At 63.2% G+C, this 57,671-nt stretch carries 49 protein-coding genes (1 of these 49 cut by a window edge); 29 read left to right on the forward strand and 20 right to left on the reverse strand.

The features are described from left to right. Positions 1–1,827 (forward strand): FAD-dependent oxidoreductase (locus AC0L3X_RS30160; protein ID WP_473317076.1); only part of this gene is annotated, 1,827 nt, incomplete at its 5' end. A 450-nt stretch (positions 1,828–2,277) separates the two neighbouring features. Here AC0L3X_RS30160 and AC0L3X_RS30165 read toward each other — a convergent pair. From AC0L3X_RS30165 to gstA, 3 genes are all read right to left on the reverse strand, one after another. Beyond that, positions 2,278–2,586, reverse strand: a complete 309-nt coding sequence (locus AC0L3X_RS30165) for a hypothetical protein (RefSeq protein WP_063980751.1) — start codon at positions 2,584–2,586, stop codon at positions 2,278–2,280. Positions 2,587–2,785: 199 nt separating this feature from the next. Beyond that, positions 2,786–3,130 carry a hypothetical protein gene (locus AC0L3X_RS30170; protein WP_207794619.1) on the reverse strand — a complete coding sequence of 115 codons (345 nt, stop codon included), beginning with the start codon at positions 3,128–3,130 and terminating at the stop codon, positions 2,786–2,788. Between the two features lie 120 nt (positions 3,131–3,250). Continuing rightward, positions 3,251–3,865 carry a glutathione transferase GstA gene (gstA, locus tag AC0L3X_RS30175; RefSeq protein WP_063980749.1) on the reverse strand — a complete coding sequence of 205 codons (615 nt, stop codon included), beginning with the start codon at positions 3,863–3,865 and terminating at the stop codon, positions 3,251–3,253. Positions 3,866–3,992: 127 nt separating this feature from the next. Between gstA and AC0L3X_RS30180 the strand changes: the two genes are divergently transcribed. From AC0L3X_RS30180 to AC0L3X_RS30190, 3 genes are all read left to right on the forward strand, one after another. After that, positions 3,993–4,487 carry a MarR family winged helix-turn-helix transcriptional regulator gene (locus AC0L3X_RS30180; protein ID WP_038960026.1) on the forward strand — a complete coding sequence of 165 codons (495 nt, stop codon included), beginning with the start codon at positions 3,993–3,995 and terminating at the stop codon, positions 4,485–4,487. 101 nt (positions 4,488–4,588) lie between these two features. Further along, positions 4,589–5,959, forward strand: coding sequence for a glutamate--cysteine ligase (locus tag AC0L3X_RS30185; protein WP_038933719.1), 1,371 nt, complete (start codon positions 4,589–4,591; stop codon positions 5,957–5,959). A gap of 112 nt (positions 5,960–6,071) precedes the next feature. Then, a complete protein-coding gene (locus tag AC0L3X_RS30190; RefSeq protein WP_063980748.1) occupies positions 6,072–6,638 on the forward strand; it encodes a PAN domain-containing protein in 567 nt (188 codons plus the stop codon). Between the two features lie 42 nt (positions 6,639–6,680). Here the strand turns inward: AC0L3X_RS30190 and AC0L3X_RS30195 are convergent, their stop codons facing one another. Continuing rightward, positions 6,681–6,914, reverse strand: coding sequence for a hypothetical protein (locus AC0L3X_RS30195; protein ID WP_063980747.1), 234 nt, complete (start codon positions 6,912–6,914; stop codon positions 6,681–6,683). A 205-nt stretch (positions 6,915–7,119) separates the two neighbouring features. Between AC0L3X_RS30195 and AC0L3X_RS30200 the strand changes: the two genes are divergently transcribed. From AC0L3X_RS30200 to AC0L3X_RS30210, 3 genes are all read left to right on the forward strand, one after another. Beyond that, positions 7,120–9,636: a glycogen/starch/alpha-glucan phosphorylase gene (locus tag AC0L3X_RS30200; protein WP_063986046.1), complete on the forward strand. Its 2,517-nt coding sequence runs from the start codon at positions 7,120–7,122 to the stop codon at positions 9,634–9,636. Positions 9,637–9,733: 97 nt separating this feature from the next. Next, positions 9,734–10,075 (forward strand): hypothetical protein, encoded by a 342-nt coding sequence (locus tag AC0L3X_RS30205; protein WP_063986045.1) that lies wholly within the window; start codon positions 9,734–9,736, stop codon positions 10,073–10,075. A 4-nt stretch (positions 10,076–10,079) separates the two neighbouring features. Next, entirely contained in the window at positions 10,080–10,895 is an 816-nt protein-coding gene (locus AC0L3X_RS30210; protein WP_063980746.1) for an acyl-CoA thioesterase, read from the forward strand. A 218-nt stretch (positions 10,896–11,113) separates the two neighbouring features. Here the strand turns inward: AC0L3X_RS30210 and AC0L3X_RS30215 are convergent, their stop codons facing one another. From AC0L3X_RS30215 to AC0L3X_RS30225, 3 genes are all read right to left on the reverse strand, one after another. Beyond that, positions 11,114–12,730: a phosphoenolpyruvate carboxykinase gene (locus AC0L3X_RS30215; RefSeq protein WP_063980745.1), complete on the reverse strand. Its 1,617-nt coding sequence runs from the start codon at positions 12,728–12,730 to the stop codon at positions 11,114–11,116. Between the two features lie 283 nt (positions 12,731–13,013). After that, positions 13,014–15,605, reverse strand: coding sequence for a CHAT domain-containing tetratricopeptide repeat protein (locus AC0L3X_RS30220; protein WP_063980744.1), 2,592 nt, complete (start codon positions 15,603–15,605; stop codon positions 13,014–13,016). A 78-nt stretch (positions 15,606–15,683) separates the two neighbouring features. Further along, on the reverse strand, positions 15,684–16,418 hold the full coding sequence (locus AC0L3X_RS30225; protein ID WP_063980743.1) for a HugZ family pyridoxamine 5'-phosphate oxidase: 735 nt from the start codon (positions 16,416–16,418) through the stop codon (positions 15,684–15,686). Between the two features lie 241 nt (positions 16,419–16,659). Between AC0L3X_RS30225 and AC0L3X_RS30230 the strand changes: the two genes are divergently transcribed. The 5 genes from AC0L3X_RS30230 to AC0L3X_RS30250 all read left to right on the forward strand — a co-directional run bounded on the left by AC0L3X_RS30230 (position 16,660) and on the right by AC0L3X_RS30250 (position 20,660). Next, the gene (locus AC0L3X_RS30230; protein ID WP_038952081.1) at positions 16,660–17,361 is read left to right on the forward strand and encodes a response regulator transcription factor; all 702 of its coding nucleotides are present in this window, start codon (positions 16,660–16,662) and stop codon (positions 17,359–17,361) included. Between the two features lie 117 nt (positions 17,362–17,478). Further along, on the forward strand, positions 17,479–19,281 hold the full coding sequence (locus tag AC0L3X_RS30235) for a sensor histidine kinase (protein ID WP_063980741.1): 1,803 nt from the start codon (positions 17,479–17,481) through the stop codon (positions 19,279–19,281). Then, entirely contained in the window at positions 19,278–19,802 is a 525-nt protein-coding gene (locus AC0L3X_RS30240) for an HPr kinase/phosphorylase (protein WP_063980740.1), read from the forward strand. Before AC0L3X_RS30235 ends, AC0L3X_RS30240 begins: the two co-directional genes overlap by 4 nt. A gap of 133 nt (positions 19,803–19,935) precedes the next feature. Beyond that, a complete protein-coding gene (locus AC0L3X_RS30245; RefSeq protein ID WP_007597752.1) occupies positions 19,936–20,337 on the forward strand; it encodes a PTS sugar transporter subunit IIA in 402 nt (133 codons plus the stop codon). Beyond that, entirely contained in the window at positions 20,334–20,660 is a 327-nt protein-coding gene (locus AC0L3X_RS30250) for an HPr family phosphocarrier protein (RefSeq protein WP_063980739.1), read from the forward strand. The genes AC0L3X_RS30245 and AC0L3X_RS30250 overlap by 4 nt, the downstream gene beginning before the upstream one ends. 160 nt (positions 20,661–20,820) lie before the next feature. On the opposite strand, the gene AC0L3X_RS30255 is transcribed toward AC0L3X_RS30250, so the two are convergent. Next, positions 20,821–22,446, reverse strand: a complete 1,626-nt coding sequence (locus tag AC0L3X_RS30255; protein ID WP_063986044.1) for a glycosyltransferase family 39 protein — start codon at positions 22,444–22,446, stop codon at positions 20,821–20,823. Positions 22,447–22,572: 126 nt separating this feature from the next. On the opposite strand from AC0L3X_RS30255, the gene lepA reads away from it, so the two are divergent. Next, positions 22,573–24,384, forward strand: coding sequence for a translation elongation factor 4 (gene lepA, locus AC0L3X_RS30260; RefSeq protein WP_028148267.1), 1,812 nt, complete (start codon positions 22,573–22,575; stop codon positions 24,382–24,384). A 951-nt stretch (positions 24,385–25,335) separates the two neighbouring features. Here lepA and AC0L3X_RS30265 read toward each other — a convergent pair. Then, the gene (locus AC0L3X_RS30265; RefSeq protein WP_063986043.1) at positions 25,336–26,916 is read right to left on the reverse strand and encodes a winged helix-turn-helix domain-containing protein; all 1,581 of its coding nucleotides are present in this window, start codon (positions 26,914–26,916) and stop codon (positions 25,336–25,338) included. Positions 26,917–27,437: 521 nt separating this feature from the next. On the opposite strand from AC0L3X_RS30265, the gene AC0L3X_RS30270 reads away from it, so the two are divergent. Beyond that, entirely contained in the window at positions 27,438–28,259 is an 822-nt protein-coding gene (locus tag AC0L3X_RS30270; protein WP_231143814.1) for an ABC transporter substrate-binding protein, read from the forward strand. A gap of 182 nt (positions 28,260–28,441) precedes the next feature. Here the strand turns inward: AC0L3X_RS30270 and AC0L3X_RS30275 are convergent, their stop codons facing one another. The 3 genes from AC0L3X_RS30275 to AC0L3X_RS30285 form a co-directional block, all read right to left on the reverse strand. Further along, positions 28,442–28,978 (reverse strand): hypothetical protein, encoded by a 537-nt coding sequence (locus AC0L3X_RS30275; RefSeq protein ID WP_063980736.1) that lies wholly within the window; start codon positions 28,976–28,978, stop codon positions 28,442–28,444. 484 nt (positions 28,979–29,462) lie between these two features. Beyond that, entirely contained in the window at positions 29,463–30,308 is an 846-nt protein-coding gene (locus AC0L3X_RS30280) for a hypothetical protein (protein WP_187387910.1), read from the reverse strand. 290 nt (positions 30,309–30,598) lie between these two features. Next, on the reverse strand, positions 30,599–31,489 hold the full coding sequence (locus AC0L3X_RS30285; RefSeq protein WP_063980734.1) for a hypothetical protein: 891 nt from the start codon (positions 31,487–31,489) through the stop codon (positions 30,599–30,601). 362 nt (positions 31,490–31,851) lie between these two features. Between AC0L3X_RS30285 and AC0L3X_RS30290 the strand changes: the two genes are divergently transcribed. Next, positions 31,852–32,388, forward strand: coding sequence for a hypothetical protein (locus AC0L3X_RS30290; RefSeq protein ID WP_187387909.1), 537 nt, complete (start codon positions 31,852–31,854; stop codon positions 32,386–32,388). A gap of 141 nt (positions 32,389–32,529) precedes the next feature. On the opposite strand, the gene AC0L3X_RS30295 is transcribed toward AC0L3X_RS30290, so the two are convergent. Further along, positions 32,530–34,089 carry a glycoside hydrolase family 17 protein gene (locus AC0L3X_RS30295; RefSeq protein WP_084795330.1) on the reverse strand — a complete coding sequence of 520 codons (1,560 nt, stop codon included), beginning with the start codon at positions 34,087–34,089 and terminating at the stop codon, positions 32,530–32,532. Positions 34,090–34,792: 703 nt separating this feature from the next. On the opposite strand from AC0L3X_RS30295, the gene AC0L3X_RS30300 reads away from it, so the two are divergent. After that, complete coding sequence (locus AC0L3X_RS30300) at positions 34,793–35,992, forward strand: heterodisulfide reductase-related iron-sulfur binding cluster (RefSeq protein WP_231143813.1); 1,200 nt, start codon at positions 34,793–34,795, stop codon at positions 35,990–35,992. 188 nt (positions 35,993–36,180) lie between these two features. Here the strand turns inward: AC0L3X_RS30300 and AC0L3X_RS30305 are convergent, their stop codons facing one another. Then, complete coding sequence (locus tag AC0L3X_RS30305; RefSeq protein WP_063986042.1) at positions 36,181–36,597, reverse strand: SRPBCC family protein; 417 nt, start codon at positions 36,595–36,597, stop codon at positions 36,181–36,183. Between the two features lie 299 nt (positions 36,598–36,896). Between AC0L3X_RS30305 and AC0L3X_RS30310 the strand changes: the two genes are divergently transcribed. Both AC0L3X_RS30310 and AC0L3X_RS30315 read left to right on the forward strand, forming a co-directional pair. Then, the gene (locus tag AC0L3X_RS30310) at positions 36,897–37,106 is read left to right on the forward strand and encodes a hypothetical protein (RefSeq protein ID WP_063980730.1); all 210 of its coding nucleotides are present in this window, start codon (positions 36,897–36,899) and stop codon (positions 37,104–37,106) included. A 129-nt stretch (positions 37,107–37,235) separates the two neighbouring features. Then, a complete protein-coding gene (locus tag AC0L3X_RS30315; protein WP_063980729.1) occupies positions 37,236–37,481 on the forward strand; it encodes a hypothetical protein in 246 nt (81 codons plus the stop codon). Positions 37,482–37,540: 59 nt separating this feature from the next. On the opposite strand, the gene AC0L3X_RS30320 is transcribed toward AC0L3X_RS30315, so the two are convergent. The 3 genes from AC0L3X_RS30320 to AC0L3X_RS30330 are packed head-to-tail and all read right to left on the reverse strand — an operon-like array spanning position 37,541 to position 40,520. Further along, a complete protein-coding gene (locus AC0L3X_RS30320; RefSeq protein WP_063980728.1) occupies positions 37,541–38,557 on the reverse strand; it encodes a methyltransferase in 1,017 nt (338 codons plus the stop codon). Between the two features lie 24 nt (positions 38,558–38,581). Then, a complete protein-coding gene (locus AC0L3X_RS30325) occupies positions 38,582–39,556 on the reverse strand; it encodes a Bug family tripartite tricarboxylate transporter substrate binding protein (RefSeq protein ID WP_084794947.1) in 975 nt (324 codons plus the stop codon). Positions 39,557–39,602: 46 nt separating this feature from the next. Beyond that, on the reverse strand, positions 39,603–40,520 hold the full coding sequence (locus AC0L3X_RS30330; protein WP_063980726.1) for a DUF1127 domain-containing protein: 918 nt from the start codon (positions 40,518–40,520) through the stop codon (positions 39,603–39,605). A 153-nt stretch (positions 40,521–40,673) separates the two neighbouring features. Here AC0L3X_RS30330 and AC0L3X_RS30335 point away from each other — a divergent pair, with 153 nt between their 5' ends. From AC0L3X_RS30335 to AC0L3X_RS30350, 4 genes are all read left to right on the forward strand, one after another. Continuing rightward, entirely contained in the window at positions 40,674–42,260 is a 1,587-nt protein-coding gene (locus AC0L3X_RS30335) for a winged helix-turn-helix domain-containing tetratricopeptide repeat protein (protein ID WP_473317077.1), read from the forward strand. Positions 42,261–42,370: 110 nt separating this feature from the next. After that, complete coding sequence (locus tag AC0L3X_RS30340; protein WP_063986041.1) at positions 42,371–43,486, forward strand: winged helix-turn-helix domain-containing protein; 1,116 nt, start codon at positions 42,371–42,373, stop codon at positions 43,484–43,486. Positions 43,487–43,645: 159 nt separating this feature from the next. Continuing rightward, complete coding sequence (locus AC0L3X_RS30345; RefSeq protein WP_063980724.1) at positions 43,646–44,866, forward strand: MFS transporter; 1,221 nt, start codon at positions 43,646–43,648, stop codon at positions 44,864–44,866. Between the two features lie 11 nt (positions 44,867–44,877). Next, positions 44,878–46,032 (forward strand): acyl-CoA dehydrogenase family protein, encoded by a 1,155-nt coding sequence (locus AC0L3X_RS30350; RefSeq protein WP_473317078.1) that lies wholly within the window; start codon positions 44,878–44,880, stop codon positions 46,030–46,032. Positions 46,033–46,236: 204 nt separating this feature from the next. Here AC0L3X_RS30350 and AC0L3X_RS30355 read toward each other — a convergent pair whose 3' ends face one another. Beyond that, positions 46,237–48,402, reverse strand: coding sequence for a putative bifunctional diguanylate cyclase/phosphodiesterase (locus tag AC0L3X_RS30355; RefSeq protein ID WP_063980722.1), 2,166 nt, complete (start codon positions 48,400–48,402; stop codon positions 46,237–46,239). Between the two features lie 468 nt (positions 48,403–48,870). On the opposite strand from AC0L3X_RS30355, the gene mepA reads away from it, so the two are divergent. From mepA to modC, 5 genes are all read left to right on the forward strand, one after another. Further along, positions 48,871–49,815, forward strand: coding sequence for a penicillin-insensitive murein endopeptidase (gene mepA, locus AC0L3X_RS30360; protein WP_063980721.1), 945 nt, complete (start codon positions 48,871–48,873; stop codon positions 49,813–49,815). 342 nt (positions 49,816–50,157) lie between these two features. Next, the gene (locus AC0L3X_RS30365; protein ID WP_063980720.1) at positions 50,158–50,661 is read left to right on the forward strand and encodes a hypothetical protein; all 504 of its coding nucleotides are present in this window, start codon (positions 50,158–50,160) and stop codon (positions 50,659–50,661) included. A gap of 193 nt (positions 50,662–50,854) precedes the next feature. Then, entirely contained in the window at positions 50,855–51,640 is a 786-nt protein-coding gene (gene modA, locus AC0L3X_RS30370; RefSeq protein ID WP_063980719.1) for a molybdate ABC transporter substrate-binding protein, read from the forward strand. Positions 51,641–51,653: 13 nt separating this feature from the next. Continuing rightward, entirely contained in the window at positions 51,654–52,349 is a 696-nt protein-coding gene (modB, locus tag AC0L3X_RS30375; protein WP_028148288.1) for a molybdate ABC transporter permease subunit, read from the forward strand. A gap of 2 nt (positions 52,350–52,351) precedes the next feature. Further along, positions 52,352–53,014 (forward strand): molybdenum ABC transporter ATP-binding protein, encoded by a 663-nt coding sequence (modC, locus tag AC0L3X_RS30380; protein ID WP_063986040.1) that lies wholly within the window; start codon positions 52,352–52,354, stop codon positions 53,012–53,014. A gap of 202 nt (positions 53,015–53,216) precedes the next feature. Here the strand turns inward: modC and AC0L3X_RS30385 are convergent, their stop codons facing one another. Next, entirely contained in the window at positions 53,217–55,010 is a 1,794-nt protein-coding gene (locus AC0L3X_RS30385) for a potassium/proton antiporter (protein ID WP_063980718.1), read from the reverse strand. Between the two features lie 210 nt (positions 55,011–55,220). Between AC0L3X_RS30385 and AC0L3X_RS30390 the strand changes: the two genes are divergently transcribed. Continuing rightward, positions 55,221–56,537, forward strand: a complete 1,317-nt coding sequence (locus tag AC0L3X_RS30390; protein WP_473317080.1) for a mechanosensitive ion channel family protein — start codon at positions 55,221–55,223, stop codon at positions 56,535–56,537. Positions 56,538–56,644: 107 nt separating this feature from the next. Further along, positions 56,645–57,463: a type I methionyl aminopeptidase gene (map, locus tag AC0L3X_RS30395; protein WP_063980716.1), complete on the forward strand. Its 819-nt coding sequence runs from the start codon at positions 56,645–56,647 to the stop codon at positions 57,461–57,463. 73 nt (positions 57,464–57,536) lie between these two features. Here the strand turns inward: map and AC0L3X_RS30400 are convergent, their stop codons facing one another. Further along, positions 57,537–57,671: the final stretch of a 3-oxoacyl-ACP reductase family protein gene (locus tag AC0L3X_RS30400; RefSeq protein ID WP_187387908.1), read on the reverse strand. The gene runs 588 nt beyond the window's last position; only the last 135 of its 723 coding nucleotides appear in the window; its start codon lies beyond the right edge, outside the window — the gene reads right to left on this strand; its stop codon occupies positions 57,537–57,539.

A 57,671-nucleotide genomic window follows, 5' to 3' on the forward strand; every position in this document is an offset into this window, starting at 1 on the left:
TTCCTCACGCTGTCCTGCCACTCCCGGGCGGCGGCGAAAAACCCCCCCCCGGGCGTCGGCCTCCCCGCTGTCATGGGGGCCCGGCCCCCGGGCGCCGGGGGCCCGCTGGGCTTGCCGCGCCTGGTGCCGCCGCAGGACGCGATGACGATCCTGCTCAAGGGCGATCCGGTCACGGTCGAGAAGGCCAAGGCGCTTAATCTGATTCACGCCATCGTTCCCGCAGGCGACCTCGTCAAGGCGGCGAAGGACTGGATCAAGGGTGGCGGCAAGGCGGTCGCGCCCTGGGACGAGAAGGGCTTCAAGCTGCCGGGCGGTCCGGTGTTCTCCAAGGCCGGCATGATGATGTTCCCGGCTGGCAACGCGATCTATCGCCGGGAGACCTACGACAATTATCCGGCCGCGCGCGCGATCATGAGCTGCGTCTATGAAGGCCTGCAGTTGCCGATCGACGCCGCGCTGCGCGTCGAGTCGCGCTACTTCACCTCGGTGCTGCGTTCGAAGGAAGCAGCCGCGATGATCCGCAGCCTGTTCCTGTCGATGCAGGAGCTGAACAAGGGCGCGCGCCGCCCGAAGGACGTAGCCCCGACCAAGGTGAAGAAGATCGCGGTGATCGGCGCCGGCTTCATGGGTGCGAGCGTCGGCTACGTCTCGGCCCGCGCCGGTCTCGACGTCGTCCTGATCGACCGCGACCAGGAGAGTGCCGACAAGGGCAAGGCGCATGCTCAGAAGGTGATCGAGGAGCAGATCAAGAAGGGCCGCGCCAAGCCCGGTGACGCCGACGCGCTGCTCGCGCGCATTACGCCGACTGCCGATTATGCTGCACTCAAGGACGTCGACCTCGTCATCGAGGCCGTGTTCGAGGATCGCAAGGTCAAGGCTGATACCTTCGCGAAGGCGCAGGAGCATATGAAGCCGGACGTGATCTTCGCGTCGAACACCTCGACGCTGCCGATCACCTCGCTGGCCGAGGGCTTCAAGGACCAGGGCAAATTCGTCGGCATCCACTTCTTCTCGCCGGTCGAGAAGATGATGCTGGTCGAGATCATCAAGGGCAAGAACACCGGCGACCTCGCGCTCGCGACCGCGCTCGATTACGTCCGGCAGATCGGCAAGACGCCGATCGTCGTCAACGACAGCCGCGGCTTCTTCGCCAATCGCTGCGTCGGCCGCTACGTCGCCGAAGGCAACGAGATGTTCCTCGAAGGCGTGCCGCCGGCGATGATCGAGAACTGCGCCAAGATGGCCGGCATGCCGGTCGGTCCGCTCTCGCTCTCGGACGAAGTCGCACTCGACCTCGGGCTCAAGATCATGAAGGCGACGGAAGCCGATCTCGGCCCGAACGCCATCAACCCCGATCAGAAGAAGCTGATGGTGGAGATGGTCGAGAAGCAGGGCCGTCTCGGCCGCAAGAACAGCAAGGGCTTCTACGACTACCCCGAGAAGGGCAAGGGCCAGAAGAGCCTGTGGCCGGGCCTCTCGGCGCTGCAGCCGAAGCAGCTCGATCCCGACACGCTCGACATCGAGGAGCTGAAGCAGCGCTTCCTGGTGGTGCAGGCGGTGGAAGCCGCGCGCACGGTCGAGGACCACGTCATCACCGACCCGCGCGAGGCGGATGTCGGCTCGATCCTCGGCTTCGGCTTCGCGCCGTTCACCGGCGGCACGCTGTCCTACATCGACTTCATGGGCACGAAGAAATTTGTCGAGCTCTGCCACACGCTGGAGGCGAAGTACGGCTCGCGCTTCACCCCGCCGAAGCTTCTCGAGGAGATGGCCGCGAAGGGAGAAACCTTCTACGGCCGATTCGCGCCGAAGAAGGCTGCAGCCTGACCACCCAAGATCATTTGAGAAGAAAGGCCGGATCGTCGATCCGGCCTTTTTGTTTGGGGAGACGTCATCACGGTTGCGTCAGATTTGTTCCCGGCTTGTGGAACCAATCACAGAATTCGCGTAGGACCCGTGTCAGAGTCCCCCGCTGCCGTGGTGTCGCGCAATTGTCATAGGCGTGTCGAAGCGGCGCCGTTCTTTTGCTCGGCCCTGGCACTAGTCTTGCTCCGGGTCAGGGTTCCGAATCCGGTTGGGACACTTGCCGAGCCATCGGCAGGTTGAAGACAAAATAAGAAAGTATCCTTGATGAACTCTTTGGTGCTGCGGAAGACCGCGCTCGGTCGCGATCTCACCGCGAAATATGCTGTTGGACCCACAACTGGCCGCCTCTCGCCGCAACAGAAGCCGGCGCGCCTGCGCCGCAAGGGGCCGATGCTTTGGGCCGCTTTGGCGTTACTTGTGCTGGCGGCGGATTTTATGCTGGCTTCCCTCGCCTGGCTCGCCGTCGACTTCGTCATGGGCTGAGACCGCCCGCGCGTGCAGCAGGTAGGCCGCCGCGAAGTAGGCGAGCTGGCAGACGGCAAGACAGATGGCGATGACGGTCACACCCGCCATCATGCCGAATCCGTAAGCGCGAAGAATGATTGCCGAGAAAACTGCGATCGCCGGCGCAATCAATATCAGCGCCCAGATCCTGAAAACATAACCTGTCGCTATTCCCACCAATGCACTTGCGACGATCAGGACCAAGGCAATCGTCAAGTTCGGCTCCGATGAAATAATCCTCTAACAATTCCGCCAAGCTCGCGCGCTTTACGGGTACTGACAAGACAGCACTACTTACATTCGGCGAACAGTAGTTCATAAGTCTAATGATAGGTACGATGATCCGGCGAGATGGGTTCGCGCCCAGCCCGCCCCAGGGCAAATAAAACGGGCCGGATCGACGATCCGGCCCGTTTTATTTGCGGTCTCCGAGCGGCGAGAACGCCCGGCCCGAGACCGCATCGTCGGCAAGACTCGCTCTCCAGCTGCCTTCATCGCCGCGGCCAATGCGAACCTCGAAGCGCCAGCCATTCTGGTTGGTGAAGGCGATGTCCGTTCCGCCCTTCTTCCTGGCATAGCTGCACGGATATTCGGTCGGCCGATCGGGAAAGACGATTTTTCCTTCCTTGCTCTCGAACACGGCCGAGGTGACCTGCGGATGGATCATGAAGATGCAATTGCGCTGCGGCAGGTCCGGCGTCGACAAGCCAAGCATCGCGAGCGGCGCGCCCGCGGCGGTCATAAGGACGATCATGTTCATGGCGGCGGCTGTCCCATGGAGGTGCTCCGCGATTTCGACGTGGCCGCCGATCGAATGGTTCACAAAGAAAAAGGCCGGATCGTCGATCCGGCCTTTCGATTGTTGCATCTTGCGATGCGCTTACTTCGCCTGCGCAAGGCCTTCCTTCTTCAGCGCCTCTTGGACCTGCGGCCGCGCCGCAACGCGAGCCTTGTAGGCGGTCAGGTTCGGCATGGCCGAGAGGTCGAACTCCATCCGATCGCCCCAGGTCAGCATCGTGAAGAGATAGCCGTCGGCCACCGTGAACTGCTTTCCCATGAGGTAGTCGCGGCCGGCGAGCTGGCTGTCGATGTATGTCAGCTTGCCCATGACGCGATCCCTGAAGAAGGCCTTGGCCTCGTCGTTCAGCGCCGGCGCGAACAGCGGTCCGAAGCTCTTGTGCACCTCCGAGGTGAGGAAGTTCAGCCATTCGAGCAGCTTGTAGCGCTCGGAGCTGCCGTGAGCTGGCGCCAGCGCCTTGGCCGAAGCCTGGTCGGCGATCATCTGGACAATGACCGGGCCTTCGGTCACGATCTCGCCGCTGTCGAGGCCCAGCGCAGGGACCTGGCCCTTCGGGTTCAGCTTCAGATAATCCTCACCATTTTCGAGCTTCTTGGCCCGGATATCGACCTTGACCAGCTCATAGGGCAGGCCGGCTTCCAGGAGCGCGATGTGGGGGGACAGGGAGCAGGCGCCGGGCGAGTAATAGAGTTTCATGGAATTTCTTTCTCTTGACGCTTGGTTGGGGCGAAGGAACGCCTACATGCATTTGCATCCAATAGTCAAGATTGATGCAGGTGCATTGAGTGAGGTAAGAGACGGGACGACGAGCTTGAGCGGGACCATGAAACGCAAACCATCGACCGAGGCAACTTCGGCCTGGATCCGCCTGATGCGGGTGCAGAGCCGCGTGCTCGATTGCGTCGAGCAGGACTTGAAGAAGGCGGGGTTCCCGCCGCTGGCCTGGTACGACGCGCTGCTCGAATTGTCGCGAGCGCCCTCGGGAGAGCTGCGGCCGGTGGAACTCGAGCGGCAAATGCTGATCCCGCAATACTCCACTTCGCGCCTGATCGATCGCCTGGTCGACGAGGGGCTCGCCTCCCGGCGCGAATGCAAGATCGACAAGCGCGGCCAGTTCGTGGAGATCACGGAAGCCGGCCGCGAGTTGCAGAAGCGGATGTGGGGCGCCTATTCGGCCGCGATCGAAAAGTATGTCGGCTCGAAACTGTCCGATGCGGATGCCGTCAAGCTCAGCGGTCTGCTCGACCGTCTCGGCTGCTCGTGCGGCGAGATGAAACTGCCGCCCATCCACGTCAACGAAACCACGCCGTCGCGATGATCGTGCGGCACACCAGCTCGTCCGTGCACCCCCTGGGTTCGCGGACCACCCCGTCACCCGCGCGCCTTCGATCGAAGCGCCCTTTTTGATTAGAGTTTGATATGGCGCGAGACCAGATCGATATGACGCCGCTGCAGTCGCGCGACGAGCTCGTCGCGTGGTTCGAGGCCGGCTGCAAGGACCCGTCCGAATTCCGCATGGGCACCGAGCACGAGAAGACGCCGTTCACGCTCGAAGGCCACCGTCCGGTGCCTTACGAGGGTGCGCGGGGCATCGGCGCGCTGCTCGAAGGCATGAAGCTCCTGCTCGGCTGGGAGCCGATCATGGAGAAGGGCAACATCATCGGCCTCTACGACGTCACCGGCGGCGGCGCCATCTCGCTCGAGCCCGGCGGACAGTTCGAGCTCTCCGGCGCGCCGGTCGAGAACGTGCATCAGACCCAGAGCGAGCTGATGGCGCATCTGGCGCAGGTGCGCGAGATCGCGACCCCGCTCGGCATCGGCTTCCTCGGGCTCGGCATGACGCCGTCCTGGTCGCGCGCCGACATCCCGGTGATGCCCAAGGGCCGCTACAAGATCATGACCAATTACATGCCGAAGGTCGGCCAATACGGCCTCGACATGATGTACCGGACCTGCACGGTGCAGACCAATCTCGACTTCTCCTCCGAAGCCGACATGGTCAAGAAGCTGCGCGTCTCGCTCGCGCTGCAGCCGGTCGCGACCGCGCTGTTTGCCAATTCGCCGTTCACCGAGGGCAAGCCGAACGGCTTCCTGTCGTTCCGCTCCGAGATCTGGCGCGACACCGACAATGCGCGTTCGGGCATGATGCCGTGGGCATTCGAGGACGGCATGGGTTTCGAGCGCTATGTCGACTACGCGCTCGACGTGCCCATGTATTTCGTCAAGCGCGACGAGGATTACATCGACGTCTCGGGCTCCTCGTTCCGCGCCTTCTTCGACGGCCGCAACAACAATCTGCCCGGTGAACGCCCGACGCTGTCGGACTGGGCCAATCATCTTTCGACGATCTTCCCGGAGGTGCGCCTCAAGCGCTATCTCGAGATGCGCGGCTCCGATGGTGGCCCGTGGGGCCGCCTGCCGGCGCTGTCGGCTTTCTGGGCCGGGCTGCTCTACGACGATGTGTCGCTCGATGCCGCCTGGGACCTCGTGAAGCACTGGACCGCGCATGAGCGCCAGGCCCTGCGCGACGACGTGCCGCGGTTCGGCTTCAAGGCGCGGATCAAGGACCGCTATCTGTTCGAGATCGCCAAGGAATGCCTCGTTCTGGCCCATGCCGGCCTGCGCCGCCGCGGCCGGATCGACCAGCTCGGCCGCGACGAAACCCGGCATCTGGAGCCGCTCGATCGCATCATCGATTCCGGCCGGACCCCGGCCGAGGAGATGCTGGAGAAGTTCAACGGCGCCTGGAACGGCTCCGTGGAACCGGCCTACGCGGAATACGCGTTCTAGGCCAGAGGCCGACGACCAGGACCTGAGCCGTTCATCGCCCATACAGGTTTGCGGCGATCAAATGACCGGCTGAAAAAACCTGAGCGCCGTCAATAACTCGAAAGCTGTTCCAATGGGGAAGGGCCGCCTGCGTGGGGCCGTCATGGCAAGCGTCGTGGCCTGCGCCACGTTGCTTGCGCTCGTGTTTGCGAGCGCGCCTGCGCGCGCCCAGACGGCGTTCGACCGGCCCGGCGGCGACTATTTCAGCTCGCCGGTGACGTCAGGTGACCCCGAGGATTGCGCGCTGCAGTGTGAGCGTGACCGCCGCTGCCGCTCCTGGAGCTTCAACTATCCCGACGTCGAAGGCGGCTCGGCAGTGTGCTGGCTCAAGAACACGGTGCCGCCGCGTGTCCCGGGCAGCTGCTGCATCTCCGGTGTGCGTGGCGCCGGCGTGATCGAGCCGCGGATCGAAGGCGTTGAAACGTCGATCGACCGCCCCGGCGGCGACTTGCGCAATTTCGAGATCAAGGACGGCGAAGGCGAAGAGGCCTGCAAGGCCGCCTGCATCGCCGACAACAAGTGCCGCGCCTTCACCTATGCCCGTCCCGGCTACACCGGGCGTGAAGCGCGCTGCTTCCTGAAAAAGGAAATCAAGCCGCCGCGCCGCAAGGCGGGCTTCACGTCGGGCGTAGTCAGATAGCGCGCAGCACCTTCACGCGCGGCGAATCCAGCGACCCGCTCCTCAATTCGCTGCCGACACCAGCCTGTCCCCGCACGCATTCGCGTAGAACTTGCCACCGCATTGGCGCTTGATGGCGGCGCAGCGCACCGCGGGAGACGCATTTTCCGGAACGCTGAAGCCGCAGCTCATGCCGTCGGCACTGCGACTCGTCTTGCCGGCGGCAAAGGCGGCGCTGGAGGCGGTGATGCAGACGACGAGGAAGGCCGCGGCGGCGATTTCGATCAGCAGTCTCATGGACGTTTCCTCCACACTGATGGCTGAATCTGCCCTCAATCTAGCACCGAATCCGCATCTCTCCGTACGCTTCCGGGTTCCCAAATCGGCCCGTTCCTTGCATAAATTTACGCCAGCGCAGTGCACGGCCGCGCCAGGGATGGTTCCGGTGCAGGGGCAAGACGCGTAGAGTTAGTGGTGTTCTCGCGACCAGGAAGTGACGGCCTTGCAAGATCAATCGTTCCAGCCAAGTTTTCCGGCCTCCGGCCAGCCCATCGACGAGCTCGCGCTGGCTGACGTCAAGGGCGCGATCCTGGCGAAGCTGCGCCTTGCCATCGGCAAGGATGCGGGCATGGCCACCAAGCACGACTGGTACCAGGCCGCAGCGCTCGCGCTGCGCGACCGCATCGTGCATCGCTGGCTCACGGCCGAGAAGCACAGCTACGATGCGGGACGCAAGCGCGTCTATTATCTCTCGCTCGAATTCCTGATCGGCCGTCTCTTCACCGACGCGCTGAACAACATGGGGCTGCTCAAGATCTTCGAGGTCGCGCTCGGCGATCTCGGCGTGTCGCTGCCTGAGCTCCGCAAATGCGAGCCGGATGCCGCGCTCGGCAATGGCGGCCTGGGGCGGCTCGCCGCCTGCTTCATGGAGAGCATGGCCACGCTCTCGATCCCCGCGATCGGCTACGGCATCCGCTACGATTACGGCCTGTTCCGCCAGATCATCAATCAGGGCTGGCAGCAGGAATATCCGGACGAATGGCTGAGCTTCGGCAATCCCTGGGAATTGCAGCGGCCCGAGGTGATCTATCACGTCCATTTCGGCGGTGGCGTCGAGCATGTCGACGACAAGGGCCGCGACCGCGCGATCTGGCATCCGGCCGAGACCGTGCAGGCGATCGCCTATGACACGCCGATCGTCGGCTGGCGCGGCCAGCACGTCAACGCGCTCCGCCTGTGGTCGGCACGCTCGCCCGATCCGTTGAAGCTCGACGCCTTCAACAAGGGCGACTATGTCAGCGCCAGCGCCGAGCAGTCGCGCGCGGAAGCCATCTGCAAATTCCTCTATCCGAACGACGAGAGCCCGGCGGGACGCGAGCTGCGGCTGCGCCAGGAGTATTTCTTCGTCTCCGCTTCGCTTCAGGACCTGGTCAATCGCCACCTGACCTCCGACGGCCAGCTTCGCAGCCTCGCAATGAAGGTCGCGGTCCAGCTCAACGACACGCATCCGAGCCTCGCCGTCACCGAGCTGATGCGCATCCTGGTCGACCTGCACAATTTCCGCTGGGACGAGGCCTGGAAGATCACGGTCGCGACGCTGTCCTACACCAACCACACGCTGTTGCCCGAGGCGCTGGAGACCTGGCCGGTCGAACTGTTCGAGCAGCTGTTGCCGCGCCATCTCGAGATCATCTACCGCATCAACGTGCAGCATCTCGCGCTGGCCGAAGCGCGCGCGCCCGGCGACATCGATTTCCGGGCCTCGGTTTCGCTGATCGACGAGAGGAGCGGACGCCGCGTGCGCATGGGCCAGCTCGCCTTCGTCGGCTCGCACCGCATCAACGGCGTTTCGGCGATGCATTCGGACCTGATGCGCGAGACCGTGTTCCACGATCTCAACCATCTCTATCCCGGCCGCATCACCAACAAGACGAACGGCATCACCTTCCGCCGCTGGCTGATGTTGGCGAATCCGAAGCTGACCGACCTGCTGCGCGAGACCTGTGGCGAAGTCGTGCTCGACGATCCAACCCAGCTCAGCCTGATCGAAGCCCGCGCCAGCGACGTCGAATTCCAGAAGAAATTCCGCAGCGTCAAGCTTCACAACAAGACCGCGCTGGCGCGCCTGATCGGCGAGCGGCTCGGCATCAAGGTCGATCCGACCGCGCTGTTCGACGTGCAGATCAAGCGCATTCACGAATACAAGCGCCAGCTCCTCAACATCATCGAGACGGTGGCGCTGTACCAGGCGATGAAGGACGATCCCAACGGCAACTGGGTGCCGCGGGTGAAGATCTTCGCCGGCAAGGCGGCGGCGAGCTATCGCTACGCAAAATTGATCATCAAGCTGGTCAACGACGTCGCGGACGTCGTCAACAACGATCCCGCGATCGGCGGCAAGCTCAAGGTCGTCTTCCTGCCCGACTACAATGTCAGCCTTGCGGAGGTGATCATTCCCGCGGCCGATTTGTCCGAGCAGATCTCGACCGCCGGCATGGAGGCCTCCGGCACCGGCAACATGAAGCTGTCGCTGAACGGCGCGCTCACCATCGGCACGCTCGACGGCGCCAACATCGAGATCCGCGACCATGTCGGCGCGGAGAATATCGCGATCTTCGGCATGGAGTCCGGCGACGTGATGATCCGCCGCAAGCAGGGGCTGGATGCCTCCGACGTGATCCGCAATTCGCCAAAGCTCCAGCGCGCCATCAATGCGATCGGCACCGGCGAGTTCTCGCCCGGCGATCCCGGCCGCTTCGAATCGATCGCGCACGCGCTGCGCTATCTCGACCACTACATGGTCAGCGCCGATTTCGATTCCTATTACGAAGCGCAGCGCAGCGTCGACGCACGCTGGCAGGTGGCGCCGGCCTGGACGCGCGCCTCCATTCTCAATGTCGCGCGCATGGCCTGGTTCTCCTCGGACCGCACCATCCGCGAATATGCCGAGGAAATCTGGAACGTGCCGGTCAATCCGACCACGCCGCTGCTGCCAGATCTGCGCGACGTGGCAGGCTGATTTTCCGCAACGTGAAATCGGCGTTACCTGCGAGGTTATTGATTTGGCAGGATAGGCATCATATTACGGCTTGAGCTTTTTCTGGCCGGAGTCGATCGTGCCTGTCGGCGAGTATACGAGCCCGGATGGGCAGCTTCGATTGCTGGTCATATGTCCCGACGGGGACTGGACGCTGGGGTTCGACGGATTCTCCTGGCACACGCACGGCAGCATCCTTGCCAGTCTTTCAGGCAAGGACGAGGAAGCTGCCATCGGCGACTTCGTCGCCGATCTGATCAGCGGCAAGAGTATCATTGCGCTGAAGCGCATAGGAGGCTCCGTCGCGGATGCCTGGGTCACAGATGATCCGGCAGACGATGTTTTGAGTTCGCAGCAATATGGCCCTGGTGATGAGACGATGGAGTTTCGTCGTTGGGACGGAAGCTCAGTAGAGGTCTAATCCCATGCACGCCAAGCTCCCGCACCCGTTCGACGACGCCACCCGCATCAGCGCCGGCGACTCCAGCTGGCAGGGGCATACCAGCGACGACTACTGGGCGTTTGTCGGCCCGTTCGGCGGCGCCACGGCCGCGACCATCCTGCGTGCGCTGATCGACCATCCGCAGCGCGCCGGCGATCCGCTGGCCCTGACCGTCAATTACTGCGCGCCGATCGCCAAGGGGCCGTTCGATCTGGACGTGCGGCTGGTGAAGGCCAATCGCTCCAGCCAGCACTGGAGCGTCGAACTGTCGCAGGGCGGCGGCGAGGTCGCTACGCTCGCCACCGCCGTGTTCGCCGAGCGCCGGCCGTCCTGGGAGCACAGGGTGGCGCAATATCCCGATGCCACGGCGTTCGAGGCGACGCTGCCATTCCCGAAGATATCGGCATCCTGGGCCAACCAGTATGAATTCCGCTTCGTCGAGGGCGAGATGCGGATCGGCCCGCCGCGGACCGAGCTCGCTGGCACCTATTCCAAGCTCTGGATCGGCGACCGCACGCCGCGCAAGCTCGACATGCTGTCGCTGATGTCGATGTCGGACGCCTTCTTCGGCCGCATCTTCCACGCCAGGCGCGAGCTGGTGCCGTTCGGCACGGTGTCGCTGACGACGTATTTCCACACCGGCAGCGAGGAGCTCGCCGCCGAGGACATCACGCGCGTGCTCGCGACGGCCGATTCGAAGATCATGCACAAGAGCTATGCCGATCAGAACGCCGAGCTGTGGTCGCCGAACGGCAGGCTGCTCGCGACCACGACGCAGATCGCGTATTTCAAGGCGTGAGGTGCTCTTCCCCTCTCCCCTTGTGGGAGAGGGTGGCTCGTCGCGAAGCGACGAGACGGGTGAGGGGTCTCTCTCCGCGAGCGCTTCTCTTGCAGTTGAACGCGCGGATACAACCCCTCATCCGGCGCTTCGCGCCACCTTCTCCCACAAGGGGAGAAGGAAGAAACAAAAAGGGCGGCCTCGCGGCCGCCCTTTTGCATTGAAGACAGAGCGAGCGATTACTCCGCCGCGAGCTTCACGTCCGGCGCGGCCGCGCGCACTTCGGCGTCGACCTGGGCTTCGAACTTGGCAAAGTTCTTCTGGAACATGCCGACCAGCGCGCGGGCGGTCTTGTCGAACTCGTCCTTGTCCTTCCAGGTGTTCACCGGGTTCAGGATCTCGGCCGGCACGCCCGGCAGCGCGGTCGGGACCGCGAAGCCGAAATATTTGTCGGTGCGGAATTCGACGTTGCGAAGCGAGCCGTCGAGCGCGGCGGTGAGCAGCGCGCGCGTCACCTTGATCGGCATGCGCGAGCCGGTGCCATACTTGCCGCCGGTCCAGCCGGTGTTGACCAGCCAGCAATCGACATTGTGCTGGGCGATGAGGTCGCGCAGCATGTTGCCATAGACGCTGGGGTCGAGCGGCAGGAAGGGCGAGCCGAAGCAGGTCGAGAATTCCGGCTGCGGCTCGTTGCCGAGACCGCGCTCGGTACCGGCGACCTTGGCGGTGTAGCCGGACAGGAAGTGATACATCGCCTGCGCCGGCGAGAGCTTTGCGATCGGTGGCAGCACGCCGAAGGCGTCGGCGGCGAGCATCACCACGTTCTTCGGCTGCGGCGCGCGGCCGGTGCGCGAAGCGTTCGGGATGAAGTCGAGCGGGTACGCGGAGCGCGTGTTCTCGGTCTTGGAACCGTCGTCGAAATCGACGATTCGGGTGTCCTCGTCGAGTACGCAGTTCTCGAGCACCGCGCCGAAGCGCGTCGAGGCGGCGTAGATCTGAGGCTCGGCCTCCTGCGACAGCTTGATGCACTTGGCATAGCAGCCGCCTTCGAAGTTGAACACGCCGTTCGGGCCCCAGCCGTGCTCGTCGTCGCCGATCAGCGTGCGGTTCGGATCGGCCGACAGCGTGGTCTTGCCGGTGCCTGATAGCCCGAAGAAGATCGCGGTGTCGCCATTAGCGCCGACATTGGCCGAGCAGTGCATCGGCATCACGCCGCGCTCGGGCAGATAGTAGTTCAGCGTGGTGAAGACCGACTTCTTCATCTCGCCGGCATAATAAGACCCGCCGATCAGGACGATCTTGCGGGCGAAATCGATCGCGACGACATTCTCCGACTTGCAGCCGTGGCGTTTCGGATCGGCGCGGAAGCTCGGCATGTCGATGATGGTGAGCTCCGGCGTGAAGCTCGGCAGCTCGACCGCCTCGGGGCGGATCAGCAGCGTACGGATGAACAGCGAGTGCCAGGCGAGCTCGGTGAAGACGCGGGTCTTGATCCGGTAGGCCGGATCGGCGCCGCCATAGAGGTCCTGCGCGAACAGGCTCTTGCCTTCGGCGTGCTTGAGGAAATCCTGGTAGAGCGTCTCGAACTGCTCTGCGGTGATCGACTGGTTGCCGGCCCACCACATCTTCTTGTCGGTGGTGGCGTCACGCACCGTGAACTTGTCCTTCGGGCTGCGACCGGTGAACTCACCGGTGTCGGCGCAAAGCGAACCGTCTGCCGACAGCACCGCCTCGCCCGCAGAAAGTGAGTATTGATAGAGTTGCGGCGCGCCGAGGTTCCAGTGAACCCGTTTGAGATTCTTTAAGCCGAATTTGTCGGCACCGAAGGCACCGTTGCGCACGCCCGTCTCTTGCACGAAAAATCCTCCTAGAACCCGCGACACTCAGCGCGACCAAGCTTTGGCGCCATCGCAGTCACCGTGAATTATAGGCCGTCCGGCCTCGGTTGAACGACGTAATAATGGTGAACGCTGGCGTTGCCAAGCCGATCTCGCAGGATTTGGTTTATTCAAGGACCGCGCCAAATGCCGCGCATGTCAGCTCTGAGCGAGCGTATCAAAAAAATACGAATGATCGCGCAACCAAATGCGCAATTCCGCGTTTCCTGTGGTTATTGCGACGCACAATCGCAGGACCGTCCTATCGTACCTCGCCTTCGCCGATGAGCGCGAACGGCCCCCACATCGCGGGATAGGCGTTGCGCGGTGACGAGGTGTCATCAACGTACGTCAACATCGCGCGGCGCAAAGCTTCGGCACGGCCGATTTTTGGTTCGTTCTTGAGCAGTTCGAAAGTCGACGTGGTCAAGCGGGTGGCAGCTTCCGAATCCACTGCCCAATGCGAGACCAGCAGCGCACGTGCACCCGCGTAGAAGAACGAGCGCGCCAGCCCCGACAGGGCCTCGGCGCCGGGCTTGTCGCCGGCGATGGTGTTGCAGGCCGACAGCACAACCCAATCCGCGTTAAGCTTGAGCTGAGCGACTTCACTTGCCGTGAGCAAGCCGTCATCCAGCTCCGTCGGCCGATCGGGAATGGAGAGTGCAAGCGAGGGCTCGCCCAATCCCTTGATATCGCCGGCCACGAGACCGTGGGTGGCAAAGTAGATGATGCTGTATTGAGCAAGCGCTGCACGCTTCAGCGTCGTTTCGCTGGCATCGCGGCCGAGATGGATGTCGGCCTCGGCCGCGCCGACATCCTTTGCTACCGCGTTCAACTCGTCCGCGGTATCCGGCAGTTGCGGCAGCGCCTGCGCAAGCCGCGCGCGATCGACGCCGGCCCCGCGCCAAAAATCGCTATAGGCAATTGTTGCAATGTTGCGTGCGGCGACCTTGCCGCTTGCAGCGCGACGATCGGCCGGCCCTTCCAGCGCAGGATTGAACACGGGATCGCCAAAGCCGGTCATCGGCTTCACGCCCTGCTCCCGACGCGCGACGGCACGCAACGATTTCAGACTGACCACCGAGGGCAGCACCGACACCGCCTGACGCCGCAACAGCCAGGCGGCGCTGCGATAGCCTTCGAGCGTGTCCGGGATCGCAGCTTGCGGCGTCTCCGTGACGAGCAGATGAAACGGCAACGCCGTCAGCGCGGCCGACGGCACCACCAGCAGGTTGCGCTTGTCCTTCGTCAGCCCTTCGACCGGGCCGAGCAGCGCGACATAAAGCTCGTTGGCGAGCCCGAGGTCGAACAACCCTGATTTGCCGGAGGCATCACGCGCCTTGCCGACATCGAGCCCCTTGCGGAAGGCAGTCACCTTCTGCGTCAGCGCGTCCGCGCCGAGCGGAATCTCCTTCCAGTCGACGCCTTCGCGCGTGATCGCGACGACATAGCTCTGCTTGTCGACGACGGAGTAGAGCACCATCGCCTCGTCGGGCGACAGCAAGGGCTGGATATCCTTGACCGCCAGCGGCAGGGGGTTGGAGAGCGACGCATAATCGGGAAACTCGACCGCGAGCGTCTTCTGCAAGCCTGTGCGCTCGTTCGCTATCGCCGCGATCCGCACCTGGCTGCGCTGCTCGGCCGCGACGTCGCGCTGGGCCGACTGCTTCGACACCGCGGCGATGATCGCCTTGTCGAGCGCCTCGGACTCGGCCGCAAGATCCTGGTCCCGGCGCACGAGCTCAGCGAGCCTGTCGCTGCCCGCAGCAAGGCGCACGGCCAGCTTGTTCACGGCGGAGGCAGCGGAGGATTGCGTGCCGCGCTGAATCGCGGCAAGCGCCTCGTCCAGCGCCCTGTCGTCAGGCAGCAGATATTGCTGTCGCGCGGCGAACAGGACCGGCAGCACGACGCGCAACTGCGCGCGATTGGTCGCAAGCGTCTTTTCCGCGAGCGGCAGCGCGTCGGCGTTCCGGCCGGAGACGTAGAGGAAATAAGCGAGATTGCTGGTCGAGGTCGTGACGTCCGGATGATCGGGACCGAGCGCACGTTCGCGGATCGACAGCGCACGGCGATAGAGCGGCTCCGCATCGGCATAGCGCTGCTGGTGCTCGTAGAGACCGGCGAGATTGTTCAGCGAGCGCGCGACGTCGGGATGGTCCGGTCCCAGCACTTTTTCGCGGATCGCGAGCGAGCGCCTGATCGGCGCCTCGGCATCCGCATCGCGGTTGAGGTCGCGATCGAGCTGGCCGAGATTGTTCAGGAGCGTCGCGACCGCCGGATGCTCGGGGCCACCGGCCTTCTGGTAGATCGCGAGCGCGCGCTGAAACAACGGCTCGGCTTCGGCCTGACGCTGCTGCTTGACGTAGTATGTGGCGAGATTGTTGAGGGACTGACCGACGTCGGGATGCTCGCGCGACAGCGCCTTCTCGCGCACGGCGAGCGCACGCTTGAACAGCGGCTCGGCCTCCGCAAAGCGGCTCTGCCTCTGATAGAGCGCGGCGAGGTTGTTCAGCACCGGCGCGACCTCGACGCTGTCGAGACCGGTCCCCTTCTCCATCAGTGCGATGGCGCGCTTGTAGAGCGGCTCGGCCTGGTCGTCGTGACCCTGGTCGGCGTAGATCTGCGCGAGGTTGTTGAGCGCGCCCGCGAGATCACGATTGTTGGTGGTCTTCTCGAGAGACGCCACCATGGCCTGCGCCAGCGGCAGCGCCTCCGAATATTTGCCGGCGCTTCGGAGTGCGTTGATCCGCGCGCTCTCCGCGGCGAGACCTTTCTGGGCAAAGCTGGGCGTGGCAAGCGATGCGATGATCGCGAGCGCCAAACCCGCAACCAGCGTCAAACGACGGCGTGTCATGAACCCTCTCGCTGCCGACTTCGAACCATTACGGTCTTGGGTCGCAGCGATGGGGGGCAGCGTTCAAATTGTTGCGCGCTAGTCCACCTTCGCGCGCGCTTTGCCAGCAAGGCGGACCAGCATCTTGCGCAGCGCCGTGCCGTCAGTCACCCGCTCCGGGAAGTCCAGCCGCAGCGCAGTCTGGCCATCCTGCATGTCGAGGCCTTCGGGGTCGCAGCCGGTGCAGCGCCAGTCGCCCTCCGCCGCGCCGAGGAGTTTTGTTGCATAGAGACCCATGGCGTCGCGGTGGTCGGCATTCATGTGCGCGACCGCCCCCTCCTCCGCCGCCAGCAGATCCTCGGCACCGGTAAGGTCCGTCAGGAACTGCTCGGGCTTGAGATCGACGATGCGGCCGAAGCCGGCGACCAGATGGGTTCCCGTGGGCCGAATTCTGAAGAAAGAGAAATCCTTAAACGAAACAAACGCTTCGGCCGATGGATGGGCATTGAGATACCGCCGCTGGAGCAGATCCTTGTCGGCATCGGCCTGTTCCGCCCGGCCGGACAGCATGATTCGGGCACCCTCCAGCGGATCGCCGGCCGCGCGTTCGTCCAGCATCAGGGAGACCCGGTGATCCGCCAGGATGTTCCTGGTGTGCACGGCCAGGCCCGAGATCAGCAGGATCGGCGAGCCGTCGGGGTGGCTCGCCAGATTGACCAGGGAGCAATAGGGATCGCCGCTGCCGGCCATCAGCGTTGCCAGCGCCCCCTGGCGCGAGCGCCTGAGCAGCGATTTGGCGAGCTTTCCAGGGTCGAAGTCGGGGGTCGGGTGCATCGGCTTTCTCGGGTCAGGTGGTTGCAAGGGAGGTCTTTTTTCGGGTAAACGGGGGTCAGGTTATGGGTCGAAACGCGGCGAATCTGCTGCGCTTCGTGGAACTTGGTCACACTTCAGCCCAGCTTGCATTGCTCGGTGACAAGGTTCGACCGCCGACTTCGGCACCCGTGTATGCGGCGCATCAGTGAATTGCTCGCCGTTTCAAGCCACGACCCAAACGGAAAGCAGAAAGCAGAGGCTCATGCCCACAATCGCTTTGGTCGACGACGACCGCAACATTCTCACATCCGTCTCGATCGCGCTGGAGGCCGAAGGCTATCGCATCATGACTTACACCGACGGCGCCTCCGCGCTCGACGGCTTCCGCACCACCCAGCCCGATCTTGCCATCCTCGACATCAAGATGCCGCGCATGGACGGCATGGAAACGCTGCGCCGGCTGCGGCAGAAATCCGACCTGCCGGTGATCTTCCTGACCTCCAAGGACGAAGAGATCGACGAGCTGTTCGGCCTCAAGATGGGCGCCGACGACTTCATCCGCAAACCGTTCTCGCAGCGCCTGTTGGTCGAGCGCGTCAAGGCCGTGCTGCGCCGCTCTGCACCGAAGGACCCGACCGTCGCGCCGAAGGAGAACGATGCCAAGGCGCTCGACCGCGGCCTGCTGCGCATGGACCCCGAACGGCACACCTGCACCTGGAAGAACGAGCCGGTGACGCTGACCGTCACCGAATTCCTGATCCTCCAGGCGCTGGCAACCCGGCCCGGCGTGGTGAAGAGCCGCAACGCGCTGATGGACGCCGCCTATGACGACCAGGTCTATGTCGACGACCGCACCATCGACAGCCACATCAAGCGGCTGCGCAAGAAGTTCAAGGTGACCGACAACGAGTTCGAGATGATCGAGACGCTCTACGGCGTCGGCTACCGCTTCAAGGAAGCCTGAGGCTCACGCGCCTTCACGAAAGACTGAGAGCATCGCCGGTTCTCGTTCCATCGGGACCGGGATGGCTCTAGGATGCGGGGACCCTTCGCACGAGATGTCCTAACGCGGGCGTAAGCATTGCTTGACCGAACGCAGCCTGACGAGAACCAGAATGCCGGGGATATCGCATCCGACGGCGTACCGGAGCACGTCGCCGACGACAAGCCGGCCGCGCAAGGTTGGCGACCGTTCTCCTGGCTGACGCGTGCCGGTCAGTATTTCTTCGCGCTCTCCTTCTCGAGCCTGACCCGCCGCATCGTCTCGCTCAACCTCGCCGGCCTCGTCGCGCTGGTCGCGAGCATTCTCTATCTCTCGCAGTTCCGCGCCGGCCTGATCGACGCGCGTGCGCAGAGCCTGCTGGTGCAGGCCGAGATCATCGCCGGTGCCATCGGAGCGTCGGCGACCGTGCAGACCAACGCGATCACGGTCGATCCTGACCGCCTGCTCGATCTGAAGCTCGGCGACAGCTACGGCGAATCCGACGATTATTCGGCGCTGAACTTCCCGATCAGCCCGGAGCGCGTGGCCCCCGTGCTGCGCACACTGATCTCGCCGACCAAGACCCGCGCGCGGATATTCGATCCCAACGGGACGGTGCTGCTCGACAGCCGCGACCTCGAGAACGTGCTGATCTTCCCGTTGCCGCCGCCATCGCAGAAGCCCGGCGTGATCGAGCGCGGCCTGACTTCGGTGCGCCTCTGGATCAACCGCGGTGACCTGCCGCTGTATCGCGAGCTCGGGCGAGAGAACGGCAATGGCTATTCGGAAGTGAGCGACGCGCTCCAGGGCCAGAAGCGTTCGATGGTGCGGGTCAATTCGCGCGGCGAGGTGATCGTCTCGGTCGCAGTCCCCGTGCTGCGCTCGCGCGCCATCCACGGCGCCCTGATGCTGTCGACGCAGGGCGACGACATCGACCAGATGGTCACCGCCGAGCGCCTGGCGATCCTGAAGGTCGGCGGCGTCGCTGCCGCGGTCATGATCATGCTGTCGCTGCTGCTCGCCAGCACGATCGCAGGTCCGGTGCGCCGGCTCGCCGACAGCGCCGAGCGCGTCCGCCGCCGCATCAAGGCCCGCATCGAGATTCCCGACTTCACCCGGCGCCGCGACGAGATCGGTCACCTGTCCGGCGCGCTGCGCGACATGACCAGCGCGCTCTACAGCCGCATCGAGGCGATCGAGATGTTCGCCGCCGATGTCGCGCATGAACTGAAGAACCCGCTGACCTCGCTGCGCTCCGCGGTCGAGACGCTGCCGCTGGCGCGCAACGAGACCAGCCGCGCGCGCCTGCTCGAGGTGATCGAGCATGACGTCAAGCGGCTCGACCGCCTCATCTCCGACATCTCCGACGCCAGCCGCCTCGACGCCGAATTGCAGCGCCAGGATGCGGTCCGGGTCGACCTGCGCCGCCTGCTGACGACGCTCGTGTCCGTCGCCAATGAAACCAAGCTCGGCCATGACGTCGCGGTCGAAACGCGCTTCGAGGGCCGCGGCGCGACCGACGCGTTCTCCGTGACGGGCCACGATTCACGGCTCGGGCAGGTGGTCTCCAACCTGCTCTCCAACGCGCAATCGTTCTCCGAGCCCGGCAGCAAGGTGCGCCTCACCTGCCGCCGCGTCCGCTCCGAGATCGAGATCGTGGTCGACGACGACGGTCCCGGCATCCGCGACGACGCGCTGGAGCGCATCTTCGAGCGCTTCTACACCGACCGTCCGCACCAGGGCTTTGGCCAGAACTCCGGCCTCGGCCTGTCGATCTCCAAGCAGATCGTCGATGCCCATGGCGGACGCATCTGGGCCGAGAACCGCCCGGGCCCTGTGGACGAGGACGGAGCGCCTACGGTTGTCGGCGCGCGGTTCGTGGTGAGGCTGCCGGCGCTATGAGCGACGGTGGCCCCAGCGTTCACGCCTCCGCAGTCAAGGTCGGGACTCTGGCGGTGCTGATCCGCGGGCCCTCAGGCTCCGGCAAGTCGCGCCTTGCCTTCGATTTGATCATGGCGGGACGCGCTGGCGTGGTCGAAAGGGCCGTTCTGGTCGGCGATGACCGTGTCCATCTGGCGACAGTCGGCGACGAAATTGAAGTCCGCCCCGCGCCGCTGCTGGCCGGCCTGATCGAGATTCGGGGACTGGGAATCCGCCGCTGCGACTTCGTGGAGCATGCGACCGTCGGCCTCGTGGTCGATCTGGACGCCGCCGACGCAGAACGGCTGCCTGCGGCGGAATCGCTGAAAACAAGCATTTTCGGTGTCGAAATACCGCGAATCCCCGTCGGGCGCGACTATTCGCCCCTCCCTTTGGTTGTTGCGGCCTTGACCACTACCAAGAGTTCATCTTCCGTTAACCCTTCAGGCGATTGTTTGAAGGGAAATGGTAACCATATGAACCCCACTATCGCGACCGAATAGACCGGCGCAGCTCCCCTCATCCATCCGTCTAGTTTCAGGGAGATACGCAACATCCCCTCTTGCGCGGGGGCTCTGGATGGTCAAAGTGGCGCGTTCGTGCGGTGCACCAAAAGCGCCCGCGAGGAGTTTTCCGATGATTGGTCTAGTACTTGTGACCCACGGGCGCCTTGCCGACGAATTCAAGGCAGCGCTTGAGCATGTCATGGGCCCACAAAAGCAAATCGAAGCGATCACGATCGGTGCCGAAGATGATTCCGATCTCTGCCGAAGCGACATCATCGAGGCGGTCAACCGCGTCGATTCCGGCGACGGCGTCGCGATCCTCACCGACATGTTCGGCGGCACGCCGTCGAACCTTGCAATATCCTGCATGAGCCGGCCGAAGGTCGAAGTGCTCGCGGGCATCAACCTTCCCATGCTGGTGAAGCTTGCCAAGGTGCGCGAGGAGCGTCCGTTGCCCGACGCGATCGCGATGGCCCAGGAAGCGGGTCGCAAATACGTCACCATTGCCAGCCGCGTGCTCGCCGGCAAATGAGCGACGACGCGCCGCTCGGAAACCAGGCCGGGACAGGCGTGCCGGCGGGAGCCATTTCCAAAGACCTCCTGATCATCAACAAGCGCGGCCTGCACGCCCGCGCCTCGGCGAAGTTCGTCCAGGCGGTGGAGCGCTTCAACGCGCAGGTGTGGGTGACGCGCGGCGGCGAGACCGTCGGCGGCACCTCGATCATGGGCCTGATGATGCTGGCCGCAGGACCGGGCACGACGATCACGGTCGCCGCCGCCGGTGATGATGCCCAGGCTGCGCTTGCGGCGATTACCGAGCTCGTTGAAAGCAAGTTCAACGAGGAAGGGATCTGAGCCACGCGCTCGGCGCCGTAGGGTGGGCAAAGGCGCGAAGCGCCGTGCCCACCATCTCGCGACAATCGCCACAGAAGTGGTGGGCACGCTTCCGCCGTCGCTCTTCGAGCTATGGCGGACAAGTCGCTTTGCCCACCCTACGGGACCGACAACGCCGCAATCACTTCGCCGGCGGGGCGATGTAGATATTCCAGCTCATCGCCGGGCCGGCCTTGCCGTGGGTGAAGCGGCGCGTCGTCATCACGATGCGCTCGGCGTTCGGCGCGATCTCCGAGACCCATTTCTCGAACGCCGGGAGGCGGCCATCGGTCGGATCGAACACGCCGATGAAACCATACTTCTTGGCATCCTCGCGCGATGTCAGCCCGGAATCCCAGGCTTCGAGCGGCATCAACGCGGCCGGATGGTCGGGGCTGTAGAACACCATCGGCTGGATCGACTCCATGGTGCCGGCAACGACCGCCCAGCGCGAGCCGAAACGCGTGTGCCAGGCCTGCGTCAATTCATGCGCTAGCTCCGAGCGCGCGCCGTAGGTCGCCGTGTTGCCGGCATTAGCGGCCATCTCGCGCGCGGCGATCCAGGGCGAGGCGGCGAGCGTGGCGACGCTGAGCAGGAGCCAGATCACGGCGATGTTGAACAGGGCCGCGCTCTGCACCCGCAGCGCCGGGATCGCGACCAGCGCCAAGGGTACCAGGAAGAACAGCGAGATGCCCCAATCGGTCTTCATGTAGATGCTGAAGGCCAGCGCGCCGAGCGGCGGGCCGACCGCGACGATGATCTGGATGATCCAGACGTTCAACGCCTGCGCAACATTGACGCCGGGATTGGCGCCGCGCCCCCAGGCACGCGTGACGATGCGTAACGGTGCGCGCAACAGCAACGTGAACCAATGCGGCACCAGCGCCATTGCGAGCGCGGCCAGCGCCACCGGCAACGCCAGCAGCGCCAGATTATGCAGGGCGTAGCCCGCCACGAGCTGATGGACCTGGCGGCTGTCATCGAGGCTGTAGGTATCGCCGGCATAGGTCAGCGGCACGAAATGCACGCCGGCAAGCCAGACGATGTGCGGGATCATCGCCACGACCATTGTCGCGATCGCCACCCACGGCGCCGGCGACAGCAGGAATCGCAGCCGGTCGGGATGGATCAGCGCGGCAAGGCCAATGGCGCCGATCATGGTCAGCACCCAGTATTTGGTCATCAGCGCCAGCGCGCCGGCGAGCCCGAACCAGATACCGGACTGCCAGGTCCGCTTCTCGAAGGCGTTGAGATAGGCGAGCACGAGCAGCGGCAGCGTGACGAGTTGGAGCAGGTCGGGGTTGTACTTGAAACCCTTGAAATTGAAGATCGGGTAGAGCGCGACCATCACCACGACCAGGAACGCACGCCGCGCGTCCACGACGCGCAAGCTCAGCAGCCAGCAGATCACCATGCCGACGCCGACGGTCGCCATCGCCAGCGCATAGGTCGCCCAGTCCGCCGCCGGGAACACCTTGAACCAGAGGCCGGCGACCCAGCCCGACAGCGGCGGGTGCTTGCCGTAGCCCCACAGGAACTCCTGGCCCCAGCCATAGGCTTCTGCGACGTCCATGTGAACGTCCTGCGCTGCCTTGAGATTGATCAGGATGAAGGTCCAGATCACGGCATGCAGGATGGCGAGCTGGATCACCAGCCAGAGCCGCGCTTCGGGCCGGATCGCGCAGGCAACCAGCCAGGCCCGGAAGCGGTTAAAGCTCACCCGGGCTTTTACGCGTGTTCGGGCGGAGGGGATCGAGGTCGTGGACATGAGCCTGGACATGGGCCGTTGCGTAGCGCGTTTTGGGCCCTCGTGGAATCAGCTTGGCGTGAAGAAAGGCCCTGAAAATACAGCAATATGGTTGCCGCACGGGGATGTGAGTGGTATCCCGCGCCCATGACGACCGTCCCCATTTCCAACATCCGCAACTTCTCCATCGTCGCCCATATCGACCATGGCAAGTCGACGCTGGCCGACCGCCTGATCCAGATGACCGGCGGCCTCACCGACCGCGAAATGGCGGGCAAGGAGCAGGTGCTCGATTCCATGGACATCGAGCGCGAGCGCGGCATCACCATCAAGGCGCAGACGGTCCGCCTCGCCTACCACGCCAAGGACGGCAAGGACTACATCTTCAACCTGATGGACACGCCCGGCCATGTCGACTTCGCCTACGAAGTCTCGCGGTCGCTGGCGGCCTGCGAGGGTTCCCTGCTGGTGGTCGACGCCAGCCAGGGCGTCGAAGCGCAGACGCTCGCCAACGTCTACCAGGCGCTCGACAACAATCACGAGATCGTCCCGGTCCTGAACAAGGTCGACCTTCCCGCGGCCGAACCCGAGAAGATCAAGCAGCAGATCGAGGACGTCATCGGCATCGATGCCTCCGACGCCGTGATGATCTCGGCCAAGACCGGCCTCGGCGTCCCCGACGTGCTGGAAGCCATCGTCACCCGCCTGCCGCCGCCGAAGGGCGACCGCGAGGCGACCTTGAAGGCGCTCTTGGTCGACAGCTGGTACGACGTCTATCTCGGCGTAGTCGTGCTGATCCGCGTGGTCGACGGCGTCATGAAGAAGAACCAGCGCATCCGCATGATGGGCACAGGCGCGGCGTATGACGTCGAGCGCGTCGGCTTCTTCACCCCGAAGATGGAGCAGGTCGACGAGCTCGGCCCCGGCGAGATCGGCTTCATCACCGCGGCGATCAAGGAAGTCGCCGACACCCGCGTCGGCGACACCATCACCGACGACAGGAAGCCGGTCACCGAAATGCTGCCGGGCTTCAAGCCGGCGATCCCGGTGGTGTTCTGCGGCTTGTTCCCGGCCGACGCCAATGACTTCGAAACGCTGCGCGGGGCGATGGGCAAGTTGCGCCTCAACGACGCGAGCTTCTCCTACGAGATGGAAACCTCGGCTGCGCTGGGCTTCGGCTTCCGCTGCGGCTTCCTCGGGCTATTGCACCTCGAGATCATCCAGGAGCGGCTGTCGCGCGAGTTCGACCTCAACCTGATCGCGACCGCGCCAAGCGTGATCTACAAGATGCACCTGACCGACGGCCAGGAGATCTCGATCCACAATCCCGTCGACATGCCCGACGTGGTCAAGATCGCCGATATCGAGGAGCCCTGGATCGAGGCCACCATCCTCACTCCCGACGAATATCTCGGCAGCGTGTTGAAGCTGTGCCAGGATCGCCGCGGCGCGCAGAAGGAGCTGACCTATGTCGGCTCCCGCGCCATGGTGAAGTACGATCTGCCGCTCAACGAAGTCGTGTTCGACTTCTACGACCGCCTGAAATCGGTCTCGAAAGGCTACGCCTCGTTCGACTATCACCTGACCGACTACAAGGTGGCCGATCTCGTCAAGATGCAGATCCTGGTCAACAACGAGCCGGTCGACGCGCTGTCGATGCTGGTGCATCGCACCCGCGCGGAGGGGCGCGGCCGCGCGATGGTCGAGAAGATGAAGGAGCTGATCCCGCCGCACATGTTCCAGATCCCGATCCAGGCGGCGATCGGCGGCAAGGTGATCGCGCGCGAGACGGTGCGCGCGCTGCGCAAGGACGTCACCGCAAAGTGCTACGGCGGCGACATCACGCGTAAGCGGAAACTTCTGGAGAAGCAGAAGGAAGGCAAGAAGAAGATGCGGCAGTTCGGCAAGGTCGACATCCCGCAGGAAGCCTTCATTGCCGCGCTGAAGGTCGATAGCTGAGGCCAGTGCTCGGGCCACACCGGACCTGACGAGATTGGGGTCCGGCCCGGATATCGGGACCGACAAACAAAATTCGCGAAAACAACCCCATGCACAGTAGCCGGCCCTTGTCGGCATTGGGCTTTTTCGATTTTACGAAATCGATTTGACCAGTCGGGCAAAACAGGGGCATGATGTCATCATGGCAGCGGGTGTGCAGCAGGCGTCCATCAGGACACGCCATCTCGGCCGCCGACCGATTGGCAACCTCTGAATTCGATATCCTGGCGCCACGTCGATGACGGCTTGCGTCGGCTTCTGGCCCATAAACCGACCTGCCAAGCACTGCTCCTCGAAGACCGCTTTTGACCCGTGGCGACATTGGAGCAACTCCGTCCATTGCCCTTCGGGAATAAGGTTGTTATGTTTAATCGACGCCACCACTGCTTGTAGCTCTCTTGAATAGTCGCCCACTTCGAGGTGGAGTTGTGGAGGACATTACTATGAGATTTTCCTCGCTGTTCCTTGTGGGCTTAGCTGTCGCCATTTTGTCGAATGCACCCGCCAACGCCGTGAAGAAAACTACGAGGCCGAACACTCCATCGACAGAGATATTTTACTCGGGTGCGCATGCCAAAGTGCTTGACCCGGATATAAGGGCGTTTGCGCCAGCCAAGGCCAGGACGTACGTGGAATGCAAACAAGGGTTATGGGCGCAAGGTGCAAACCCCAACTATCAATACGCGGTCTGTAGCAGTATGGGGTACAAGAACTGACCAATTCACGCACGCAGCAGAGGCCGCCCTCAGATGGTGGCCTCTCTGTCATATCGGGTCTTATGAGGCCAGCAGGGAACGTCGCCTCCTGGCCCGTGTGAGACATGGCGGTGCAGTCCGACGATTTCCGTTCACAGGGGTAAACCGGAAGAGAGCGGCACGCGGCCATAGTAACGCGATAGACCGATCGCCGGCATCACCCCTCCGGTACTCCGGCGATGTACAATCCCCTAACCAAGCGCCTGGCTCCTGCAACGAAATTCGCGTCGCCGCGCACTGGAACGTTTCTGACGCGACGGATCGTAAATGTTGGATCAAGTGCAAGTCCGGTTTTGGCGGCCACTTGCGCCTCGTCCAGCCTCCCAAGAAGCGCGAGCGCTGCAGCGTACCCGAAATGCAGCAGCGGATAGTTTCGGTTGGCCTCGATTCCTCGGGCACACCAAGCGGCCGCTTCAGCGTCTGCTGCGATCTGGAGCTTGGCAAAGCCCGCCGTATTCATCCATCGGAAGGCGGAGATATCGCGAGGGGAAAGGCGCAGTGCTTCGTTGACGTGGAACTCGGTATCCGCACCGCAACCCATATAAAATTTGGCCTGACCCATCATCTCGTGAGCGTCAGCCAGATTGCGATCCAGGGCCAAGGCTCGCTCGCACTCAGCCACGCCTTGGGCCGTCCGGTTCGTATAGATGAGCACCATTGCCAAGGTGAAATGAGCCCAGGCATGGTCCGGAGCAAGGCGGAGCGCCTTTAGCACCATGGTCTCTGCCGCTGCCAGATGCGGAGGCTCGTTGTCTTTCAAGAACGCCGCGACAAGCACTGTCTCGACCAACGCGCTCCAGCTCATGGCGTCGACATTTTGCGGATCAGTCGCCAGAGCCCGTTCAAAGGAATTGCGAGCTTCTGTCAAATTCTCGAGTGTCACCCCCCTATTGCAAGAATGGCGGCCCTGGAAATAGAGATCCATGGCATCGGGATTCAACGTTCTTGCCGCGCGACGCGCCTCGGCCACGATGAGCTGGTTGTCTAAGGTCCGCGCAATCCTTGCTACGATTTCGTCCTGCATATCGAGCAGATCGGCGAAGGGCTTGTCGAAGCGGTCGGCCCACAAATGATTGCCCGTCGTCGCGTCGATCAATTGAACATTCACCCGGAGACGATTATCGCAACGCTGCACCGAGCCTTCAAGCGCGTAGCGAACATTCAACTCACGACCAATCTGCCTGACATCGACCGATTTGCCTTTGTAGGTGAACGCGGTGTGTTGGCCGATAACAAATGAGCCACTGATGCGTGATAAATCCGTGGTGAGGCTCCCGGTCACACCATCGACAAAGTAGTCCTGCTCGGGGGCGCTGCTGAGATTGACGAAGGGCAACACAACGATGGAAAGGCGAGGTGGTGAAAGCGACCTCTGCGCCGTATCATCGTTCTGCGCCACTTGGCCAAGGGGGACGGTTGTGGGCCTTTGCGCCTCCTGCACCGCGCCAACGAAGCGGAAACCCTTGCGGGGCATCGTCTTGATCAGGCGCTGTTTCTCGCCCGTGTCGCCAATTGCGCTGCGAGCTGCATTCATGCGCGTCGTGAGCGCGGCATCTGAGACGATGCGACCACTCCAGACCGCACCGAGGAGATCGTCCTTGCTGACAACCCGCTCCCTGTTGCGAATGAGATAAAGGAGCAAGTCAAACGTTTGCGGCGCAGTAGCAATCAGCTCGGCTCCGCAGCGCAGCTCGCGCTGGTCCGTGTCCAATACATAGTCTTCGAAGAGATAGCGCAACGCCGTCTTCTCCGCCCGATAGACCACATTTCTTCCCAAACGCGCTCATCGCAGAAGGACACCAAGAATAGGCCGGAGACGAGAGAAAAGTAAGCTGTTCGTTCAGGGATGACCGACGGCGGCCGATATGGAGCGGCTAGGCACTTCCGCTCGTGCCCCATCGCTTCCGTTGACGCGGTGCAGCTATGTCGGGTGATGGCGGCAGAGCGGAAGTTTGCCCCTGAGCGCCAAACCGACGCTTTTGACCCAACCCGGACATCGCAGAGCCACCTTTGATTTTCAGTATGGCCTTTTAGACGCTAAGATGCGTTGACCTAGACTCTGGCTAGGGGGCGAACATGAGGCGGCGTGCTTTTCTCTGTGCCGTTTGTGGTGCGGTAGCATCGCCGCAGCTGGCTGCGGCCGCGGGGAGCACCAAGAAGAAACGTCTTGCTATTTTCGTCCCATCAGAGCCGAGCGCGGACTGGCACGATCAGAGCGGGAAAAGATATCCTCGAGCCCTCTTCGCGGAACTGCGACGGTTGGGACAGATCGAGGGACAAAACCTCACAGTCGAAAGTTATGGTCGAGAGCAAAATACGTCCGGCCTCGAAGCCTTGGCGACGGAAATCGTTAGCAGCAACCCGGATGTCATTCTCCTCGGTGGTCCTGGCGCACTCATATTCAAGAAACTGACATCGCGTATTCCAATCGTAACGATAACTGCCGACCCCGTTAGATTGGGGATTGCCGAAAGTCTGGCTCACCCGGGCAGCAATTTCACGGGAGCCAGCATCGATGCCGGTCCATCGATTCATGGAAAACGGATTGCACTGCTGCGCGAAATCTTTCCTTCAATATCAAAACTTGGCTTGCTCGCTCTTCACATCCAATACAGCGGGCTCGTCAAGGGTTCGCCTATCCCCGCAGCGGCCCAGGAGGCTGGCCTACCTATCGCGGTGTCGCTACTGGATGTTGGTGCTCAAGAAAATGACTGGCGGGCAGCGGTAGAGAGCCTTTCCGGCGAAGGCGCAAATGCAGTCATGGTGGTCGACTCCCCTGAAACTTTTCAAAACAGCGCTTTGATCGCCAAGTTGCTGACCGACGCGAGACTTCCGGCGATTTTCGCGTTCACCGAATCCGTCGAAGCCGGGGGCCTAATGGCCTACTCCTTTGATCTAGTCGAATTGTATCAGCGCGCTGCCAACAACATCGACGCAATTCTCCGCGGAGCAAAAGCTGGCGATATTCCATTCTACCAAGTGACCAAATTCGATCTGTCCATCAACTTGAAGACGGCCAGGCAGCTGGGCCTTTCCGTCTCTCCTGCACTCGCGGCCAGTGCCGACAAGGTCATCGAGTGAACAGGTCCGGTTATGGCCCGCGGGTGACATGCCCGCGCAGTCTGACGATTTCCGTTCACAGCGGCAGACCGGAAGGGAGCGGCACGCGGCCATATTGACGCGATTGACCCGAAGGCGACATACAGCAAGCTTCAACTTCGGGACGTCAACCTTATTGGCCAATCGTAGTTCGACCGCGGAGATTACTGAGCCTGCTTCAAGTAGGCTTCAACCTCGCGCAGGTCGTTCTGCGGAGGAAATGACAGGAGAGCCTGAGACGGACTGCACCACGGATAGGGAAGCGAAGATAGCCAGCGCATCACGCCATCGAGTTCGGCGCCAGATAAGACTTTCATGACTTCAATGGTGATCACCAGCCTCACCACTTTTCCGTGCTCATTGAAATGCCAGTCGTAACGTCCACATCCAACTCGCAGCGGTTGCCCGCTGGCCTTGGCGGACATCCCCACCAACCAATGGCACTGAAAGCGCGCTCGGTCCGTTTCGGAAGGCCGGGATAGGCAGAACGTGTAGATGTTCTCGTATTCGACACCAAAACGACGCACCAAGATTTCTTCCACGGCGTTCAAGCCGGAAGCCGTGTTGGGGAATGAAATGGCGTCGGTCTTGACCACCATTTCGAGTGCAATGTCTTCAGAGAACGCCTGCCTCATCAAGAACGGTCGGTTGCCGTCCTTGGCCAAGATGTAGGTTCTTACTGCTTCGGCAGGTGTGGGCATGGTGCCTCAGGCTAGCACACTCAGGCTCCAAACGGGAATGTCCGCTTCTCGCCATCAGCGAAGTGGCGACACCTTTCATTGGGGCCCGCTTGGTGGGGTGGAGCGGACTGACTTTGCTCACTCTGCGTTCTTCGCATTTTGACCCGATTGAGACATCGGTCGCGTTCCAGCGTACCCAATATGAAGGGCTACAACCCGCCTATTCAGGCGCCGACCAAATTCGATTGGTGATCAACTTCAAGACCGCCAAAAAAAGCGCTCGACCTCGACGTGTCGTTGCATCTCCAGCGGCCCACCGACGAGGTGATCAAACTAAATGTGAGATGCTGTTTGCCGCCGGTTCCAGCCAGCCGATGATCTCTTTGTTGAAGTGGTGAATTGCGAGTGCGAGGTACGTGTCGGTGGACTTAACGCCGCCGAAGCAGATGACTCCGCAATCGTTGAAGCGGTGGGGATTGGTGCAGTCATCCGCCCAGGGAACTGGCTACGCGCCAGTTGTCACGATGCAGTTGATCACAGACGGGTAATCACTTTGCTCCTGTAAGCGAATAAATTCTTTGATTGCGCGATAACACGTCGGCATCGACGCACTTCCACCCATGCTTTGGTTCGCCCAACGATCCAACATGACATGCGTCTTGACAATTTCTGCGTTCGCCGCGCGCAGTATGCCGACGGAAGGCGAAGCCGTTTCAAACAGATACTTGTGGAAGCTGATCACGAAAGTATCGCTTCTCGGTAATCCGTTGCCATACGGAAGAAGGTCCACATCCCGCACAGTCTTTATATTTTTATAGAGCCACTGCGAATCGATCAACGCTTTCCCAATCCCTCTTCCCTCAACGCCAAGCGGAGCAACCCACTCGGGGCCCGGGGCTATGGTGGACCAAAAGATCACGCGATCATCACGGCGGTTCTCCATCGCCTTGAGCATGCAGAGGAACCGTTCCTTTTGTGGATCGTTCGAATGCTCCACCTCGTACTGGAGCTTCTTGAGTTTGTCGGGCCAGGGTATGGGTGCAGGTGGGGGCGGAGGCGGCATAGCGGGAAGATAGATTTTGCGCAGCTTCGGGTCAGCCCCGATAAACGCGTAATTGCGCCCCCCGTCACGGCTGTGGCGGCAACCCACGAGCTCTCGCAAATACCAATTCACCTCCTCAGGAACGTGCGTTTGGAAATTGAACTCGATTAACGCCCACGCATCTATGTGCTCGCGCGCCGCAATTTTCCACCAGTCGTCCGTATCCAAGACCGGATATTCGCGCCCGCCTTTGGGCGGCCACAAGCCGCGTTTCTGCACTGGATTAAGAGGAACTTTGATATTGACCATTCAACGCCTCCCGCACAGTCCGAACCGTAGCGCGATACGCACCGGCCACGGTGGCGAAAGAAATGAAGTTTCGCCGGAAACATCGGAATGACAACACGTCGGCGACGCGCCCGATATGAACTATCTCACATTTGTTCTGGCGCCAGCCGCTCGCGGACAATGTCGCCCCTTGGCCCATCGCGCCACTTTCCGCGCGGCGAGAGAACTTCCGAAGCTGGTGCCAGACCGGAAGTCGTCGGCTAAAGGTCCAGGCTGGTGCTTCTGACCCAAAGCGGAAAATCAATGCGCTATCACCTTACCTCGTCAGCGCGGGGCGGGAACAATACGGGACTTTTCTCTGGCATGTCTCCTCTTCGATTTGTGGCGCAATCGAACAGCCACCGCGGTGGCAAATCCGTGAGTAGCGCCACCAAGTGACATGCAGCCTGTTCCTTTGAGACGCCCGGCGGGTAGTAGATTGAGGAGTCGCGATCGATTCCGGCATAGAACTGAGCCCGTTTGGCGATGATTTCGCGCGTCTTCTCGTCCGCGAGCTTGAAGCACAAATCTATCAGCCCCCCGTCCGCCGTGCCTCGCGACAAATCGGTTGAGAACGCCTTTTGAACGGCCTCGATGGCCAAGGATCTCTTTTCCTCATCGACCTCTTTCTTCTTACGCTTGATCCACGTCCTCGCCCACCAGGTCGCAATGACTGCGAGCCCAAAAGCAGCCAGCGTAGCCAATACCGAGGCCTCCGGAGCCAGCCAAGCCGACAACGACGCCAAGACCAGGAAAAGCCAAACAGCGATGGACGCAAGGTAAATCGTGCCGATACCTACTCGGTGGTCGACTTTCCATGGGATGCCGAAAAGACGAAACTTGAGCGACGCGCGCGGGCGGTTGGCAAATGCTCCATCCGCGAGACCAAGGCTTCGTTCAATGTATGCGGCACGTCTCACGAGTTCATCATACAGCTCGTCATTTCTCGTATTGTAGGTCACGAGCCCGATCGTTGCGATCAGGCCAAACAACGAGAACACAAAGCTCCGGCCATCAATGTGGTCGACTTTGAGCGCAATGGCTACGGCGGTCGCGATCGGCAGTAGACCCAGCAACTTGAACCGGATGTCGGTCAGCGTCCGAAAGTTGCTGCAGACCTCGCCGTATTCCGTGGAAAGTGCGTTTCGACGATTTTCGTCCATGGCCTACTCCGCGAAACGTCCAGTTCTTGTCGAACCGAAGTTAGTTGGCGCGCACAGTGCAGTTTAGCACGCGCACGGGTCTCCCAATGTGGGCTAGTTCACGCTTGCGCTCCGGCATACTGAAGTCAGTCCGCCCCCCAACGACGTTGGTGAAGTTGGGTTTTCGTCTCTGATCAATGTCTGCTGCTGGCCCATCAGCGAAGTGGCGACACCTTTCATTGAGGTCCGCTTGGCGGAGTAGAGCGGGCTGACTTTGCTCACTCTGAGTTCTTCGCATTTTGACCCAAAGCAGACCTAATCTGTTCAACTTCTCAAAACTGGATTATAGTGCCACTACAACCATTCGGTGCGCAGTGCTGTAGATGAAATCGGTCAAGCGAAGCCTAGCTCTTGTCGCTGCGATGATGAGCGCAATCATTGTCGGTCCGCCGCGTTCCTCGGCGATGGAGAACAAGACGCCCATTGCGTATTTTTCAGAAGGCGCGCCAGACAATCTCGTAGAGGCACTGAACAATTTGTCTCCCGACGCTAGGGATGTCGTCGTTGCGAGAGTTCGCTTGCAGCAACCCGTAATATGGATGGGTGGCCGTCACTGCGAGCTTTGTACCAACGATGTATGGTTCGCCCGTCTGAGAATCACGGAGACTCTCAAAGGCAAAGCTGAAGTCGGCCAAGTGCTCGATGTTTTCCTAGGCCAGCGTAGCGAACACCGAAGGTACATCGCCATTCCCCGCACACCGGATCAACGGGGCCGAGAGTACACGGTGGCGATCTATTCTATGGGAGATGGCATTCAGCGGCTCGCTTCATTTCCAATAAGTAAACCTCAATACGACAGATTATCCTCTGATTGGCTTGCATATGAAGGCGAGCGATCGAGGGCAGGATTTCGGGATTAGGTCGTGGGTCCGCTTCTGGCCCGTGTGAGACGTGCCGGTGCAGTCTGACGATTTCCGTTCACAGAGGTAGACCGGAAGAGATCGGCACGCGGCCATAGTGACGCGATTGACCCACAACGGAAGTCGGCTGGCCAGGTTTACTCAAGCGCGCGCCCGCCACAGCGTAACCGCAAGCAGCATATAGGCAGCACAAGTCCATAGCGACTGCCAATTGTCCGGTCCTTCGCTAAGCGCCGCATAGATGGCTGCCACCAGGAATACGACGGCAAACATCGCTTCCGCCATGGGGCGGATTCCCTTCTTCGGGCGATTGAGCTGCGTCATCGCCGCGAAAGGGACCGCCGCCATAGTGAGGGCCGCAAAGGGAAAATCCTTTTCGCGCGGGTCAAACACCAGGCCCAGCGCCGTCTCAGTGCCGATCACGATGGTTACGATCAAGATCAATCCGTGCATGATCGCCAGTCCCGATGGGGTCCGGTAGTGCTCCGGACCCAGCAATTCCAAAAATGTGGGCGGTGCGCGCCCGGACATCAGGGCGTTGGCGCCGAACAGCGGCGAGGCAGTTGCCGCCACCAGAAGTGCGCCCCACAGATGCCAGCTGCCCGCGCCGTAGCTTTCATAGAACATCTTTTGAGCGGCCACCCCAAACAAGACTCCGGCGGTGGTTGCCGATATTCCGACCGCAAACCATGAGATGAGCCGGGGCTGCGAGGGCTTCTGGCGCAAGGTCAGCCATGCAGCGCCGAACACCAGGATCGCCAGCGCCATTCCGCTGCTCATTTGCAGTTTCCAGAGCGGATAATTGCTGACGGGGATGCCGGGCGGATATTTCAGGGTGCGCTGCGTGGAATCGAATAAGCCCCACGATCCGCCGACGGTGCCCTCGAACTCATGCTTCCACAATTCATCATACGCCTCGAACAGGTTGACGCGGAAATTCTCGCGCCGGGCAAGATCGAGGACCTCCGAGATCACCCGCGCCTGATTGGTGCGCGATGGTAGCGCCGACTCGCGCATCCGCCCTTCGCTCGGCCAACCTGTTTCTCCAATCAGGATTTCCTTACCCGGAAACGCCGACGCCACCTGCTTTCGGACGGCGTCGACGTGAGCAGCGGCAGATTTCGCCGCGACCGGGACATTTTCCCAATATGGCAGGATATGAAGGGTGACGAAATCGACGGCGTCACCGAGTTCCCGATAGCGCAGCCAGTACTCCCAGACGTCGGAATAGGTGACGGGGACCGGCACCTGTGCCTTGACCGAGCGGATCAAGGCAGCAAGATCGGAAGGTGTCATCTTCCGATGCAACAGAACCTCATTGCCGACCACGAGTGCGGTGATGGTTTCCGGATATTGCCGGGCGAGGCGTATGCCCGTGGATATCTGCGTCGCGCTCTTCCGTCGGTCCCTATCGAGCCAAATTCCCTGAATGACTTTCAGCCCCACCTTGGACGCAAGTTCGGGGATCTGATCGAGACCAAGATCAGTCGCATAGGTACGAATACAGTCGGTTATTTTGGCAAGCTGGGCGAGATCTTCCGCGATCTGGTCCCGCGGCACTGGTGTCGGCGACTCCGACGTTTGGTTGTTGCGGAAGGGCGCGTAGGATATGCATTGCAGCTTGGCATTCGGATCGATCGGCGCGCGCGCCAAGTTGATCGGTATGGCCAGCCACCACCACACCGCGGCGATCGCACCCAGGGATATGATGAGAAGCGCCAGAGGCGTGCGGGGCGAAATAGTTGACCCTCCAACGTAGAGATCGTCGGTCAACCGGCATGTTGTCGTGACCCGACAACAACGGAGATCATCGTCCGCCGGTCCCTACTTGACCTGTGAAAGCTGGTGCCGGATCGTCCGTGCCGCAAGAGGCGAGTCAACATCCAACAAAGGCCTTAAGGGCTACCGCAGGGCGGGTAGAAATAATCCTCCCCATCTCCCGAGATGGCCTTCGGGGACCGGAGCAGAGCGGCCTTGCTCTGACGGTCGCCGTGCCGGCTAACGAACGTCGCCTGTTGACCCGAATGCGAAGTCCAGATCGGTCACGGGTGGTCCGGTAGTAAGAGCACGCCGGCAGCGGGCTCACCCAGCGCGCAGCAGACGCGATTGACCCGAAGGCGACAAATCCCCATTGCGGCCTGCTCGTGTACAGCTCGCCAATTGTGAGTTAGGTTCCGGCGCTGTCGTATGCCGCACGTAGCCGATCCTCCAGCAGGCCTGGGAGTTGGTCATGCAGCCGATGAACGAGGTCCCCTTCGAGACGTCCCTGGCTGAATATGCCGAAGACATGCTCGACGCCTGTACGCGATGTGGGAAATGCGTCGAGGCCTGTCCGAGTGTCGAGCCGGCCGGCATCTCGCGGACGACAAAGTCCGAAGACATCATCGGCGGCATTCTCGAGCTGGTGCGTACCGGCAACGGCCCGGAAGCGTCGCGCAAATGGGCGCTGTCCTGCATGCGAAGCGGGGCATGCATCAAGGCGTGCAGCTATGGCGTCAATCCGCGTTTCCTGCTGAGCATGGCGCGGCTTGGCATCGCGAAGTCGGACAATGAGCTTGCGGAACGGCGCCGGCGGGGTGTCGAGAGGTACCGCGACGGCAGTCGTGGCGTGAACGTGCTTTCGCGCCTGCAACTCGATGCGGACGTGCTCGAACGACTGGGTCAGAGATCGGCGTCGGTCGCCACGCCCGTTGAAACGCCGGATTTCGTGTTTTACACTGGCTGCAATGTGCTCAAGACGCCGCACATCGCCTTGCTTGCCCTCGATATCATGGACGCGCTCGGCGTCAGTTACCAGGTGATGGGTGGACCGAGCCATTGTTGCGGCATTCTCCAGCTCAAGTCTGGCGACGCAGAGATGGCCGGTCGTATGGGATCGAGTACGATGGAAAAGCTGTCGCACTCGAACTCGGGGCAGGTGATCTCCTGGTGCCCGTCGTGCTACGTCCAGTACACGGAGACCATCCTGCCAACGGTGGAGCGACAACACGGGTCCCGCCCGTTCGAGATGAACCCGTTCATGCGCTTTCTCGGCGACCGGCTGGCGCAGCTAAAGCCGCACCTTCAACGCAGGGTCGAAATGCGGGTCGCGCTGCACAGGCATCCCGGCGTGGCCGGCGTCGTGGAATCCGCCGCTGAAATCTTGACGGCGGTACCCGGTATCGAACTCGTCGATCTGAACCAGCCGGCGGTGGGTTTGCAGAGCGTGGATGTCGGCGCGCTTCCAAAGTACAAGCGCGAATTGCAACTCATGGAGCTTGAGGCGGCGCGCGATGCAGGTGTCGATGCACTGGTCGCGGTCTATCATTCCGATCATCGCGAACTGTGCGCGCACGAGCGCGACTGGCCATTTCGTATCATGAATATCCTTGAAGTGGTCGGCGAAAGCATGGGCCTGCATCGGCACGATCGCTACAAGGAGCTCAAGATCATGCAGGACGCCGACCAGATCGTCGCCGACTGTAGCGACCTGATCGCCAAGCACTCGCTTGATCCCGGCAATGCGCGTGACGTGGTGGTGAAGGTGTTGCTTGGCGACCAGCCGCTTCCCCTGAGGCGTGGCGCGCCCCCGGAGACGCGCGCGGGGGGCGTGGAGCCGTCGTAGCAGCTTGACGTCACCTGTTGGCCCACCGCGCCGGTGAGCCCGGCGCAAACCGGAGGTCGCCGGCTGAGGGGGCAACCGACGCGACTGCCCCCGAAGCCGGCTATTCCTCGACTGATCAATTTCCGTCAGGTACTCTGCGCGGAAAGCCGACGGCGCCCGTCAGGGACATCTCCTGCCCCCGCACGGCTTCACGACTTCTTCTGCTTCGCTTGCACGTGTCGCGCGAAGTTGTCGAGGATCGCCTGCCAGCCGCCCTGCTGCTGCTCAACCGAGTGTGTCGGCTCGCTATCGAAGACAACGCGGACGACGACGCCCTTCGCCCCGGGCACGAACTCGACTTCGGCCTTGCGATCGCCGAATGAATATTCGATCAGCTTGTGTTCGACGATCGTCGTGTAAGTCCCGGCGAAGTCAAAGCCCATGCTGCCGTCCTTGGCTTCCATGCGCGACGAGAAGACCCCGCCTTCCCGCAGGTCGACCGTAGCCTTGGTCGTATGCCAGTCGTCGGACGCGGCGTTCCACGCCATGATGTCAGCAGGTGTCGTATAGGCACGCCAGACCTGATCGATGGGGGCTGCTACGGTGGTTTCTACGGTGATCCTCATGAACATAAGCTCCTGGTTCGATTTTCTAGGTGACGGCATCACTGACGTGTGCGGAGTCCATCCAAGGACGATCGAGACTGGTCCATGCCGACAGGGTCGAGCCGTCAAAGCGTTGAAAACACAAAAAAGTCAAAACATCTGTTGGCCACCCACCAGCGGCCGCGAACAAATTGGGGATGAGGGTCACATTTGTTCGATGCGGCTCGTGGCCATTGAACCCGACCCGGGCTCGACGACACTATCTCCCTGCGTCCTAAACGGCCCCGCCCATCTGTGGGCGATACGGGGGAGTGTCTGTCATGCGAAAGCGAAACTGGCGATTGATTGCCGTTGGCTCGGTCCTGCTGGTGCTCGCCGTCCTGTTCTTCCTCTCGATGCGGGACATGACGCCGTGGTCCAATGATCCTGCCGCCCTGATGCGCACGGTCGGAGAGGTCTCGGGTGCTGTCCGCGGCATCAGCCTCGTCATGATCGTCTTCGGTCTGATCGGCAGGAAAGCGCCGGCCTGACAAACGTCGTTCCGGAAGGCCGGACCACGGCGGTATCACGCCTCCGCGATGACAGGGAATAGCGGGTCTTCGATGCAAATCTGAATGTCTGAACCGCACATGCAGGGCGGGATGCATTTGGAGACACCTATGATCACCTCAAAGATGCTGATTGTGGTCACGATCGTATCGACGATGGGCACAGCTTCGGCGCAACCTTTCCACCCGTCGCTGCCCGGAAAGGAAACGACCACCAGGCCGTGGACGGCCCCGGTCGGTCACCGCCAGCCCCACGCCTCCGACGTGCCCTCGGCAAGTTCGGGATCGCTGGATTTCCTCGACCAAGAGGATGCCAACGTCGATCGCAAGATCTCCGGCGTCTGCCGGGGCTGCTGATCGATCCTGCGCCAAGGCCTGATGGGATGAGACTCGACTGGCGTCCCAACGGACGGCAGTCAGTGCCCGACCTTTCGGAATTGGACCAGGCTGAACGAGCCGACACCGCTGGTGCCGACGAAGGCGAAGCCGGCGAGGACGCCAAGCCTGCGGTACTCGGCTTCCGTCCGCTCGCGGCCACCAGGTCCCCGCAGCATATTGAGGTCGCTCATGGCACAGGAGCGGTCCTGGGTCTCAGTCGTCGCAGGCTCCGGCATGATCCGTTCGATCACGATCAACGTTCCGCTGGCCGGCAGCGCGTCCCGGCAGTTGCGCAGAATGACCTCGCAACGATCGTCTCTCCAATTGTGCAGGATGCTCTTCATCAGGATCGTGTCGGCGCCGCCCAGGACCTTCTCGAAGAAACTGCCGGCGACGAACCGGCAGCGATTGGCGATGCCAAGCCGGGCAAAATGCGCCCGCGCTCCCGCCTCGCAGCGCGCGAGATCGAAGGCGATGCCCTCAAGATGCGGGTTGCGCTGGAGCACGCCGCCGATCAATTCGCCGGTGCCGCCACCGAGGTCCATGACAACGCGCGCGGTCGCGAAGTCGTGGGCCGCAACGATCCTTGGAACGATGCTCCGCGTCAGGCTGACCATCGCGGCGTTGAAGCGGCGGGTGAATTCCGGCGCATTGCTCGTCGCGGCATAGCGATCGTCGCCATCGCCGCGCAGCTCGCCCGCGCTCTTGCCCGAGCGAACCGATTCGACCAGTCCGAGCCAGGATTGCGCGAGCATCTCGCCCTCGAAGAGAACCCAGTCCTTGAAGGAGGGGTCGGCGGTCTCGTCGAGCTGCCGGCCGAGCTCGGTCATGGCAAACCGGTCGCGGTCGGCCTGCCTGCACAGGCCAAGTGTCGTCAGGCCAACGAGCAATCGGCGCAGCGCACTTTCATCGGCGGACACCAGCCGGGCGAGCTCGGTCACCGATTTCGCCTCATCGCCGATGGCCTCGGCGAGATTGAGCTTCGCCGCCGCATAGATCACCGCGGTGATGCGATGCGACTGCACGAGATCATGCACGGATGCCGGCCCGCTCATGTGTTGCCTCCTGTCAATGCCGCTTCAATCGGTCGGGACGAACCCCGTTGCCTGAACGATCGCCTTCCACCGGTCGGATTCGGATGCGATCAGCCGGGCGAAGTCTTCCATGGCGATCGCGTCGGGCTCGACGGCCAGCTTTGCCATGCCGGCCTTGACCTCGTCGGTGCGCAAGGCCGCCTGGATCGCGGTGTTGAGCTTATCGACGATCGGCGCCGGCGTCTTGGCCGGAACGAAGAACGCAAACCATGTGAGGTCCTCGAGCGACGGATATCCGGCCTCCCGCATCGTCGGTACCGCCGGAACAAACAGGCTGCGGCGCGGTCCGGTGGTCGCCAGCGCGCGAAGATCTCCGGACTGGACGAGTCCGAGCGAGCTGCCGATCGGCATGACGGTCGCGGCAATCACGCCCTTGACCAGATCCTGAATCGCACCGCCGCCCTGATAGGGCACGTGAAGAAAATCGAAGCCGGCGCTGCGGCCCAGCATCGCACCGAGAAAATGCAGCGAGGTTCCGGCGCCCGGCGAACCAAAGGTGGCGTGCTTCGGATTGGCGCGGCACCAGGCCACGAAGTCCGCCAGCGTCTTGACGTCGGCCGGCACGCTGGGACCGACCGTCAGCAATGTCGGGGTCGAGGCGACGGTCGACACAGGCGTGAAATCCCGCGGATGGTATCTCAGTGTCTTGTAGACGTGCGGAAAGAACATCATGAAGCCGAGCGGCGCGAACAGCATGACCGATCCGTCGGCGTCGGCGCTCTTCACCGCCTCCACCGCGATGCGACCGGCCGCGCCCGGACGGGTCTCGACCACAATGGTTTCCGCATAGCCGCTCATCTGGCCCGCCACGAGCCGCGCCAACCCATCCTGCAGCCCCGGCGTGAAGCCCGTCAGGATATGCGCGGTTCTCGCGATCGGCTGTGCAAGAGCCCGCGGTGAAATATGCGTAGCGGCGAACGCCGCAGCGGCCGCCGACAACACATCACGACGCGTGATCATCACCCGTTTCCCTGATCGAGCCCAGACCAAATGAGATCGCAGCATGCTACCTGGCCATCGCTGCGGTCTCTGGAGCCATGGATGAGCCGGGTCGCACGAACACAAAACGGGATATCGCAGATATCTGCGCGTCCTCACGGCCATCCTGGCCGATCAGGATGAGGCCTGCTCCGCCATTCGCCACCGTCAGGACGACCGCTTCGCCCGCCCACGTTCCGATAGGCTCCATCCCGATGGTGAGAAACTCACCGATCGGCTGGTCCAAATACTGAAGTCTCAGCTGCGGCGCGATTTCGGCGGGCGCCAGAGCAAGACCGAGCTGTTGTGCACGCGCATAGATTTCCCGCAGCGAAGCCTCGCCTTGAAAGCCGAGCTCCGCAACCGACACGGCAACAAGCTCAACCTCCGCCTTCTTGCGACTTAGGGTAAAGGCCGGTCGAGCGAGTATCTCATCAGCCGCGTTTCCGACGCCGCAGCCCATTGCGCTCATCGCGCTGCGAAGAGCGAACGTATCCGTGAATGTTCCTATCCGGATCGTCTTCCACGCCAGGACATCTGCAGCCGAGCTGACCGGAATCTCCGATCTGGGAGCCGGCGGGTCGACCTTGACCGCCAGCTGCCTCCGCAAACCATCCTGCGCAGTGCATTGAGCCTCGGCGCGATCTACGGAAATCAAGCTGAACAGGTTGACGACCAACAGGATCGCAAGCGCACTGCCAATGCGCCAGGGTGCCGGACGATCGGGCCTTGCGCGGCCTTGCTGCAAGGCAATGTAGTCCATATCGGCGCGCGTCGCGCCGATATCCATCAACTCCCGATCGCTGAGGGCACAGAGAGCGGTTTGTACCTTCAGCCGTCTTCGGCGCTTCTGCCATGCGCTCCAGACCCGCAGGAAAAGGCTGGTCACTTGCTGCACGGGTGTGGCAGTCCGTCGCACCTGTGCAACGCCGTTGATGGTACTCATCGGCGATATCCCTTGGCGATACCTTTACCGAGGGCAGGATGTCAGGACTTCGCCGGGCACGCTTGACGTGCAGCTTACATTTTCCTGACCGGCGCCTTACTTTACGCCCCAGCAGGTGCAGAGGCGGCTTCATCCAACGACGGGAGTGGCAACTTGCGCTATCTCTTCGATGAATACGTGCTCGACACGGATCGGCGCGAGCTGCATCGCGGGGCCGATGCTGTTTCCGTTGCGCCACAGGTCTTCGACATTCTCGACTACTTGATCGGCAACAGGGAGCGTGTCGTCAGCAAAGACGACCTCATGAACGCGATCTGGAAGGGGCGCATCGTATCGGAGGCCGCGCTTGCGACCCGCATCAATGGCGTCCGCACGGCAGTCGGCGATTGCGCGGAAGCGCAGCGCCTGATCAAGACGATCCCGCGCAAGGGCTTCCGTTTCGTCGGAGCCGTTCGGGAAGTACGGGAGCCGGATCCTTCAACCGTCCCTCACCGGTCAGAAGCGAGAACAGCGGCCCTCCCGCTACCGGATAAGCCCTCGATTGCCGTACTCCCTTTCGTCAGCCTCAGCTCCGATCCCGAACAGGAGTATTTCGCAGATGGCATCGTGGAGGAAATCACGATGGCTCTGGCTCATTTTCGCTGGCTGTTCGTGATCGCACGCAATTCGAGCTTTGCGTATAAGGGCCGGGTCGTTGATGTAAAGCAGGTCGGCCGCGAGCTTGGTGTCCGCTATGTACTCGAAGGCAGCGTGCGCAAAGCCGGAAATCGCATTCGAATCGCGGGGCAGCTGATCGATGCCGAAACTGGAACGCATCTCTGGGCAGACCGCTTTGAGGGCCCGATCGAGGACATGTTCGATCTGCAGGACAATCTGACGTCCAGTGTCATAGGCGCAATCGCCCCGAGGCTGCAGCGTGAGGAAATCAAGCGGGCAAGGCGGAAGCCGCCCGAAAATCTGGATGCGTATGATCATTATCTGCGCGGGCTGGCGAAATCCCGTTGGTCCAACAACGCAAACACCGAGGCGCTGCAGCTCTTTTGCAAGGCGACCGAACTCGACCCTCGACTGGCTTGTGGCTATGCGATGGCCGCCTGGTGCTATACCCGGCGCAAGGCGAACGGCTGGATCAGCGATCCCGCGAAGGAAATTGCGGAAGCCACCCGGCTGGCCCGGAAGGCGGTAGAACTGGGGGCAAATGATCCGGTTGCACTGTCCGTGGGTGGATATGCACTCGCCTTCATAGCCCATGAGTTCGACGACGCGGCTGCTTTCGTGGATCGAGCTTTGGCTGACAACCCTAACTTCGCGCAAGCCTGGGCCACCAGTGCCTGGCTGAGAGTTTGGAGGGGAGAGCCGGATCTCGCCCTCGAGCACGCCGCACATGCCGTGAGACTTAGCCCGCTCGATCCGCCCATGTACTACGACGCGCAGGGAGCCATGGCGTATGCGCATTTTCTGGCGGGCCGCTATGACGCGGCGGTATCATGCGCCGAGACCGCATTGCGTGGTCAGACGAGTTTCCTGCTCGTGACCTGCATTGCCGCAGCCAGCAACGCATTCGCTGGGCGGCGTGAACGAGCGCAACGATCCCTCCTGCAAGCCCTTGAATGCAATCCAGATCTTCGTGCCAATCTCGAGAATCTGGCACCGTTTCGCCGGGCAGATGACTTCGCGATCTTCGAGAAGGGTCTCTGCGAAGCGGGCCTTCCGGAAAAGCACGACCTTGGCACCCCCTGACGGGGTGGACCAATGTTCGCGGCTTAGTTTTCGGGAGCGAAGGCCTATTCTCCACGGATTATTGCTCCCGCGCCCTCGGAGAATAGAGGGCAGGCTTGGAGAATGGTGCCATGCGCTATTTCTTCGAGGACTGTGCGTTGGACACCGAGCGGCGCGAATTGCGGCGCGGGCTCGATGTGGTGCCCACGACACCCCAGGTTCTCGATCTGCTCGAACATCTGATCCGCAGCAGGGATCGCGTCGTCAGCAAGGACGATCTCGTCAACGCGATTTGGAATGGCCGGATCGTATCCGATGCGGCGCTGACGACCCGGCTGAACGCCGTCCGGCGCGCGATCGGTGACTCCGGTCAGCAACAACGTCTTATCAAGACATTTCCACGCAAGGGCTTTCGTTTCGTGGGCGCCGTGCACGATGAGGATCGGCAACCAGGAACCACGGCAGCGGTTACGATCCCGGTTGCCTCTGCACACGCTGTTGGCGAACGGCGATCCGCAGGCTGGCTGGAGGACCTCAGAGGCCGTTTGAAGCTCGTCGGCAGCGTGCTGGCGTCGGTCGCCGCCATCGGCGCAATTGCCGGTGGCGTTGCCGGATACTGGAATGCCTGGAAGACAGTCCGTACCGACGCACAACGGGAAGCTCAAAATATCCAGCCACAGCCGACAGTCAGGCCCGAGATCGCGCCTCGCCTCTCTCTCGTCGTGTTGCCCTTCGCCAGCCTCAACGACGGTCCGGCGCAGGACTCCTTTGCCGACTTGATCTCGACAGGCTTGACGACCGATCTCGCGCGAACGCCCGCCACTCTCGTTGTTGGACGCGACACCGCCTTGACCTACAAGAAGAAGGTGGTCGATCTGCAGCAGCTCGGGACGGATCTCCGCGTCCGCTGGGCCGTGCGGGGCGCGGTGAGACGCAACGGAGACCAGGTGCGGGTCAACGTATCTCTGACCGACCTTCAGACCGCCCGCGACATCTGGTCGGATAGGTTCGACGGCGACCTCGCAAACCTGGCCGTCTTGCAGGATACCATCGCAGCGCGGCTTCTCTGCGTCGCACACTTGCACCTCCGTCAATATGAAGAAGCCCTCCAACAGTGCAGCCGCTCCCTCAATATGACCGGCACGGATTCTGAGGCCTACATGAGCCTGATCTCGGCGTACGGGTGGCCGGGGCAAATGGAACGGGCACGCGGGGGCAGCGAAACCGCGGCACAAGACACATCCTAAGTCGGTGTTGCGGTGGCCCATGGCGCATGCCGACGCTCAAGGCGCTGCAAGGTAACGAGCTCTGTACCCGCGCATTGCGCGTAATCTTGCCCTCGGCCGACAGATGGGCCACCATCCCCGCGCGCACCATCAACAAGAGCAAAAGCGCAGAGGAAACGGATGAGCAAGCCGTCAGGGTTCGACTATGGCTGGGTCGTGGTCGCTGCGGGAGCGCTGATGACCTGTGTCGGCTTCGGCACGATGCTGTCGCTTGCGGTCTTCCTGCAGCCGATCTCCGAAGCGATGGGCTGGTCGCGCGCGGGCGTGTCGGCGGCGGCGACGCTGGATTTCCTCTGCATGGGCGTTGCCGCGTTCTTCTGGGGCACGCTGTCGGACCGGTTTGGCACCCGCATCGTGGTGCTTGCCGGAAGCCTGCTGCTGGGCCTCGGTCTCGTGACTGCGAGCCAGGCAACCAGCCTATGGCAATTCCAGCTTTTCTTCGGCGTGCTGATCGGCGTCGCCGCCGGCAGCTTTTACGCGCCGATGATGGCGCTCGCGAGCGCCTGGATCGAAAAGAACCGCAGCCTCGCGGTGGCGCTGGTCTCTGCCGGCATGGGCGTGTCGCCGGTGACGATCGCGCCGACCGCAAGCTGGCTGATCACGGCCTATGACTGGCGCACCGCGATGCTGGTGATCGGCTGTGCGGCGTGGGCGCTGCTGATCCCGGCCTGCTTCCTGGTGCGGCCGGCGCCGCAGGCGGCTGGCCCGGCGAGCACCGACGCGGCACCGGAGATCGAGCTGACCGCGGCGCAGGCGCTGCGCACGCCGCAATTCATCGCGCTCGCAGCCGCGCATTTCGCCTGCTGCGCGGCGCATTCCGGTCCGATCTTTCACATGGTGTCCTATGCGATGGTGTGCGGCATCGCCCCGCTCACCGCGGTGACGGTCTACAGCGTCGCCGGCGTCTCCGGGCTCGGCGGACGCCTGCTGCTCGGCGCGGCAGCCGATCGCATCGGCGCCAAGCCCGTGCTGGTCGGCGGCCTGTTCGTGCAGGCGATGTGCATCGTGACCTATCTCGCGGTGGCGCAGCTCGGCGAATTCTACGCGCTCTCGGTCGTGTTCGGCCTCGCCTATGGCGGGGTGATGCCGCTCTATGCCGTGCTGGTCCGCGAGTACTTCGGCGCGCGCATCATGGGCACCGTGTTCGGCGCGGTGTCGGCCTTTGCCAGCCTCGGCATGGCGCTGGGTCCGTGGGCCGGCGGGCTCGTGTTCGACAATTTCCAACGCTACACATGGCTGCACGCCGGCTCCTTCGCGATCGGGCTCGCCGCCGTCGCGGTGGCGCTGAGTTTTCCGACAAGACGCAGGCAATCGCTCGACCTCGGCCGCGCTGCGGCCTGACGAGGTGACGCATGAACAGGCCGCAAGGCTTCGATCTCGTTGAACGTGCCCGGGCAATCGCGCCACTGATTGCGCGCGAAGCGGACGAGATCGAGCGCTCCCGTCGGCTGACGCCGACCGTCGTCTCGGCTTTGATCGAGAGCGGGCTCTATCGCGCGCTTTTGCCGCAGAGTCTCGGCGGTGCGGAAGCCCCCATCGAAACCTTCATGCAGATGCAGGAGGAGATCGCGAAGGCGGATGCCTCGACCGCATGGTGTCTCGGCCAATGCAGCGTCTGCGCGATGATCGCGGCTTCGCTCGACCACGACATTGCGCGCGAGATCTTCGACAGGCCGCCCGGCATCCTCGCCTGGGGCGCGATCGCGCATGAGGCGCGTGCGGTCGAGGGCGGCTATCGCGTCACAGCGCGCTGGGATTTTGCCTCGGGCTCGCGGCAGGCGAGCTGGCTGGGGGCGCATGTCCGCATCGTCGGAGCCGACGGGACGCCGCGGAAAAATGCCGACGGCTCGCCAGAGGTTCGCACCATCCTGTTTCCGGTTGCGAGCGCGGTGCTGCACGATGTCTGGCAGGCGATCGGGCTCGCCGGCACCGGCACGGATTCCTATGAAGTGAGCGACCTCTTCATCCCCGAGCGTTTCACGGCGTTCCGTGACGTGCCGTCCGCGCTGCGTGAGACGGGTCCGCTCTACAGGATCGGCACCGGCTCGACCTTCAGCCTCGGCTTTGCCGCGGTCTCGCTGGGCGGCGCGCGCGCGACGCTGGATGCCGCCATTGCTTTGTCGCGGGCAAAGCACCAGTCGCTGGCAGCGAGCGCCATGCGCGACAACCAGGCTGTCCAGGGCCTGATCGGCCGCACCGAGGGCGACTTACGCGCTGCGCGCACCTATCTCTATGCGACGGCGAATGCGATGTGGCACGACCTCTGCGCGACCGGCCAATTCAGCCCGGCGCATCGCAGCGCCGTTCGCCTCGCCGCGACCTGGACCATCCATCAATCGGCCAAGGTAGTCGACGCCGCCTATCACATGGCCGGCGCGACTGCGGTGTTCCGCAGCAATCCGTTCGAGCGGCGCTTTCGCGACATGCACGCGATCGCGCAGCAGATCCAGGCGCGGGATACGCATTATGAGGATGTGGGGAAGGCGATTTTGGCGGAGGGACGCTGAACTACAGCCGCAATGACGCTGCGCTCCCTCGCCCCGTTCTTACGGGGCCGCGACGAGCTTCGCTCGCGCTGAGAGGGTTGGGGTGAGGGGCATCTCTCCACACGGGCGGTCGTTGAAGGACCTGTACCCCCTCACCGGAATCCGCGCTACGCGCGCATTCCGACCTCTCCCCGCAAGCGGGGCGAGGTAAGGGGCAGCCCCGCCTTACGCCACCATCGCAGCCTTCTCGTCACCATCGATGCCGCGCTGGGCGGCGAGCAGGCTGATGATCTCGGCGTTGGGCCGGGCCTTGCTGAACAGAAAGCCCTGGCCCTCGTCGCAGCCCTCGGCCCGCAGGCAGCTCAGCTCGGCTTCGGTCTCGACGCCCTCGGCGGTGATGGTAACGCCAAGGCCTTTGCCGAGGCTGACGATGGAGCGGATGATCGCCTGGGCCTCGCGGTTGGCGCCGAGATCGCGCACAAAGGACTGGTCGATCTTGATCTTGTCGAAGGGGAAGCTGCGCAGATAGCTGAGGCTGGAATAGCCGGTGCCGAAATCGTCCATCGAGATGCGGACGCCGAGCGCGCGCAGCGCATGCAGCGTCGCCAGCACCTGCGCGCTCTTTTCGAGCAGCAACGTCTCGGTGATCTCGAGCTCCAGCCGCCGCGCCGGCAGGCCGGAATGTTTCAGCGCGTCCGTGACGACCGAAAGCAGATTGCCGCTGCGGAACTGGAGCGGCGACAGGTTGACGGCGACGCGGACATCGTCAGGCCAGGTCGCGGCGTCCAGGCACGCCCGGCGCAGCATCAAGCCGCCGAGCGGATTGATCAGGCCGGTTTCCTCGGCGACCGGAATGAACTCGGCCGGCGAGACCATGCCGCGCTCGGCATGCGGCCAGCGCACCAGCGCCTCGAAGCCGGTGATGCGGCCGCTCTGGAGGTCGATCAGCGGCTGATAGTAGGGCCGCAGCACGTCGTTCTGGATCGCGTCGCGCAGCTCGACCTCGATCTTGCGCCGGCTCTGCGCCTTGGCATCGAGCGCGGCCTCGAAGAACGCAAAGGTGCCGCGGGCATCGGCCTTGGCGCGCGACAGTGCCATGTCGGCGCTCTTGAGCAGCTTTTCGGAATCATCGCCGTCGCCGGGCGCCATCGCGATGCCGATGGAGGCGCCGATCACTACGGAATGGCCGTCGAGCAGATAGGGATCGGCGATGGCTTCCAACAGGCGTTTTGCCAGCATCACCGCGTCCTCGGGACGCGTCAGCCCGCTCTGCACGATCGCGAACTCGTCGGAGTTCAGCCGCGCCAGCGCGTCCTCCTCGCGCAAGGTCGAACGCAGCCGCTTGGCGACGCCGCGCAGCAGCTTGTCGCCGACCGCGTGTCCCAGCGTGTCGTTGACCGCCTTAAAATTGTCCAGCCCCAGCATCAGCAGCGCGACCTTGTCGGAGCTGCGCCGCATATGCAGCAGCATCTCGTCCACCTGCTGGCGCAGCAGATTGCGGTTCGGCAGGCCGGTCAGCCCGTCATGCTGGGCCATGAAGGCGAGCCGCGCCTCGGCGCGCTTGCGTTCGGTGATGTCCATCAGTGCGAGCAGCACCGCGGGCCGGTCGGCATAGGTCAATTCGCGGGAATAGATCGCAAGGTCGATCAGCGCGCCGTTGGCCTTGACGTGCTTCCAGGTGCGTGCGGCCTGCTCCTCGCTGGAGCGATCGGTGGTCCAGGGCGGCTCGCTGTCGAAAGCCTGCAACGAGCGGATCTTCAGCTTCTCGAATTCGGCACGGCTATAGCCGTAATGGGAAATCGCGGCATCGTTGACGCCGAGGATGCGCTCGTCGTCGAGCGCACAGACGATCATGGGGACGGGATTGCCGTCGAACAGCAGGCGGAACGAGGCCTCGCGCTGCTTCAGCTCGGTGATGTCGACGCGCAGGCCGACCACGCCGCCGTCGTCGGTCAGCCGCTCGTCGATCAGGATGACGCGGCCGTCCGCGAGCATCTGCTCGTGGCGCGCGCCGGGCTGATAGAGCTTTTGCAGCCGCTCGGCGATCCACTCGTCCTCGTGGCCGGCCGCCTCGGGATAGTCGCCACGCGCGACGCCGATGCGCAGCGTGTCCTCGAGGCGCGCGCCTTCCTCGAACAGATCGGCGGTCTTGCTGTAGATCTCGGCGTATTTCCTGTTCCAGAGCACGTAACGGCCTTCGGCATCGAGAAACACGATGCCTTGCGGCAGGAGGTCGATGGCCTGGCGCAGGCGCTCATGGGATTTGCGGGCCTCGGCAATCGCCGCCTCCGCCTCGGCGCGGCGGCGCAGGAGTTCGTCGCGTTCGGAAACGGATTGAGGCGCGCGCGCGAAGCGCGGCTTGCGCGGCTGTCGGCGAGCCCGGGCGAGCACGCCTCCCTTTCGCTTTGTTGTTTTTCGAAACCCCAAACTCAACTTGATGCGTCCCAGTCGCGCCCAGTGGCCGCAAGTTTTGGGGCAAGTGTCTGAAAAAAAAGTAATCTTGGGTGGCTTGTCGGTCGGTCGCACAGTCTGGTGGCCGCAGAAAAGCAGCCCTCATTGCCGCTTTGCGCGGCGCGGCAGCGCCGCCGGGCGCGCCAAGCCCATCACATCGTCGTCATCGGAGAACGCGATGGCGCAAAATTGCGCGCTGCCTTGAATCATTTCCGAGATCGCGCGCGAATGCATACAGAGGACTGGGAGCACGCCTCCCACGCACGAATTTTGGTCAATGCACGAGAGGGTTATCGCGTCGTTAAAAATCGGCCGGCCGCGCGTAGGGAACTGCGACTTTCGGACAATATTTCGGCCGAAGGACTGTTTCTTAACCCTGACGCCGCGTTGCGTTATAAGGATGACAGCATGAGTCCCCGCCGCCTCACCCCTCTCCTGCTTGTCATGACGTTCCTGACCGCCGGCGCCGCGCCGGCCCAGGACAAGGGCAGCGTCAACCCAAAACCGCTACCGCCGCTCGCCAACCCAAACGATCCCAGCATCGGCGCCAAGGAGCTGTTCGCGCGAAAGCTGCTGCCGTCGAAGGGAACGGCTCATGTCATCGGCTCCTACACCAAGGGCTGTATCGGCGGCGCCATGCAGATGCCGCTCAACGGCGACAATTGGCAGGTGATGCGGCTGTCGCGTAACCGCAATTACGGTCATCCCGACATGATCGCGCTGATCAAGCGGCTCGCGGCCAGGGCGAATAAGGACGCGGGATGGCCGGGCATTCTGGTCGGCGACATCGCCCAGCCGCGCGGCGGGCCGGCACTGTCAGGCCATGCCAGCCATCAAATTGGCCTGGATGCCGACATCTGGCTGACGCCGATGCCGGACCGTCGTTTGTCACGCGAGGAGCGCGAGGACTTGTCGGCGGTGATGATGGTGCGCCAGGACCGGCTCGACATCGACCCCAAGGTGTTCACGCCTGCTCATGTGCTGGTGCTGCGCGACGCAGCGCAGGAGCCGGCAGTGCAGCGCATCTTCGTCAATCCCGCGATCAAGAAGGCGCTGTGCCGCGAGGCCAAGGGGGACCGCTCATGGCTGTCGAAAATCCGGCCGTGGTGGGGCCACGACTATCACTTCCACATCCGCATGCGCTGCCCGGCGGGCTCGAGCGAATGCGAAGGCCAGTCGTCGCAATCCGAGGACGAAGGCTGCAAGCCGTCCGACCTCGCCTACTGGTTCAGCGACGCCGTGCTGCATCCGAAGCCTCCGCCGGAGCCGCCGAAGCCAAAGCCGCCGATGACGCTGGCGCAGATGCCGGCGGCCTGCAAGGCGGTGCTGCACGCGGTGGATGCGAAGCAATAGGCGGCTGGCTGGGCAAGCTGCCGCCTCACCCACCGCTGTCGTCCCGGGGCGCGCGAAGCGCGAGCCCGGGATCCATAACCACAGGGAGCGGTGGTTGAGCGAAGCGGTAACTCCGAGTCTTCGTCAAATTCCTCCCTGGGGCTATGGATCCCGGATCTGCGCTCCGCTTCGCTGCGCTTATCCGGGATGACAGAGTCATTACTGGCTCCCATCCTCTGAAATGCGCTAGGATCGCCTTGCCGCTCTGCCGTAAGCTGAGCGGCCCTGTCGGGACGCGCATCCCGCCTTTCAGCAATGACCGCAAGCCCCGCATTGTTCGCGTGGCCAACGATGAGATTTGACATGCGCGTCCTCACCTTCCTCGCTGCGCTTTCGCTCAGTGCGACCTCCGCTCTGGCTGCCGAAGAGCCCAGCGGCTGCGACAAGTTCAAATGGCCGATCGAGCGTGAGCGCGCCGCGCTCACCGCGCCGGTCCGCGCGAAGCTCGCCTCGGGGAGCGAGCAGGCGGCCTTGCCGTCGTCGGCCATCACGCTGGGGCTGGTGGCCCCAGCGGACGCGAAGCTGCCGACGCCGCCGGAAAGGGCGCCGAAGGACGGCACCTTCGCGGGCTTCACCAGCATCAAGGCGCCGAAGGCCGGGCTCTACACCGTCAGCCTGTCCTCCGGGGCCTGGGTCGACGTGGTCCAGGACGGGCATTTCCTCAAGCCCGTGGCCTTCAGCGGCGCGACCGATTGCGACGGCATCCGCAAGACCATGAAATACGAGCTGTCGGCACAGCCTTTCGTGCTCCAGGTCAGCGGCGCCAAGGACAATTCCCTGTCGATCGCGATCCTGCCGGCACAATAAGTCGCTTGGTTGGACAAACGGCCGCCTTTGACCTGAAGGCTTAGCCTGCTATCTTCGCAGCTGCGATATCCCCGCCGGCCGTAAGTCGTTGCGGGGACACGTGGAACAGCGCTTCCGCCCGTCGCACGCCAACCCACCCAACGCCAGATTTGCGCGTACGTTCGCGCGCGCGAACTCGCACGGAGCGCATTCCATGATTCGTATTGCCGGACTTTTCACCGCTTTCGTCCTCCTCGCGAGCGCGAGCCTTTCGCCTGCCGCCGCTGAGGACAAGACCATCACCGTGTTCGCCGCCGCCTCGATGAAGAACGCGCTCGACGAGATCGACGCCGCCTACACCGCCAAGACCGGCGTCAAGTTCAGCGTCAGCTATGCCGCAAGCTCGGTTCTCGCCAAGCAGATCGAGCAGGGCGCGCCGGCCGACGTGTTCGTTTCCGCCGACACCGACTGGATGGACTACGCGATCTCCAAGAAGACCATCAACGAGCCGACCCGCGTCAATTTGCTCGGCAACAGCATCGTCCTGATCGCGCCGAAGGACTCCAAGATCGACAACGTCACGATCGCGCAGGGTTTCGACCTCGCAAAGCTCGCGGGCGACGGCAAGATCGCGACCGGCGACGTCAAGTCCGTGCCGGTCGGCAAATACGCCAAGGCGGCGCTGGAGAAGCTGGGCGCATGGCAGGCTGCGGAGCCGAAATTCGCCATGGCCGAGAGCGTGCGCGCCGCGCTGACGCTGGTGGCGCGTGGTGAGGCCAATCTCGGCATCGTCTATTCGACCGACGCCAAGGTCGAGCCCGGCGTGAAGGTCGTCGGCACCTTCCCGGCGGATTCGCATCCCGCGATCATCTATCCGGTTGCCGCGACCACCACCGCGAAGCCCGAGACCAACGACTATCTCGCCTTTCTGCGCTCGACCGCTGCCAAGACCATTCTGGAAAAATACGGCTTCAAGTTCCTGATCAGCCCGACGACTTGATATCTACGACTTGATGCTCGAGATCTCTCCCGCCGAATGGACGGCGATCCTGCTCTCGCTCAGGGTCGCCGTCATCGCCACGCTGGTCGCAACGCCGTTCGGCATTGCGCTGGCATGGCTGCTTGCCCGCCATGATTTCTGGGGCAAATCGGTGCTCGATGCGCTCGTGCATCTGCCGCTGGTGCTGCCGCCTGTCGTTACGGGCTATCTCCTGCTCCTCACCTTTGGTCGCAAGGGACTCGTCGGCGGATTTCTGGCCGACTATCTCGGTATCGTCTTCGCGTTTCGCTGGACCGGGGCGGCGCTCGCCTGCGGCCTGATGTCGTTTCCGCTGCTGGTGCGCCCGATGCGGCTGTCGATCGAGGCGATCGATCGCCGGCTCGAGCAGGCGGCCGAGACGCTGGGAGCGGCGCCCTGGAAAGTGTTCTTCACGGTGACGCTACCCCTGGCGCTGCCCGGCGTGCTCGCCGGCATGGTGCTGGGCTTTGCCAAGGCGATCGGCGAGTTCGGCGCGACCATCACCTTCGTCTCCAACATTCCCGGCGAAACCCAGACGATTTCGTCGGCGATCTACTCGCTGATCCAGACGCCCGATGGCGACGCGGCCGCGGGACGACTCGTGATCATCTCGATCGTGCTCGCGCTCGGCGCGCTGATCGCCGCCGAATGGTTCGCCCGCCGCGCCACGCAACGCCTGCACGGGAACTGACCATGCTGCGCGTCGACATCGAAAAACAGCTCGGCGAATTCTCGCTCTCCGCAACCTTCACCAGCGAAGGCCGCGTCATCGGCCTGTTCGGCGCGTCCGGTGCCGGCAAGAGCTCGCTGGTCAACATGATCGCGGGCCTGCTGCGGCCCGACCGCGGCACCATCGTGATCGACGGCGAGACCGTCGACGACACTGCCGCCGGCATCCATGTCCCGACCTGGCGCCGCCGCATCGGCTACGTATTCCAGGACGCGCGGCTGTTTCCGCATCTCAACGTCGCGCAAAATCTCGACTACGGCCGGCGGATGAACAGCCTCGCGCCCGATCCTGCCCAGCACAGGCGCATCATCGAGCTGCTCGACATCGGCGCGCTCCTTGATCGCCGTCCAGGAAAGCTCTCCGGCGGCGAACGCCAGCGCGTCGCGCTCGGGCGCGCGCTGCTGTCGAGGCCGCGCCTGCTGCTGCTCGACGAACCGCTCGGCGCGCTCGACGAGGGCCGCAAGCTGGAGATCCTGCCGTATCTGGTGCGGCTGCGCGATGAAGCCAATGTTCCCATGGTCTATGTCAGCCACGACGTCGCAGAATTGCGCCAGCTCGCGACGCAGATCGTGATGCTGAAGCAGGGGCGGGTGACATCGTTCGGCGGGGTGAAGGTGCTGACGTGAGGGGCGCTGACGACTTGCCGAGACACCTCGCCCCACCATCGCTGTCATGCCCCGCCTAGTGCGCAATTGCGCACGGGGGCGGGGCATCCAGTACGCCGCGGCTTCTCGGTTCAATCACAATCGTCTCGGATTACTGGATCGCCCGATCAAGCCGGGCGATGACAGCGAGGTTGTGGCGGCGGCGCGCAAGCAATGGTGAGCGCTAAACCCCCGCCACCGACGTCCACAAATCCGCGAGCTTGCGCCGCAGCGCTTGCCGGCGCGTCAGCGGCGCGGGCGTCTCCTCGTCCTCCGGCAGACGCAGGCCGACGACGTTGACGCGGCCGCCGGAGATGCTGCGCGCAACCAGCACGATCTCGTCCAGCGGCAGCTCGGCGCCTTCCTTCGGCGCGCGATCGAGATGGACGTCGAAATAGTCGGCGAGGGTCAGCTTGCCGTCATCCTCGCCGACCTTGACGCCGTAGATCTCGGCAAGCTCGGCCAGCGTGTGCTCGCCGGAGACCATGAAGTCGCCGAGCAGATGCGGATCCGGCGCCGAGCTCGGCTGCATGTCGACGAAGAAGCGGTCGAGCGACTCGGCCTTTTCCGGCGGGGCCAGCAGATAGATGTAGTCGCCGGGCGCGATCGGATCGGCTTCTGTCGGGGTCAAAATGTTCTCGTTGCGGATGACCAGCGTCGGCTTGGACCAGGACGGGATCAGACCGCGGCGGAAATACAGGCTCTTGGGCCGCACCGGATAGCCGACGAGTTGCTGCTCGAGCTGGCCGGGCAGATCCAGCTCGACGCGGCGTGGACCACGCTCGGCGCGCGGCAGCGCCACGTGCAGCTTGCGCGCTGCCGGCGCCAGCGTCCAGCCCTGCAGCAGGAGCGAGATGATGACGACGACGAAGGCGACGTCGAAATAGAGATAGGCCTTCGACAGGCCGACCAGCATCGGGATCGACGCCAGGAAGATCGCGACCGCACCGCGCAGGCCGGTCCAGGCGATGAAGATCTTTTCGCGCCAGTTGAAGCGGAACGGCGCCAGGCACACGAACACCGCGATCGGCCGCGCGACCAGCATCAGGACGAACGCAACCCCGACCGCCGGCAGCACGCTCGTGCCGAGCCGGCTCGGCGAAACCAGCAGGCCCAGCAGCACGAACATCACGATCTGCGCCAGCCACGTCGCGGCATCCAGGAATGCCACCACGGAATTATGCGCGCGGGTCGGGCGGTTGCCGATGATGATGCCGGCGAGATAGACCGCGAGGAATCCGGAGGCGTGCATGATCTGCGAGCCGCCGAAGATCACGAGCGCCGCGGTCGTGACAAACGGCGCATGCAGGCCCTGCGGCAGCGCAACCCGGTTGAGCGCAACGACGACGAGACGTCCCCCGAGGAAGCCGACGACGGCGCCCAGCACCGCCTCCTGGATGAACTCCATCGCCACATGGCCCGCCGAGCTCGATCCCAGCGAGATGTATTCGACCAGCATCAGGGTGAGGAAGATCGCGAAGGGATCGTTGGTGCCGGATTCGGCCTCCAGCGTCGCGCCGACGCGCGGACGCAGGCGCAGGCCCTGGGTGTGCACCAGCAGGAACACCGCAGCCGCGTCGGTCGAGGCCACGACGGCACCGACCAGCAGCGATTCCGTCCAGTTGAGGTCGAGCGCGTATTTGGCGAACGGCGCCGTGATCAGCGCGGTCAGAAGCACCCCGACGGTCGCGAGCACAACGGACGGCGCGAGCACGGTGCGGATGCTGGCAAAGCGCGTCTTCAGGCCGCCGTCGAACAGGATCAGGGCCAGCGCCACCGAGCCGACCAGATAGGTGGTGCGGACGTCGTCGAACTGAAGCTGCCCGGGGCCAGAATCGCCCGCGAGCATGCCGATGGCAAGGAAGACGAGCAGCAGGGGCGCGCCGAAGCGCAGAGCAAGCAGGCTCGACAGGATACCGGCCATGACGAGGACGGCGCCGAGCAATATGGCGAGGCTGACAGAGTCGAGGGAAGCCATCCACCTTCCGGGTACAAATCGCTGGAATTGCATCCTTATCGTCGGCAGACTCCCACGCCAACCCATTTTCTCCCACTCGCGGCAATCTGCCCGTATTTTGCGGCCTTAACGCACCTCACTTAGCGGTGTATCGATGGCCGGGCCGCTCCCTTTGTGGGAATCTGCGGCGCCCTCGAATCAATCCCTGCCGCCCGCTTCCCGACGAGACTGATGGACATGGACCTCAAAGACTTCATGGAGTTCGTGCAGACCACCGCGCGCAGCGTCGGGGCGGAAATCTCCTCGCCCTGGTTCTACCTGCAATTCGGCCTGATCCTGGCCGCGGCCGGCATCGCCTATGCCGCGGAAGCCGGGGTTCGCAACCGCATCGACTTGACATCGCTGGCGATACACTGGCCGCTGCCGCTCCGGCACTTCGCCCGGGTGATGGTCTCGAGCGCCTCGACGGCGGTGTTCACCCTGATGGTGATCCTCTCCCGCGTGGTGATGTATCACGCGACCTGGCCGAGCCGCAGCTATCTCCTGATGGTCGCCGCCAAGCTGGGACTGGCCTGGCTTGCGATCCGGCTCGTGACCTCGGTGCTGCGCAACGCCTTCATCGTCAAGCTGGTATCGATCTCGGCGTGGTTCGTCGCGGCGCTGTCCATCATCGGACAGCTCGACACGACGGTCGACCTGCTCGATTCCTTTGCGATCGTGCTCGGCGGCCTGCGGCTGACGCCGCTGCTGGTGATCAAGGCCGGCGCGCTCCTGCTCATCGCGCTCTGGGCCACCAACATCGCCAGCAATTTCGCCGAGAGCCGGATCAACTCGACCACCGATCTGACCCCGTCGGTGCAGGTGCTGCTGGTCAAGATCATCCGGATCGGGCTGCTGGCCATCGCAATCGTCATCGCGCTCGGCGCGGTCGGTATCGATCTCTCGGCGCTTGCGGTGTTCTCCGGCGCGGTCGGCGTCGGCATCGGTATCGGCCTACAGAAGATCGTCGCCAACTTCATCTCGGGCATCATCCTGCTTGCGGACAAGTCGGTGAAGCCGGGCGACCTCGTCACCATCGGCGACAATACCGGGCGCATCAGCGCGATGAAGACGCGCTATATTTCCGTCGCCGCCGGCGATGGCCGCGAATTCCTGGTGCCGAACGAGGACCTGGTGACGCAGAAGGTCGTCAACTGGACCTACACCGACAAGAACACGCTGGTGAAGATCGCCTTCGGCACCAATTACGACGCCGACCCGCGGCTGGTTTGCAAGCTCGCCGCGGAGACCGCGGCCGCCCATCCCCGCGCGCAGAAGGGCAAGCCGCCGAACAGCATCCTGACCGAGTTCGCAGAAGCCGGGATGAAGTTCTCGCTGACCTTCTGGATCGCGGACCCCGACGGCATGGATGGCGTCAAGAGTGACGTGATGCTGGCGCTATGGGAGGCCTTCAAGCGCGAGGGCATCCGGGTTCCCTATCCCATCCGCGAGATTCGCGTCCGGGGCGGCGCCCTGCCGGTGGAAACCACCGTAGAAGTCCCGAATTAGGCCCTGTTTCGGGCGCAAGAGCCACGCCTGACTTGCATGAAGGCCCCTGATCATTAGATTATGGCCTTGAAATCAAGCCCTTCCGCCGACATCGAGACCAGCCCCGCATGAGCTACGTCGAAGCCTCCGATACCTCCCTGCGCAAGACCGGACAGATCAAGCTGCACGGGCCGAGCGCCTTTGCCGGCATGCACAAGGCGGGCGCGCTGGTGGCGAAGTGCCTCGACGAGCTCACCGATATCGTCGGGCCCGGCGTGCCGACCGAGCGCATCGACCAGTTCGTCCGCGACTTCGCTTTCAGCCACGGCGCCTATCCGGCGACGCTGATGTATCGCGGCTACCGCTACTCGACCTGCACCTCGCTCAACCACGTGGTCTGCCACGGCATGCCTGGTGACCGTCCGTTGAAGGAAGGCGACATCGTCAACATCGACGTCACCTTCATCGTCGACGGCTGGTACGGCGATTCCAGCCGGATGTATGCGGTCGGCCCGATCGCCCGCAAGGCCGAGCGGCTGATCGAGGTGACGTATGAGGCGATGATGCGCGGCATCGCAGCGGTCAAGCCGGGCGCTACCACCGGCGACATCGGCCACGCCATCCAGAGCTTCGTCGAGCCGCAGGGCATGAGCGTGGTGCGCGATTTCTGCGGCCATGGCCTGGGGCGCATGTTCCACGACGAGCCGAACATCATCCATATCGGCCGGCCCGGCGAAGGCGTTCAGCTCAAGCCCGGCATGTTCTTCACCATCGAGCCGATGATCAATCTCGGCAAGCCGCATGTGAAGATCCTCTCCGACGGCTGGACCGCGGTGACCCGCGACCGCTCGCTGTCGGCGCAGTTCGAGCACTCAGTCGGGGTGACCGCGACGGGCGTCGAGATCTTCACGCTGTCGAAGCGGCACGGCGAGACGCAGATCGGGTGATGGCCCGGCAGGACCGCGATGCGATCCTGCCATCCTGTTCGCCGGCGACGATCTGTCGTCAGAGGCGGACCTCTTACAGCACGTAGCCACCATCGATGGTGAGGCTGGCGCCGGTCATATAGCCGGATTCCGGGCCCGCCACATATGACACCAGCGCGGCGATCTCGCCGGGCTCACCGACGCGCTTCAACGGAACGATCTCTTTCAG

It is taken from the genome of Bradyrhizobium sp. MI1.7, assembly GCF_055811795.1.

Bases quoted from the DNA above. Each gene is read 5' to 3' on its own strand.
- AC0L3X_RS30290 (WP_187387909.1), top strand. From the start codon at position 31,852: ATGAAATCGGTCAAGCGAAGCCTAGCTCTTGTCGCTGCGATGATGAGC.
- AC0L3X_RS30255 (WP_063986044.1), bottom strand. From the start codon at position 22,446: ATGTCCACGACCTCGATCCCCTCCGCCCGAACACGCGTAAAAGCCCGG.
- AC0L3X_RS30310 (WP_063980730.1), top strand. From the start codon at position 36,897: ATGCGAAAGCGAAACTGGCGATTGATTGCCGTTGGCTCGGTCCTGCTG.
- mepA (WP_063980721.1), top strand. From the start codon at position 48,871: ATGAGTCCCCGCCGCCTCACCCCTCTCCTGCTTGTCATGACGTTCCTG.
- AC0L3X_RS30250 (WP_063980739.1), top strand. From the start codon at position 20,334: ATGAGCGACGACGCGCCGCTCGGAAACCAGGCCGGGACAGGCGTGCCG.
- modB (WP_028148288.1), top strand. From the start codon at position 51,654: ATGCTCGAGATCTCTCCCGCCGAATGGACGGCGATCCTGCTCTCGCTC.
- AC0L3X_RS30365 (WP_063980720.1), top strand. From the start codon at position 50,158: ATGCGCGTCCTCACCTTCCTCGCTGCGCTTTCGCTCAGTGCGACCTCC.
- AC0L3X_RS30280 (WP_187387910.1), bottom strand. From the start codon at position 30,308: ATGGTCAATATCAAAGTTCCTCTTAATCCAGTGCAGAAACGCGGCTTG.
- AC0L3X_RS30195 (WP_063980747.1), bottom strand. From the start codon at position 6,914: ATGAGACTGCTGATCGAAATCGCCGCCGCGGCCTTCCTCGTCGTCTGC.
- AC0L3X_RS30285 (WP_063980734.1), bottom strand. From the start codon at position 31,489: ATGGACGAAAATCGTCGAAACGCACTTTCCACGGAATACGGCGAGGTC.
- AC0L3X_RS30305 (WP_063986042.1), bottom strand. From the start codon at position 36,597: ATGAGGATCACCGTAGAAACCACCGTAGCAGCCCCCATCGATCAGGTC.
- AC0L3X_RS30190 (WP_063980748.1), top strand. From the start codon at position 6,072: ATGGGGAAGGGCCGCCTGCGTGGGGCCGTCATGGCAAGCGTCGTGGCC.
- AC0L3X_RS30245 (WP_007597752.1), top strand. From the start codon at position 19,936: ATGATTGGTCTAGTACTTGTGACCCACGGGCGCCTTGCCGACGAATTC.
- AC0L3X_RS30225 (WP_063980743.1), bottom strand. From the start codon at position 16,418: ATGCACCCGACCCCCGACTTCGACCCTGGAAAGCTCGCCAAATCGCTG.
- map (WP_063980716.1), top strand. From the start codon at position 56,645: ATGAGCTACGTCGAAGCCTCCGATACCTCCCTGCGCAAGACCGGACAG.
- AC0L3X_RS30345 (WP_063980724.1), top strand. From the start codon at position 43,646: ATGAGCAAGCCGTCAGGGTTCGACTATGGCTGGGTCGTGGTCGCTGCG.
- AC0L3X_RS30340 (WP_063986041.1), top strand. From the start codon at position 42,371: ATGCGCTATTTCTTCGAGGACTGTGCGTTGGACACCGAGCGGCGCGAA.
- AC0L3X_RS30350 (WP_473317078.1), top strand. From the start codon at position 44,878: ATGAACAGGCCGCAAGGCTTCGATCTCGTTGAACGTGCCCGGGCAATC.
- AC0L3X_RS30170 (WP_207794619.1), bottom strand. From the start codon at position 3,130: ATGAACATGATCGTCCTTATGACCGCCGCGGGCGCGCCGCTCGCGATG.
- AC0L3X_RS30315 (WP_063980729.1), top strand. From the start codon at position 37,236: ATGATCACCTCAAAGATGCTGATTGTGGTCACGATCGTATCGACGATG.
- gstA (WP_063980749.1), bottom strand. From the start codon at position 3,865: ATGAAACTCTATTACTCGCCCGGCGCCTGCTCCCTGTCCCCCCACATC.
- AC0L3X_RS30210 (WP_063980746.1), top strand. From the start codon at position 10,080: ATGCACGCCAAGCTCCCGCACCCGTTCGACGACGCCACCCGCATCAGC.
- AC0L3X_RS30230 (WP_038952081.1), top strand. From the start codon at position 16,660: ATGCCCACAATCGCTTTGGTCGACGACGACCGCAACATTCTCACATCC.
- AC0L3X_RS30220 (WP_063980744.1), bottom strand. From the start codon at position 15,605: ATGACACGCCGTCGTTTGACGCTGGTTGCGGGTTTGGCGCTCGCGATC.
- AC0L3X_RS30275 (WP_063980736.1), bottom strand. From the start codon at position 28,978: ATGCCCACACCTGCCGAAGCAGTAAGAACCTACATCTTGGCCAAGGAC.
- modC (WP_063986040.1), top strand. From the start codon at position 52,352: ATGCTGCGCGTCGACATCGAAAAACAGCTCGGCGAATTCTCGCTCTCC.
- AC0L3X_RS30385 (WP_063980718.1), bottom strand. From the start codon at position 55,010: ATGGCTTCCCTCGACTCTGTCAGCCTCGCCATATTGCTCGGCGCCGTC.
- AC0L3X_RS30240 (WP_063980740.1), top strand. From the start codon at position 19,278: ATGAGCGACGGTGGCCCCAGCGTTCACGCCTCCGCAGTCAAGGTCGGG.
- AC0L3X_RS30390 (WP_473317080.1), top strand. From the start codon at position 55,221: ATGGACATGGACCTCAAAGACTTCATGGAGTTCGTGCAGACCACCGCG.
- lepA (WP_028148267.1), top strand. From the start codon at position 22,573: ATGACGACCGTCCCCATTTCCAACATCCGCAACTTCTCCATCGTCGCC.
- AC0L3X_RS30185 (WP_038933719.1), top strand. From the start codon at position 4,589: ATGGCGCGAGACCAGATCGATATGACGCCGCTGCAGTCGCGCGACGAG.
- AC0L3X_RS30325 (WP_084794947.1), bottom strand. From the start codon at position 39,556: ATGATCACGCGTCGTGATGTGTTGTCGGCGGCCGCTGCGGCGTTCGCC.
- AC0L3X_RS30320 (WP_063980728.1), bottom strand. From the start codon at position 38,557: ATGAGCGGGCCGGCATCCGTGCATGATCTCGTGCAGTCGCATCGCATC.
- AC0L3X_RS30180 (WP_038960026.1), top strand. From the start codon at position 3,993: ATGAAACGCAAACCATCGACCGAGGCAACTTCGGCCTGGATCCGCCTG.
- AC0L3X_RS30330 (WP_063980726.1), bottom strand. From the start codon at position 40,520: ATGAGTACCATCAACGGCGTTGCACAGGTGCGACGGACTGCCACACCC.
- modA (WP_063980719.1), top strand. From the start codon at position 50,855: ATGATTCGTATTGCCGGACTTTTCACCGCTTTCGTCCTCCTCGCGAGC.